Raw genomic sequence first — 55,850 nt, 5'->3', positions numbered from 1 at the left:
GATACGCCACTGCCACTGTCGGACGTGCTGCCGATTCTGGAGAACCTCGGCCTGCGCGTACTGGGCGAGTTCCCTTACAAACTGCGCCGCGCCGATGGCCGCGAGTTCTGGATTCACGACTTCGCCTTCACCTATGCCGAAGGCCTGGATGTCGACATCCAGCAGCTCAACGACACCCTGCAAGGCGCTTTCGTCAATATTGTTGGCGGCGCAGCTGAGAACGACGGCTTCAACCGTCTGGTGCTGATGGCCGCCATGCCATGGCGTGACGTGGCGCTGCTGCGTGCTTACGCCCGCTACCTCAAGCAGATTCGTCTGGGCTTCGACCTCAGCTACATCGCCAGCACCCTGGTCAACCACGCTGATATCGCCAAGGAGCTGGTGCGCCTGTTCAAGACGCGTTTCTACCTGGCGCGCAAGCTCACCGCCGATGATCTGGAAGACAAGCAGCAGAAGCTCGAGCAGGCGATCCTCGCCGCGCTGGACAACGTTGCGGTGCTTAACGAAGACCGCATCCTGCGCCGCTACCTGGACCTGATTAAAGCTACCCTGCGCACCAACTTCTATCAGACCGATGCGGCTGGGCAGAACAAGTCCTACTTCAGCTTCAAACTCAACCCACGGGCGATTCCGGATATTCCACGGCCGACGCCGAAGTTCGAAATCTTTGTCTACTCGCCGCGTGTTGAAGGCGTGCACCTGCGCTTTGGCGACGTGGCCCGTGGCGGCCTGCGTTGGTCGGACCGTGAGGAAGACTTCCGCACCGAGGTGCTGGGCCTGGTCAAGGCGCAGCAGGTGAAGAACGCGGTCATCGTGCCGATGGGCGCCAAGGGCGGCTTTATCCCACGGCGTATGCCGGTCGGCGGCAGCCGTGATGATGTGCTGGCCGAGGGCATTGCCTGCTACCGCATCTTTATCAGCGGTCTGCTGGATATCACCGACAACCTGAAAGACGGCGCCGTGGTGCCACCGCAGAACGTGGTACGCCACGATGGCGACGATCCGTATCTGGTGGTAGCGGCCGACAAAGGCACCGCGACCTTCTCCGATATCGCCAACGGCATTGCTGCTGAATACGGCTTCTGGCTGGACGATGCCTTCGCCTCGGGCGGCTCGGCCGGTTACGACCACAAAGGCATGGGCATCACCGCCAAGGGCGGCTGGGTCTCGGTGCAGCGCCACTTCCGTGAGCGCGGCATCGACGTGCAGAAGGACAACGTCACCGTGATCGGCATTGGCGACATGGCCGGCGACGTATTCGGTAACGGCCTGCTGCTTTCGGAAAGCCTGCAGCTGGTCGCGGCCTTCAACCATATGCACATCTTTATCGACCCGAATCCGGATGCGGCGAAGAGCTTTGTTGAGCGTCAGCGTCTGTTCGATCTGCCGCGCTCCAGCTGGGCCGATTACGACGCCAAGCTGATCTCGGCGGGCGGCGGCATTTTCCTACGTAGCGCCAAGAGCATCGCCATCAGCCCGCAGATGAAAGAGCGCTTCGACATCAGCGCCGACAAGCTGGCGCCTAACGAACTGCTGAACGCCTTGCTCAAGGCACCGGTGGATCTGCTGTGGAACGGCGGTATCGGCACCTACGTCAAATCCAGCAAGGAAAGCCACGCCGATGTTGGCGACAAGGCCAACGACCTATTGCGCGTGGACGGCCGCGAACTGCGCGCCAAGGTGGTGGGTGAGGGCGGTAACCTCGGCATGACCCAGCTGGGCCGCGTCGAGTACGGCCTCAATGGCGGCAAGAGCAACACCGACTTTATCGACAACGCCGGTGGTGTGGACTGCTCCGACCACGAGGTAAACATCAAGATCCTGCTCGGCGAAATCGTCGGCGCGGGCGATATGACCGGCAAGCAGCGCAACAAGTTGCTGGTGGAAATGACCGACGCAGTCGGCGGCCTGGTGTTGGGCAACAACTACAAGCAGACCCAGGCATTGTCGCTGGCCGAGCGCCGCGCCCGTGAGCGGGTCGGTGAGTACAAACGCCTGATGAGCGCCCTGGAAGCGGCCGGCAAGTTGGACCGCGCCCTGGAGTTCCTGCCTACCGATGACGAACTCAACGAGCGCGCCGCCAATGGTCTTGGCTTGACTCGGCCGGAGCTGTCCGTGCTGATTTCCTACAGCAAGATCGACCTCAAGGAATCGCTGCTGAAGTCCCTGGTGCCGGACGACGAGTATTTGGCGCGGGAAATGGAAACCGCCTTCCCGCCGCTGCTGGCGAAGAAGTTCGGTGAACCGATGCGTCGCCATCGCCTCAAGCGCGAAATCGTCAGCACGCAGATCGCCAACGATCTGGTCAACCATATGGGCATCACCTTCGTGCAGCGCCTGAAGGAGTCCACTGGCATGAGCGCGGCGAATGTTGCCGGCGCCTATGTGATCGTGCGTGACCTGTTCCGTCTGCCGCACTGGTGGCAGCAGATCGAGGCGCTGGACTACAAGGTCCCGGCCGAGCTGCAACTGCAGTTGATGGATGAGCTGATGCGCCTGGGCCGCCGTGCTACTCGCTGGTTCCTGCGTAGCCGCCGTAATGATCTGGATGCTGCCCGTGATGTCGCGCATTTCGCGCCGCGCATCGAGGCACTGGTCGGCCGGTTGGACGAACTGCTCGAAGGCCCGGCCCGTGAGCAGTGGCTGGCGCGCTTCCAGGGTTATGTCGAGGCTGGTGTGCCGGAAGAACTGGCGCGCGTGGTCGCCGGTACCAGCCATCTGTACACCTTGTTGCCAATCATCGAGGCGTCGGACGTGACCGGGCAGGAGCCGGCTCGTGTCGCGGCGGCGTACTTTGCCATTGGCGGGTCGTTGGAGCTGTCCTGGTACCTGCAGCAGATCACCAGCCTGCCGGTGGAAAACAACTGGCAAGCGCTGGCCCGTGAAGCCTTCCGCGATGACCTGGACTGGCAGCAACGCGCCATCACCGTGTCGGTACTGCAAATGGCCGAAGGCCCTGCGGATATCGAAGAGCGGGTCGGCGTGTGGCTGGATCAGCACCGCCGTCTGGTGGACCGCTGGAAGGTCATGCTGGGCGAGCTGCGCGCGGCCACCAACACCGATTACGCCATGTATGCTGTGGCGAACCGCGAGTTGATGGACCTGGCGCAAAGCGCCTGATGTGAGAGTGATGGCCCGGAGGCAATTCGGGCCATTGCCAGCAGGTGGTCTGGCTGTAGGTTGGCGCTGAGCGCAGCGAAGCCCAACAGGTGATGGCATGACGTGTTGGGCTTCGTCGCTACGCGCCTCAACGGAACGCCGCCCGACCCAACCTACTCACTACGAAAAACGCCGCGATTCCCATTGGGATCGCGGCGTTTTTTATTTGCCCAGATTAACGGCATTTGGGTAGCCCGGATGCAATCCGGGAGCGGTTTCTATCGTGACGAATCGCCCCGGATTACATCCGGGCTACTCCTCAGTCGTCGAAATCCATCCAGCCACCCATCTCTTTCCAGCGATTGACGATGCCGCAGAACAGCTCGGCAGTCTTCTCGGTGTCGTAACGTGCCGAGTGCGCTTCCTTACCGTCAAAATCGATACCAGCGGCCTGGCAGGCTTTGGCCAATACGGTTTGACCGTACGCCAGACCAGCCAGGGTGGCGGTGTCGAAGCTGGAGAACGGGTGGAACGGGTTGCGCTTGATGCCAGTGCGGTTAACCGCGGCATTAAGGAAGCCCAGGTCAAAGCTGCTGTTGTGGCCGACCAGGATTGCCCGCTTGCAGCTGTTGGCTTTCAGCGACTTGCGCAGGCCACGGAAGATTTCCGTCAGCGCGTGCTCTTCGGTCACTGCCATGCGCAGCGGGTGATCAAGCTTGATGCCGGTGAAGTCCAGCGCCGCTTGTTCGATATTCGCGCCTTCAAACGGCTCGATACGGAAGAACTGGGTGTGCTCCGGGTAGAGGAAGCCGCCTTCGTCCATGCCGATGGTGGTGGCAGCGATTTCCAGCAGGGCATCGGTGGCGCAGTTGAAGCCACCGGTTTCCACGTCCACGACTACCGGCAGGTAGCCACGAAAGCGCGCGGCCATCGGGTGGCGCGGGCCGGAGTGGCTGCCGCTTTCGGCTTCATCGTCGTACAGGTCTTCACTCACGCGTGGTTCTCCAGCAGGCGCCAGCGCAGGGTTTCACCGGCGCGCAGCGGGATAACGGTTTGATCGCCCAGCGGCAGGCTGGCAGGTGCGGTCCAGTCTTCACGCACCAGGGTGATGCTGTCGCTGTTGCGCGGCAGGCCGTAGAAGTCCGGGCCGTTCAGGCTGGCGAAGGCTTCCAGTTTGTCCAGGGCATTGCGCTGCTCGAAGGCCTCGGCATACAGCTCGATGGCCGCATAGGCGGTGTAGCAACCGGCGCAGCCGCAGGCGGCTTCTTTGGCATGCTTGGCGTGCGGGGCAGAGTCGGTGCCGAGGAAGAACTTGGCATTGCCGCTGGTGGCCGCATCCAGCAGGGCTTCCTGGTGGGTGTTGCGCTTGAGAATCGGCAGGCAGTAGAAGTGCGGGCGAATACCGCCAACCAGCATGTGGTTGCGGTTGTACAGCAGGTGGTGGGCGGTGATGGTGGCGCCGACGTTGGCCGAAGCGCCTTGCACAAATTCCACCGCATCGCGGGTGGTGATGTGTTCGAACACCACTTTCAGGGTCGGGAAACGCTCGACCACACGGCTCAGGTGCTCACCGATAAAGATCTTCTCGCGGTCGAATACATCGATCTCGCTGCGTGTCACTTCGCCGTGTACCAGCAGCGGCAGGCCAACTTCGGCCATGGCTTCGAGCACCGGGAAAATCTTGTCGATGCTGGTCACGCCCGAATCGGAGTTGGTGGTCGCACCGGCCGGGTAGAGCTTGGCCGCATGTACAAAGCCCGATGCTTTGGCGGTGCGCACATCTTCAGGTTGGGTCAGGTCAGTGAGGTACAGCACCATCAGCGGCTCGAAGCGGCTGCCGGCAGGGCGGGCGCTAAGAATACGCTGGCGATAGGCATCGGCTTCGCTGGCGTTGCGCACCGGCGGCACCAGGTTGGGCATGATGATGGCGCGGCCGAAGGTGCGGGCTACATCGGCAACGGTATGCGGCAGAACGCCACCGTCGCGCAGGTGGATGTGCCAGTCGTCGGGACGCAGCAGGGTAAGGCGGTCAGTCATGGAAGCTTCCAGGCGGGCAAAACGTGGCGAGAATGCTACCGGAAAAGCCCCGTGGCAGCACGTTGAAAGCGGGCGCGACAGGTAAAGCTGACTGAAGGCCGGGTTGTGCTGTGGCCCGACTTGCATAAGCGGCATAAAGCGCTGCTCAAGTTTTCCGCCGTGGCACCGATAGACAGAGGGTAAGCCGTATTCCCTGGAGTCTGTCGTGCGACCCTACCCACTCGCGGTGCTTTGCCTGCTGGCAAGCCAGCCCGTCCTAGCCATCAGCTTCCAGACGCGTCTGGAGAAGATCGAGTGGCAGGTCGAAGGTGATCAGTTCGAGTGCCGTTTGTCGCAACCCATCACCGATTTTGGCTCCGGAGTGTTTGTACGCCGGGCTGGCGAGCAGGTCACCTTCAGCCTGAAAGCCCGTGAGCGCTGGCTGGGTGCCGGGAATGCCACCTTACTGGCGGCGGCTGCGCCCTGGCAGCCGGGGCGCGGTGATATCAACCTGGGTTCGGTCAGCGTGGTGCCCGCCGAGGTGCTGTTCAACAGTTCCCAGGAGCAGGGCACGCGCTTACTCACTGGCCTGTTGGAAGGGCGCAGCCCCGTGGTGCGCCATCGTGCGGCGATGGGCGGTGATGCGGTTGAAGTGCGCTTGCTGCCGGCCAAATTCAACAAGGCCTATAACGAGTACCTGGATTGCACGGCCAAACTGCTGCCGGTGAATTTCGATCAGGTGCGCAAAAGCCAGGTCGGTTTTCCGGGTGGCGGTATCGACCTGGAACCGCTGGCCCAGGCCAAGCTGGATATTATCCTCAGCTTTCTCAAGGCCGACCCTAGCGTCAATCGCATTCAGCTCGATGGTCATGCTGACAATGGCGGCAATCGTCTGACCAACCGCGATCTGTCGCGCCGCCGCGCGCTGGCCGTGATGGAATATCTCAAAGCCAACGGCATTCCCGCCGAGCAGATCACCATGCGTTTTCATGGTGAGCGCTACCCGGTGGCGCCGAACAACAATGAAGCCAATCGGGCAAAGAATCGTCGGGTAACCATTCTCCTCGACCGGGTGCCGGAAGCTGCAGTGCCGCCTGCACCTGCTCCAGCGCCTGAGGCGACTGATCCTGCGGCCACCTCCTAGCGCCGGCTATTGGTCTGTTGTCCAACAATTATCCGTCGCTTGGTCGTCACAAGCTGTCGCGCCTCTGTAAATCAGGCGGCATGGGCAGTAGAATCGTCGGTTTTCCCGCACAACCCCGTGGAGTTGATGGCATGGCCGACGTAAACAAGGTAGTCCTGGCATATTCCGGTGGCCTGGACACTTCCGTGATCCTCAAGTGGCTGCAAGATACCTATAACTGCGAAGTGGTGACCTTCACCGCGGATCTCGGCCAGGGTGAGGAAGTCGAGCCGGCACGCGCCAAGGCTCAGGCCATGGGCGTTAAGGAAATCTACATCGACGACCTGCGCGAAGAATTCGTCCGCGATTTCGTCTACCCGATGTTCCGCGACAACACCGTCTACGAAGGCGAATACCTGCTGGGTACCTCGATTGCCCGTCCGCTGATCGCCAAGCGCCTGATCGAAATCGCCAATGAAACCGGCGCAGACGCCATTTCCCACGGCGCCACCGGCAAAGGTAACGACCAGGTGCGTTTCGAACTGGGCGCCTATGCGCTCAAGCCAGGCGTGAAAGTGATTGCCCCTTGGCGCGAGTGGGACCTGCTGTCGCGCGAGAAGCTGATGGACTACGCCGAGAAGCACGCCATCCCGATCGAGCGTCACGGCAAGAAGAAATCGCCTTATTCCATGGATGCCAACCTGCTGCACATCTCCTATGAAGGCGGCGTGCTGGAAGACACCTGGACCGAGCACGAAGAAGACATGTGGAAATGGACTGTCTCCCCCGAGGCCGCGCCAGACGCACCGACCTATATCGAGCTGACCTACCGCAAGGGCGACATCGTTGCCATCGACGGCAAGGACATGAGCCCGGCCACCGTGCTGGCTGAACTGAACCGCATCGGCGGCGAGAACGGCATCGGCCGTCTGGATATCGTCGAAAACCGTTTTGTCGGTATGAAGTCCCGTGGCTGCTACGAGACCCCCGGCGGCACCATCATGCTTAAGGGCCACCGTGCCATTGAGTCGATTACCCTGGACCGCGAAGTCGCTCACCTGAAAGACGAGCTGATGCCGAAATACGCCAGCCTGATCTACAACGGTTTCTGGTGGAGCCCTGAGCGTCTGATGCTGCAACAGATGATCGACGCCTCCCAGGCCAACGTGAATGGCGTGGTACGCATGAAGCTGTACAAAGGCAACGTGATTATCACCGGTCGTAAGTCTGATGATTCGCTGTTCGACGCCAATATCGCCACCTTCGAAGAAGATGGCGGCGCCTACAACCAGGCCGACGCTGGCGGCTTTATCAAGCTCAACGCTCTGCGCATGCGCATCGCGGCGGGCAAAGGGCGCAAGATGCTCTGATAGACTGGAGCACCTGAGCCACACCAAGCCCCGGCCATAAGCCGGGGTTTGCATTTATAAGCCCGCAAGATGGGCAACGATGAGGAGATACCTGATGAGACTGCTGCACACCATGCTGCGCGTCGGCGATATGGATAAATCCATCGTGTTCTACACCGAAGTGCTGGGCATGACCCTGCTACGTCGCAAGGATTATCCAGAAGGGCAGTTCACCCTGGCCTTCGTCGGTTACGGCGATGAGGCGCACAACAGCGTGATCGAGCTGACCCATAACTGGGGTGTGGAGAGCTACGAGCTGGGCACGGGTTACGGCCATATCGCCCTGGAAGTAGCCGATGTGTACAAGGCCTGCGAAGACATTCGCACCCGCGGCGGCAAGATCACCCGCGAGCCAGGCCCGATGAAGCATGGCACCAGTATCCTGGCGTTTGTCGAAGACCCGGACGGCTACAAAATCGAGCTGTTGTCGCCATCACGCGCCGACTGATAGCTGCTATCTTTGTAAGTAATGGCTTACAAGGCGAATGGCCAATCTACCCGGCCAGACGAGGTGTTCCATGACCAGCGGAAACTATGCAAAGCGGCTGATTCGGGCCGTGCAGGAGTTGTCCATGGCAAGGGATATGGATGCTGTTGCCGAGGTGGTGCGCCACGCCGCACGTGAATTGGTGGGAGCCGATGGCGCCACCTTTGTTCTGCGTGATGGCGAGCAGTGTTTTTACCGCGATGAAGATGCCATCTGTCCGTTATGGAAAGGTCAGCGTTTTCCCCTGCAGGCCTGCATCAGCGGTTGGGCCATGCTCAACCGGCAGGCGACGGTGATCGAAGACATCTACCTGGATGATCGGATTCCCCACGCCGCCTATCGACCCACCTTCGTCAAAAGCCTGGTCATGGTGCCGATCCGCACCCTGGAGCCTATCGGCGCAATTGGCACCTATTGGGCCAGCCAGTACCGCGCCACGGCCGATCAGGTCGAGATGCTGCAAGCCCTGGCCGATGCCACCTCGGTGGCCCTGGAGAATGTTCAGGTGTATGCCGAGCTGGAGCGGCGGGTCGAGGAGCGTACGGCGCAACTGGCGCAGGCCAACCAGCTGCTGCAGGACGAGGTGGCCGAGCGTCTGCGCGCCGAGCAGTTGGTGCGGCAGATGTCGCTGACCGATGAACTGACCGGTTTGTACAACCGCCGGGGCTTCCTGCTGCTGGCTGAGCGCGAGCTGCAGGTCGCGCGCAGGCGGCGGGGGCGCAGCCTGCTGCTGTATGTCGATCTGGACTACCTGAAGCTGGCCAACGACCGTTTCGGTCATGCTGCCGGCGATGGCATGTTGGTCGACGCAGCCGATTTGCTCAAATCGTTGTTTCGCACCACCGATGTGGTGGCGCGGATTGGCGGCGACGAGTTCGTGGTGCTGGCCAGCCATTACAGCACCAGTGAAGAAGTGCTGACGCGGTTGGACAAAGCCTTGCAGACCTTCCGTCAGCGCACGGGGCGGCCATTGTCGTTAAGCGTGGGCACGGCGGAGTCGTCGTTGCAGGCTGATCAAAGCCTGGAGCAGTTGCTGACTCAGGCGGATGCTGCGATGTATGCCAACAAGTGTTCACGACGCAGCTTGCAGGCTGTTTGCTGATCAACAAAAAGCCCCGCAGTGTAGCGGGGCTTTTTGTTGCTGGCGGCGTTAGAGGTCGAAGTCGTATTCGGCCAATTGCTTGTGCAGGCGGCGCTCTTCGAGGAAGTTGTCGATGATGCGGCGCTTGGTCAGGTTGGTCTTGGCAACCTCTACCGGTGCTTCGGCTTCATCCGCTTCTTCGGCAACAAAATCTTCGTCGAGCTCAAGTTCTTCTTTATCAGTGCTCATCAAATCCGCTCCAGGCTACTAGGGCCATTTGCGCACCTTATAGCGGCAAAACCTGAGCGGGTAAAAAAGATTTTTTCAATCAGCTTATTGAGCGGCTGAATAGCGGCTCAATCGTCGGAGGTTTTCTGTTTGTATTCGCACAGGTCTTCGATGCGGCAGCTGCCGCAGCGTGGCTTGCGCGCCTGGCACACATAGCGGCCGTGGAGGATCAGCCAGTGGTGTGAATCGAGAAGAAATTCCTTGGGCACGAACTTCATCAGCTTCTTTTCCACTTCCACGACATTCTTGCCCGGGGCGATACCGGTGCGGTTGCTGACGCGGAAGATATGCGTGTCCACCGCCATCGTGAGCTGGCGAAACGCGGTGTTGAGCACCACGTTAGCGGTCTTGCGCCCGACCCCAGGCAGGGCTTCAAGGTCTTCGCGATTGTCCGGTACCTGACTGCCATGCTTCTCGATCAGGATGCGGCAGGCCTCGATAACGTTCTTTGCCTTGCTGTTGTACAGGCCGATGGTCTTGATATACGCGCTCAACCCCTCGACGCCTAGGGCGTAGATCGCTTCCGGGGTGTTGGCTACCGGGAACAATTTGGCCGTGGCCTTGTTGACGCTGACGTCGGTGGCCTGGGCGGACAGTGTGACTGCTACCAAAAGCTCGAACGGCGTGCTGTAGGCCAGCTCGGTCTTTGGTTCGGGGTTGTCTTCATGCAGGCGGCGGAAGATTTCGTAGCGTTTGGCTGCGTTCACTCAATCACTCCGGTCACCCGTACGCGGCGGCTTTGCACTGGGGTATCGACCTGCTGCGCCTTGGCCCGTTCGGCCAGCACTTCGTCCACACGGTTTTTGCAGGCGATCAGCAGGCCCAGCACGATAAAGGCGCCTGGCGGCAGGATGGCCAGCAGGAAGCCCTTGTACTCGGGGATCAACGTCAGCTGCCAGTTGGTGGCGATAGGGCCGAACAGCAGGTGCATATTGGCGAACACTGCGCCGGTGCCGAACAGCTCGCGCAGGGCGCCGATCATCACCAGCACCACGCCAAAGCCCAGGCCCATCATCAGGCCGTCATAGGCGGCGCGGGCCGGGTCGTTCTTCGCTGCGAAGCCGTCAGCGCGGCCGAGGATCACGCAGTTGGTGGTGATCAAAGGAATGAAGATGCCGAGAATCTGGTACAGCTCGTAGGTGAAGGCCTGCATCAGCAGTTCGATGCAGGTGGTCAGGGCGGCGATGATCATCACAAAGGCCGGCAACCGCACTGCTGTGTTGACCACGCCGCGTACCAGCGAAACTGCGGTGTTGGAGCACACCAGCACCACGGCGCTGGCCAGGGCCAGGCCGAGGGCGTTGACCGCCGAGTTGCTTACCCCGAGCAGCGGGCAGAGGCCGAGTAGTTGCACCAGCGCGGGGTTGTTCTTCCACAGGCCGTTAAGGGTGATTTCGCGGTAGCTGGGACTAGCCATTGGACTTCACCTGGGCTGCGAACAGCTGCTCTTGATTGGCATCGAAATACTGCAGGGCCTTATGCACGGCCTTGACCACCGCGCGCGGGGTGATGGTGGCGCCGGCAAACTGGTCGAATTCGCCGCGATCTTTCTTCACCGCCCAGCCATCCTCGTCGGGATTGCTCAATGACTTGCCGTCGAAGCTGCGAATCCATGCGCTCTTGGCCAGCTCGATCTTGTCGCCCAGACCGGGGGTTTCCCTGTGGCCGAGTACACGCACGCCTGCCAGGCGGCCATCGGCGTGGATGCCGATCAGCAAATGGATCGCGCCGCTGTAACCGTCCGGCGCGGTGGCACGCAGGATCACCGCGCTGGGTTTGCCGTCTTTCAGGGCGATATAGGCGGTCTGTGGCGATTTACTGCCGAGCAGCGGATCGTGCAGCTGGATGCTGTTATCCAGCAGGTGGTTGTCGTAGCTGTTCTGGGGCAGAATTTCGCTCAGGGCGCGCACCTGGGCTTCGCGCTCCGCGTTGGCAATGCGCCCGGCAGTGGCTTGTTGCAGTACGGCCACCAGGCCCACGGTGACAATGGCGAACAGCCCGAGCACCAGGGCGTTTTTCAACATCGAGCGGCTAATTTCAGGCAGGGCCACGGTTACTCTCCCAACTTGAAGCCGCGTGTCGGCTTACGGTGGCCGTAGGTGCGCGGCCGCGTGTAGTAGTCGATGGTCGGTGCCGCCAGGTTCATCAGTAGCACGGCGAAGGCCACGCCGTCCGGGTAACCGCCCCAGGCGCGAATCACATACACCAGCACGCCAACGCCTATGCCGAAAATCAGCCGGCCGAGGTTACTGGTGGCGCCACTGACCGGATCGGTGACGATAAAGAAGGCGCCGAGCATGGTCGCGCCGGTCAGCAGGTGAAACAGCGGCGAGCCGTGGGAGTCCGAGCCCGAGCCGTTCCAGAACAGCAGGCTCATCAGCGCCAGGGCGGCGAGCATGCCAACCGGTGCATGCCAGGTGAACAGGCGCTTGTGCAGCAGGTACAGGCCGCCGGCGAGGAAGGCCAGATTGACCGCCTCGGTGGCGGCGCCGCCGAGATAGCCAAACGCGGGGTTCTGCGCCCACAGCTCGTCGATGGTCAGGCTCTTATTAACCTTCAGTGCGTCCAGCGCAGTGGCCTGGGCCCAGCCGTCAGGCAGGCTGGCGATCCCGAGAATCTGTTGCAGCCCTTCGAGCAGGCCGACCGTATGCGGGGCTGGCCAGCTGGTCATCTCCACCGGGAAGGAAATCAGCACCACCACATAGCCGAGCATGGCCGGGTTGAACGGGTTCTGCCCGAGGCCGCCATACAGCTGCTTGCCAAACAGCACAGCAAAACCGATGGCCACTAGCGTCAGCCACCAAGGCGAATAGGGCGGCAGCGCCAGGGCCAGGAGCACAGCGGTGACCAGTACGCTGTAGTCCTTGAGGAAGAACAGCACCGGGCGCTTGCGCAGCGCCAGGATAGCCGCTTCAAAACCCAGTGCGCAGGCGCTGGCCCACAGCAGGTTTATCAGGGTGCCGGCGCCGAACAGCCAGGTCAGGGCGAGAATGCCCGGCACCGTAGCCAGCAGCACCTGCAGCATCACTTGCTGGGTGCGGTTGCTGCCCTTGGCATGGGGCGATGTGATACGGGGCAGGGCCATTGGCACTCCGGTTGTTGCTTGGGTTGGCTACACAGGGCTGTTATCAGCTGGCTGCGTGTTCCTGTAATTGGCTTTCAGCATCCGCCAGGCGCTGGCGTGCGGCTTCCAGGGCGTCGGCTGGGCTGTCGGTGTCGCGTTCAAGTTTGCGCAGATCGGCGCGGGCAAAGGCCACTTCGGTCTTCAGCGCGCGGGTAGTTTCATCGATTGGCTTCTTGTCGGTGCGCACCAACTCTGGCGCGGGCTTGCCAGATGCATCCTCGGCCTGGTGCAGCGCCTGCTCGGCGGCCGCCAATGCTTCGCGTAGGCTGCCAAGCGCGGCTTCATCGCTGCCGGCTTTCTCGGCTTTTTTCAGTTCGGCACGTTTCATCGCTAATTCGATCTTGGCTTTTTTCAGCGGGTCGGGGGCTTCTGTATCAGGCGCTTTTACGGGCGCGGCCGGTGCCTGGGCTTCCAGGCTGACTAGAAGCTTCTCTGCGGCTTCCAGCTGGCTGCGCAGTTGCTGCAATTCGCTTTGTTGCTCATCGCTGGGTGCTTCGAGCTTTTCCAGCTTGCGCACCTGGGCGCGCAGCATGGCGGCATCGATCTTGGCCTTTTTCAGTGCGCCATCGTCGGCAGCCGGTTTGGCGGCTGGTGCCGGCGCTTGAGCTTCCAGGCTGGCCAGCAACTTTTCTGCGGCTTCCAGCTGGTCGCGCAGTTGTTGCAGTTCGCTTTGCTGCTCATCGCTGGGTGCTTCTAGCTTTTCCAGCTTGCGCACTTGGGCGCGCAGCATGGCGGCGTCGATTTTGGCCTTTTTCAATGCGCCATCGTCGGCTGCTGGCGCTGCGGCCGGTGCAGGCGGGTTGGCGGCCATGGCGCTGTCGAGCGCTTGCTGGGCGATGGCTGCAGCGCTGCGTAGTTCGTCGACCTGGGCCTGCAGCTCGGGGCTGGCGTGGGTTGCCAGCTGCTTTTCGGCTTTCTTCAGGGCGACCTGGGCCATGCTGGCTTCGATCTTTAGCTTCTTCTGTTCATCGCTCAGCCCGGCCGGTTTGGCCGCTGCTGCATCGCTGCTGGCTGCAGCGGGTGCGGCTTGGGCCTGAGCGGCCTTGGCTTGCGCCGCTTTGGCTGCGCGGGCCTGGCGCTCGGCTTCCTTCTGTTCTTCGGCGCGGCGCAGGCGTTCCTGACGCAGCTCGAAGCGTTGTTTCGACTGCTCGGCCTTGAGCTGTTTCTGCTCCAGATCGCGAATCTCACCCTTGGCCGCGCGGTAGTACTGCACCAGGGGAATGCTCGACGGGCAGACATATGCGCATGCGCCGCACTCAATGCAGTCGAACAGGTTGTGCGCCTTGAGTTGCTCGTGTTCTTGGCCGATGGCGAAGAAGTGCAGCTGCTGTGGTAGCAGGCTGGCCGGACAGGCTTCGGCGCATTCGCCGCAGCGGATGCATGGCATGGCCGGCGGTGGCGGTGGTAGCTCGGCGGTGGTCGAGGCCAGCAGGCAGTTGGTGGTCTTGATCACGGGTACGGCGAAGTCGGGCAGGGTAAAGCCCATCATCGGGCCGCCCATGATCAGGCGGTTCAACTTGCTGCGGTCCAGGCCGGCAAACTCCAGCAGTTCACCCACCGGGGTGCCGAGCAGCACCTCGACGTTCATCGGCTGGGCCAGAGCTTCGCCGGTGAGGGTGGTGATGCGCGAGATCAGCGGTTTGCCGTGGATCACCGCGTTATGAATGGCCACGCAGGTGCCTACGTTCTGGCAAAGCATGCCGATATCCGCCGGCAGGCCGCCGCTCGGCACTTCCACGCCGGTTAGGATCTGGATCAGCTGCTTTTCGCCACCGGATGGGTACTTGGTGGGGAAGACCTTGAGCTGATAGCTGCGCTCGTTCAGCGCGCTGCGCACTGCGGCGATGGCTTCGGGCTTGTTGTCTTCGATGCCAATCAGCACCTGATCCGGCTGGATCAGCTGCACCAGAATGTCGATGCCGCTGATCAGCTCGTTGGCGCGTTCGCGCATGAGCAGATCGTCGGCGCTGATATAGGGTTCGCACTCGGTGCCATTGATGATCAGCGTGTGGATCTTCTGCGTCGGCCGCGCGTTGAGTTTCACTGCGGTGGGGAAGCCCGCGCCGCCCAGGCCGCTGATCCCTGCCTGGCGAATCAGCTCAACCAGAGCGCTGCTTTCCAGATGGCGATAGTCAGCTTGTGGGGTCAGCTCGATCCATTTATCCAGCCCATCGCTGTCGATCACGATGGCCGGGGCGAGCATGCCTGATACATGCGGGTAAGGCTGCGGGCCGATAAAGCTCACGGTGCCGGAGGTCGGCGCGTGCACCGGTACGCTGACAAAACCTGTGGCAGCGGCGATCAGTTGGCCTTTCAGCACGCGCTCACCCACGGTTATCACGGGTTCTGCGGGCGCGCCGATATGCTGGTTGAGCGGCAGCGTCAGGCGCTTGGGCAGCGGCGCCGGCTGGATCGGCGTGCGGTTGGACAGCTCCTTGCGCTCGGCCGGGTGAATGCCGCCGGGGATATCCCAGATCAGTGCTTCAGCCTTGTGCAATGCGCTCATGCCGCCTGCTCCCGGTCGCTGGCAATCAGTTGGCCGGGCAGCAGGGGTTTTTCCCATTTCCAGCTTTGTACGGTGCTGCCGACTTCGAGCATGTCGATGCAGTCCACCGGGCAGGGTTCGACGCACAGGTCACAGCCAGTGCATTCGCTGACGATCACCGTGTGCATCTGTTTGGCCGCGCCGACGATGGCGTCCACTGGGCAGGCCTGGATGCACTTGGTGCAGCCGATGCACTCGGCTTCGCGGATATAGGCGACCATTTGCGGCTTTTCGCCTTCCACGGCGTCCAGCGGCTCGGCTTCAACGTCGAGCAGGTCAGCCAGCGCCTGGATGGTGGCTTCGCCGCCGGGTGGGCATTTGTTGATCTTGTCGCCGCCGGCAATCGCCTCGGCGTAGGGCTTGCAGCCCGGATAACCGCATTGGCCGCACTGGGTTTGCGGCAGCAGGGCGTTGATCTGTTCGGCAATCGGATTGCCTTCGACCTTAAAGCGCACGGCCGCGAAACCAAGGATGGCGCCGGCCACCAGGCACAGGGCGAGCAGGGCGAGAACGGCGATCAGCACCAGGCTCATAGCTTGATCAGCCCGGTAAAGCCCATAAAGGCCAGGGACATAAGCCCTGCGGTGATCATGCCGATGGCCGCGCCCTGAAAGGATTTCGGCACATCGGCGATGGCGATGCGCTCACGCATGGCGGCGAACAACACCAGCACCAGAGAGAAGCCGAGGCCGGCGGCAAAGCCGTTGGCGGTGGCGGTGATAAAGGTGAATTCGGCCTTGTTGGCGTTGAGCAGGGCCACGCCCAGAACGATGCAGTTAGTGGTGATCAGCGGCAGGAAGATGCCGAGCACGCGGTACAGCAGCGGGCTGGTCTTGTTCACCACCATTTCGGTGAACTGCACCACCACGGCAATCACCAGAATAAAGCTGATGGTGCGCAGGTATTCGATATCCAGCGGCTTGAGCACGTACTGCTGCACCAGGTAGCTGCACATGGCGGCCAGGGTCAGCACGAAGGTGGTGGCCAGGGACAGACCGATAGCCGTCTCGATCTTCTTCGAGACGCCCATAAAGGGACATAGGCCAAGGAACTGGACCAACACGAAGTTGTTGACCAGGATGGCGCTGACCATGATCAAGGCGAGTTCGGTCATTGCGGGTTCCATTGATGGACGGGCAAAGGCCGCAGGAAAGGGGTGGCTATTATCGGTAAGCCGAACCGGCCATACAAGCCGGATCAGCAGTCCTGAGGTACTGCCATAAGGCTAGCGCAGTCGGTGGTTATCGCCTGCGCTATCGACTCGCAGGTTTACTTAACCCGCTGGCCCGGCTTGGCACCGCTGTCTGGGCTGAGCAGGTAAATCTCTTCACCGCCAGGGCCGGCCGCCAGCACCATGCCTTCGCTGATGCCGAACTTCATCTTGCGCGCGGCCAGGTTGGCTACGTACAGGGTCAGACGGCCTTCCAGCTTGCTTGGGTCCGGGTAGGCGCTCTTGATACCGCTGAACACATTGCGCTTGGCGTCGCCGATATCCAAAGTCAGGCGCAGCAGCTTGTCGGCACCCTCAACGAACTCGCACTTCTCGATCAGGGCGATACGCAGGTCGACCGCGGCAAAGGCGTCGAAGGCGATTTCGGCAGCCAGTGGGTCTTTCGTCAGCTCGCCGTTGCCAGCGGCTGCTGGAGCGGCTTCGCTGGCGGCCAGGTCTTCTTTGGAGGCTTCGATCATGGCGTCGATTTTTGCAGGCTCGATACGGGTCAACAGGGCGCTGAACGGGTTCAGTTGATGGTTGGCCAATAGCGTCTGGTGATCGTCCCAGGTCAACGGAGCGACATTGAGGAAGGCCTCGGCGTCGCTGGCCAGCTGCGGCAGGACTGGTTTCAGGAAGATCACCAACTGGCGGAACAGGTTGACGCCCAGGGCGCAGATGGCCTGCACTTCATCCTGCTTACCGTCCTGTTTGGCCAGGGACCAGGGCGCCTTGTCGGCGATCCAGGCGTTGGCGCGGTCGGCCAGGGCCATGATTTCACGCATGGCGCGGGCAAAGTCGCGTGCTTCATAGGCTTCGGCGATGCTTGGTGCGGCGGCCTGGAAGGCTTCAGTTAGCTCGGGTGCGGCATTGCCGGCCACCAGCAGGCCGTTGTTGCCTTTGTGGATGAAGCCGGCGCAGCGGCTGGCGATATTCACCACCTTGCCGACCAGGTCCGAGTTGACCTTCTGTACGAAGTCTTCCAAGTTCAGGTCGAGGTCATCCACGCCACGGCCCAGCTTGGCCGCGTAGTAGTAGCGCAGGTATTCCGGGTTGAGGTGATCCAGGTAGGTGCGCGCCTTGATAAAGGTGCCGCGTGACTTGGACATCTTCTGTCCGTTGACTGTCAGGTAGCCGTGTACGGCCACTGCGGTTGGCTTGCGCAGGCCTGCGCCTTCGAGCATGGCTGGCCAGAACAGGGCGTGGAAGTTGACGATGTCCTTGCCGATAAAGTGGTACAGCTCGGCGGTCGAATCCTTGTTCCAGAACGCGTCGAAGTCCAGCTCCGGGCGCTTGGAACAGAGGTTCTTGAAACTGGCCATATAGCCGATTGGCGCGTCCAGCCAGACGTAGAAGTATTTGCCCGGCTCGTCGGGGATCTCGAAGCCGAAGTAGGGCGCGTCACGGCTGATGTCCCATTCCTGCAGGCCGGAATCCAGCCATTCGGCGATCTTGTTGGCCACTGCGTCCTGCAGCGCGCCGCCACGGGTCCAGCTTTTCAGCATGGCCTCGAAGTCCGGCAGTTTGAAGAAGAAGTGTTTGGAGTCGCGCAGTTCTGGCACCGCGCCGGAGATGGCTGAGCGCGGGTTCTTCAGCTCGGTCGGCTCGTAGGTGGCGCCGCATTTTTCGCAGTTGTCGCCGTACTGATCTTCGGCCGCGCACTTGGGGCAAGTGCCTTTGATAAAGCGGTCGGCGAGGAACATGCCTTTTTCGGGGTCGAAGTATTGAGTCACCGAGCGGGTGGCGATATGCCCGGCGTCGCGCAACTTCAGGTAGATGGCCGCAGACAACTCGCGGTTCTCGTCCGAGTGGGTCGAATGGTAGTTATCGAAATTGACCCCAAAATCGGCAAAGTCGGCGGTGTGTTCGGCCTGCACATTGGCAATCAGTTGCTCGGGGGTAATGCCTTCCTTTTCGGCGCGCAGCATGATCGCCGAGCCATGCGCGTCGTCGGCGCAGACGTAGATGGCCTGGTTGCCGCGCAGCTTCTGGAAACGCACCCACATGTCGGTCTGGATGTACTCGAGCATATGGCCAAGGTGGATCGAACCGTTGGCGTAGGGCAGGGCGCTGGTGACGAGAATCTTGCGGGCTTGGCTCATGGGATCGGCTGCACTGGTAACTCAGGGAAGCCGGCAACTATATAGGTGCGGCGGATATTTTTCATCCTTGCACGGGCAATGCCTGCCGGTGCGCGCCTATGGAGTTAGCCTGGGGTAAGATGCCTGCCTGCTTTACTCAGCCTTTCGGAGCCTTCCATGAGTGTCGTTACCCGCGCAGCGGTCGAAGCCGCCTTGTCCCAATACACCGACCCGCACCTGAATCAGGACCCAGTCAGCGCCGGTTGCCTGCGTGAAGTGGATATTCAGGGTGGGCAGGTCAAGGTGCGTCTGCAGTTGGGCTACGCGGCTGGGCTGTTCAAAAGTGGCTGGGCGCAGATGCTGCAGATGGCTCTGGAAGGGCTCGACGGCGTCGAGCGTGCGCAGGTGCAGGTCGACTGCGTGATCGAAGCGCACAAGGCGCAGGATCAGGTTCCGGCGCTGGCCAATGTGAAGAACGTGATTGCCGTGGCCTCTGGTAAGGGCGGCGTGGGCAAGTCCACTACTGCGGCCAACTTGGCGCTGGCGCTGGCCCGTGAAGGCGCCAAGGTCGGCATTCTCGATGCGGATATCTATGGGCCGAGTCAAGGCATCATGTTCGGTATCCCGGAAGGTACGCGGCCGCAGGTTAAGAACCAGAAGTGGTTTGTACCGCTCAAGGCGCATGGCGTTGAAGTGATGTCCATGGCCTTCCTCACCGACGAAAACACCCCGGTGGTGTGGCGCGGGCCCATGGTGTCAGGCGCGCTGCTGCAGTTGATCACCCAGACCGCCTGGGATGACCTGGATTATCTGGTGGTCGATATGCCGCCTGGTACCGGCGACATCCAGCTGACCCTGGCGCAAAAGGTGCCGGTGGCCGGCGCGGTGATCGTTACCACGCCGCAGGATCTGGCCTTGCTGGATGCGAAGAAGGGCGTGGAGATGTTCCGCAAAGTGAATATCCCGGTGCTCGGCGTGGTGGAAAATATGGCCGTGCATATCTGCTCGAACTGCGGGCATGCCGAGCATCTGTTCGGTGATGGTGGTGGCGAGAAGCTGGCGGCGCAGTTTGGTGTCGATCTGCTGGCGTCCTTGCCGTTGTCGATGGCCATCCGTATGCAGTCCGATGGCGGTAAACCAACCACCATCGCCGACCCTGAAAGCCAGATCGCGATGATCTATCAGGAAACCGCACGCAACGTTGGTGCGCGGATTGCCCAGGGCGGTGCGCAGCAGGCAATGCCGAGCATCGTAATCAGCGAAGACTGATTTGGTAGTGGCGCACGCAAGTGCGCCACATCGTGCGCGAAGATAAATAAGCGCCCATAAAAAAGCCCCGCACTAGGCGGGGCTTTTTATCAAGCGAGGTTAGTGCAGGTTATACAACCTGAACTTCCTCAGCTTGCATGCCTTTCTGGCCACGGGTAGCGACGAAAGTCACTGCCTGGCCTTCTTTCAGGCTCTTGAAGCCATCGCTCTGGATAGCTTTGAAGTGTACGAAGAGGTCGTCACCGGACTGTGGGGTGATGAAGCCGTAGCCTTTTTCATCGTTGAACCACTTGACGGTGCCATTCTGACGATTCGACATGTTATGTCTCCTAACAAATTTATTAACAGCCCTGGAAAAGCCCAGGCCGGGACTGAGTGCAACGAGTACTAGGAGTCGGACGATGTTTGGATCGAAATCTAGGCATCAAGTAGCGATTCGCGGTGACACATGCAGCACAGTGAAACAACCATACTCGCTTTTAACGCTAAGCGCGAATGCTCTGTGCATCTTTCTGTTATTTAGCGACGGACAGACTGTTTGCCGTTTTGCGCGCTGCGGTGGCTCAAGAGCCTTTGAACCCAACCGCTGGCCCCGGTAAGATGCGTGCACTTTTCACCCTTCGCTATAGCAGGACAGACGCCATGAGCATCAAATCGGATAAGTGGATTCGCCGCATGGCTCAAGAGCACGGCATGATCGAGCCCTTCGTCGAGCGTCAGGTACGTGCCGAGGGCGCACAGCCGCTGATTTCCTATGGTGTTTCCAGCTACGGCTACGATGTGCGCTGCGCCGATGAGTTCAAGGTGTTCACCAACATCAATTCGGCGACCGTCGACCCGAAGAACTTCGATGAGAAGAGCTTTGTCGATGTGAAAAGCGATGTCTGCATCATCCCGCCGAACTCCTTCGCCCTGGCGCGCACCGTGGAGTTCTTCCGCATTCCCCGCGACGTACTGACCATCTGCCTGGGCAAGAGCACTTATGCGCGCTGCGGCATCATCGTCAACGTCACCCCGTTGGAGCCAGAGTGGGAAGGCCACGTGACCCTGGAATTCTCCAACACCACTACTTTGCCCGCGAAGATCTACGCCAACGAAGGCGTGGCGCAGATGCTGTTCCTGCAGTCCGATGAGGCGTGCGAAGTGTCTTATAAAGATCGCGGTGGCAAGTATCAGGGCCAGCTAGGTGTGACCCTGCCCAGGGCTTGATCGGTCGCTGTAATGAAAAAGCCGGGCATTGCCCGGCTTTTTCATGGGGTTCAGAAACTCAGGGGACCAGCGGCAGTTCGCGCTTATGGCGAGTGGCGTCGTAGGTGCGCACGATGATGGCGTAGGCGTCCTCGCGCACGGGCTGGCCATGGAGGAAGGCATCGATTTCCGCGTAGCTGACGCCGTGGGCCTCTTCATCGGGCTTGCCGGGGCGCAGTTCTTCCAGGTCGGCGGTGGGTACCTTGAACACCAGATTTTCCGGGGCGCCGAGGTGCTTGGCGATGGCCCGCACCTGGCCCTTGACCAGGCCCGATAGCGGGGCGAGGTCGCAGGCGCCGTCGCCGAACTTGGTGAAGAAGCCCATCAGCGCTTCGGCGGCGTGGTCGGTGCCGATCACTAGGCCATTGTTGGCGTTGGCGATGGCGAACTGGGCGACCATGCGGATGCGCGCCTTGATATTGCCGGTGACGAAGTCGCGGCGGGCATCGCTAAGCTTCTGCAGATGAGTCACCTGCTCGCCGAGGCCCAGTACGCTGTCCGCGATATTCACCGTGTCTTCTTCGTCGGCGCGAATAAATTTCAGTGAGTCCTGAGCGTCTTGCTCGTCATGCTGAGTGCCGTGGGGTAGGCGTACGGCGATAAAGCGATAGGCGTTGTCGCCGGTCTCACTGCGCAACTCTTCCACAGAAAGTTGGGCCAGGCGCCCTGCGGTGAGGGAGTCGACGCCGCCACTGATGCCCAGTACCAGCACTTTCAGGCTGGAGTTGCGCAGGCACTGCTTGATAAAGGCCTTGCGCTTGTCGATCTGCGCCACCAGCGCGGCGGTATCTGCGAAAGGCGGCACCACATCGAGGGCGGCGGCGATTTCGGCTTGGCGATTGCTCATTTCAAAGTCCTCACTGGGAGCAGAACACATGGCTTGTGCGGTCGCGCGGCAGCAATATCCGGCGGTATGGCATCAAGCGCTATCAAGGCGCAAAGCTTACGTTGAACTGGCTGCAAAGTGCACGCTAGAGCTGCATGTCTGTAGAAGTGGGGCGAGTCGCAGGCAAAAAATTGCCTGGAGCAATTTTTAACGTTGCGCAGCGATGGCCCGTAGGGTGGCCGTCAGGGATGGCAGGCCATAAAAAATTGCCTGGAGAAGTTTGACGCCTCGCGCAGCGATGGCCTGAGGTGCGTCGAGGAATTGCGGGCAAAAGAAAGGGCGCTAAAAGCGCCCTAAAACGATGATGATCTATGGAGTAAGTCCACTTTCTCAGAGCGGCCGCCGCTGAATTGGTTCAGTGGAGGCCGACGAACGGTCGTTAAGTCATGGTTCTGCTTCAGTTCGCTGGCGTCAGCAGCAGGCGCTTGGTGCCATACACCTTGTCGAGGTTTTGCGACTGGAAGGGGAAGCTCATATAGCTGCCCTTGAGCCAGGCATCGATGCCGTCGGCGTAGTGTCTGCTGGCGGGGTTGCCGGACTGCCCGGAGCTGTTGAGACCGATCAGCGGCTCCTCGCGACCGAAGTCGACGACGATGCGCATGGCCGGAATCAGCCAGGTGTCGAAGTTCTCGCCCCAGTTGTAGGCCGCCACGTTCAGCGTGCTGTGATCACCGCCCGCTGGGTAGGGGCCGCGATCCAGATAACCCTTGATGGCATTGATGCTGGTGCGTTGGCTGGCGCTCATGTACTGCGCCAGTTGGCTGGTTTCGGTGGTCCAGTTGTAGGTGTGCAACTTGCCCCACTGCCAGGCACTGCGTTCGCTACCCAGCTTGCTTTCCAGCAGGGTGACGGCGCCTGCGAGGCTGCGCGCCAGGATGGTGGGTTTATCTTCACGCTGTGCGGTGCGGGTGTCGTTCCAGAACGGGCTGTCGTCACGGCCCAGCAAATGGTCGGCCTGGGCGGAGTAGGAGCTGTTGGCGGTCTCGACCAAAGCCTTCCAGGCAGCTGTGCTGTCCGGCCCCAATTCGTCGAGGAAGATGTCCCGTGCGCTCTGGTAGAGGAAGGCGCTGTACAGCGCTGCGTCTGCCGAGGTGGCGGTCATTTTTCCGTCGAACTTCATCAGTCGGCTGTACGCTTCGCCGGCTTTGCTGCGCTCGGCTGCCGGCAGGGCATCGATAGCGGCTTGCAGGCCTTCAGCCATGCCCGGTGCGCTGAACATGTTCTGCAGCTTGGCCACAAAAGGTGAAGTCTGGTCGTACTGCATGGCAATCATGCTCTGGGTGTCATGCCTGCCGGTGGCTGCCAGCGCGGCAATGCGTTCGGCGCGCTCAGGGTAGAACCAGGAGTTGGACAGTTGCATGCCGTAGCCACGCGGTACGGTGCGGTGGTTGGCGGTGCCGAGCCAGCCTTCAGGCGGATCCTGGTCGTAGGGATGCAGCATCGGGTCGGCGAAACCGTCCCAGTCGTACTGGCTGTCCCAGCCAGGGGAGGGCATCAGGCCCTGTCCCGCACGGCGGTTGGGGAAGCGTCCGGTGACTTGCCAGCCGATATGCTGCGCATCGGCAAATACGATGTTCAGCGGCATAGCGCGCACTTCGCGGGTGGCTTCAAAGGCCTGCTCAACCGACTGGGCGCGCGACAGGTCGAAGAAGGCATCCAGGGTCTTGTCTGCTTCGAATTGGGTGGTTTTCAGCGCCAGACCATAGCCGCTGCTCAGCTGCATGGGTTGCAGCATGTGCTTGCGTTCGCCCAGTACCGAGTTCAGCAGCGGGCCGTGACGGGTTTCAAAAATGGTTTCGCGGATTGGCCGCTGGCCTTTGATAAAGAAGGTTTCCTGGCGCTCCAGTGTGGGCAGCCATTTGCCGTCGGCCAGGTAGTGCAGGCGGCCACCTTGACGCCTGACCTGTTCGAGGAACAGATCCTGGTTGTCACCCATGACCATGGTCATGCCCCAGCCCAGTTTGCCGTTGAAGCCGGCCACCACCGCCGGGACGCCGGCAATCGACACGCCAGCGGCCTGGTATTTGGGTGAGCGGATCTGCACGAAATTCCACACCGAGGGCATCGACAGCGGCAGGTGGGTGTCGTTGGCCAGCAGGCTTTTGCCGCTGCGTGTGCGCTGTGGGGCAAAGGCCCAGTTGTTGGACGCCGCTACGCCGAGCATATGCGCGTCGGCAAACTGGCTGACGGCTGCGCTGACATCGCTCAAGCCGGCCAGTTGGCCCTTGAGGTCGAGCCCTTTGAGTTTGGCGGCTTCCTCCAGTGGCAACGGCTCATCGGGGTAGGTTGGCAGCAGCCAGGCGAGCTGCTCGCTGCCGACTTTCTGTGCCAGTACCAGTGAGGCGATTTCTTCCTGCAGGTTGACCGCCAGGCCAAAGTTCAGCAGGCAGAACACCAGCACCGAGTCCTCGGCCTTCCAGTACGCCGGGCGATAGCCAGACTCGGCCAGGTCCATTGGCAGCTTGTCGCGGTAGCGGAACAGGTAGGCGTTGACCCCGCGGGCATAGACCTCGAAGAAGCGTTTGATCCGCGGCGAGGCGTTGCTGTAGAGCACCTCGGCGCTTTTCTTCAGGTTGACCGCGCGCATAAAGCGGTCCATTTCCAGCACGCCGGGGCCGGCCATTTCGGCCAGGCGGCCCTCGGCCATCAAGCGCAGGCCGACCATCTGGCTGAGGCGGTCGCTGGCATGCACATAGCCGAGGGCGAACAGCGCGTCATGGAAGGTGGTGGTTTCGATCAGCGGCATGCCCAGGGGGTTGCGGCGGATTACTACGCTTTGCGCCAGGCCCTTGACCCGGACGATGCCTTGATCCGGGTGCACGCTGTCGCTGTAACGGCTGTTCAGTAATGACTGGCAACCTGTGAGCGTGACGACGGCCGTTAATACGGCTGCGAGGCTGAGGTGGGCCATGGGGCGTAACGCGCGCGCTAGCATGCAGCAGGCTCCTTGCGGGTGGAAAACGGTCGGTTGGGGTGTGCGCTTTCCAGGTGCGTGGGCGCGCAGGTGCGGACGTACTACGTTAGCCAGCCGCCATGCGCCTGACAAGGCGCGTGGCGGGCGAATCAGGCGCTTTTGCGCAGGGGCGGCAGGGCTTCATCAAGCAGCCAGCGGGCGGCGGCGCGAGCAGCTGCCTTGTGCTGCAACTCGAGTTCGCTGAAGTGTTGCTCATGCTGGCGGCGCACGTTTCTCTCCAGGGCCTTCCACTCGGCGTGGGTCGGCACCTGGGCGGTTGCCGCGAACAGCAGGTGAAAAACCTCACAGCGCTGATCCTGGCTAAGGCGGCTGTCGTAGTTGTCCAGCAGTACCTTGATCCGAATGGCGCCCTCGATCAGCGGCAACTGACCCTCGAGCAAACTGCTGGCGAGGATATACAGGTCACCGCCAATGCGTTCGCGCTGGGTGTTGAGCGCTGCAGCCTGGGCTTTTTCCTGGGCCCAGACACGTCGCCACAGTTGCAGGGCGTAGAGTGCCAAGGCGGCAATCAATACGCCGCTGCCGATCAGGACGAGGTTGTTCATCACAGGCTTATGCGCCGTGGCATTTCTTGAATTTCTTCTCGCTGCCGCACGGGCAGGGGTCGTTGCGGCCAACGTCTTTCAAGGCGTTGCGCGCAGGTTCCTGATGGCTGTGATTGCAGTGCGGGCCATGTACATGGCCGTGATCATGCTGGTGCGCGTGATCGTGGTCGTGATTGCAGTCAGGGCCGTGGACGTGTTCTTGCTGGGTCATGCGAGTTACTCCGGGATGTAATCGCCGGGAATTATCTCGCCATTGCGCGACATGTGCACGCTCTGTCCGAACAGCCAGCCAGTTTTTACTGCGCCTTGCAGACGATAGGGGATGGGTTGATCGGGTTTTTCCAGGGCTTTGACGATCTGCCGCAGGTGACGCCAGAGGTTGGTGCGCACCGGTATGGAGAAGTTGTGATGGCCGTGGGCAGGTACGGTAAACGAAACATTGGATTCGCCTTCAGCCAGTTTGACCTGGTTCAGATGCACCAAGTAATCCATCCCGCGCACCGGCAGGCTGAAATTGTTGGGGTTATCGATGCGAAAGCGCAGCGTGAACTGCTGCTCCAACAGTTTGGCTTTAACCACGTCGACTTTAACGAGACGAACTTCGGGCGACTTCAGATCGCCTGGAGAGGAACAACCGCTAAGGCCCGACAAGAGGCCAAAAAACATCAATAGGCTGAGAATTCTTATCGTTTGCGCCTGATAAAACATTGCATACTCCGAATGACGCATCAGTGTAACAAGCAAGTGCTTGGCTGCAACCTGTTGTGACGGTAAAAAAACCTGCGCCATACTGAGCAACGAATAGGACAGGAGTATGACCATGGCTCGCTACGAAATTGCCTTCAGTGCGCAGTTGGTTCCGGGTGCCCAGCTGGAGTTGGTGAAGGCCAACCTGGCCAAGCTGTTCCAGGCGGATGAACAGCGCCTGGCGCTGCTGTTCTCGGGGCGGCGTATCGTGATCAAAAGCAACCTGGATGCGGCAGGGGCGGAAAAATACCGCTCGACGCTGGAGCGCGCTGGGGCTGTGGCCGAAGTGGCCTGCCTGGATGATGAAATCGAAGAAATCGAATTGGCCGCACCACCCGCTGCTGCCACAACGCCAGTTGCCGCCCTGGTTGCGGCATCTGTGCAGGCGGCCAGCAGTCAGCCTGCGGGGCGCCTGCAGGTCGCGCCACGTGATGAATATATGGCTGCGTTTGCAGAAGTCGATGCGCCGGATTTTGGTATCGCGCCGCTGGGCGACGATGTACAGGACGGCAAGCCGCAGGTGCAGGCCCCGGCCCTGGATTTGTCGCAGTTCAGCCTGGCGCCGCCTGGCAGTGACATGGGCGAGGCGAAAAAAGCGCCGGCCGGGCCGCCACCGGATATCTCCCATCTGAAATTGCAGGATTAGCCCGCGCGGCGCAGGGAGCCGTGACTTACTGTTCTCTGCGCAAATGGCCCTCTAAGCCATCAAAAATAGCTTGAGCAGCACTTCTTGAACTTCTGCCCGCTGGCACAGGGGCAGGCGTCATTGCGGCCTAGTTTCAACTCGACAGTTGGGTCAATGAAATACCAGCTGCCGCTATTGCGCACGAATGCCGAGCGTTCGCGGTGGCTGTGCACGCCGCCTTCATCACGCCAGCGCGCGGTAAAGGTGACATAGGCGTGCTGCGGTTCGCCCTCAATCAGCTGCGCCTGCTCGACCTCAAGTCCGAGCCAGGTACTGCTCAGACTCCAGGTTTGGATGGCGTCCTGGTCGAGGCCGGCTTGCTGGGCCGGTAGTGTGCTGTGCACCAGGTAATCGATCAGTCCCAAGGCGTAGGCGCTGTAGCGTGAGCGCATCAAGGCTTCGGCGCTGGGTGCCGGAGTACCTGCGTGATAACGGCCGCAGCAGAGCGTCAGCAGTTGGCCGCTGCCGCAGGGGCAGGTGGTGCTGCTCATGGCTTTACCACCAGTACTTGCCGAAGTTTTCCGGGTTGGCCCAGAACTTGGCGTTCAGCCAGTCAGGTACTTGCTTGTAGTCGAGCAGGTCATAGGTGAACAGGTTGAGTGTCTGTTCATCGCGCTGGAAACACTCGCTGGCCTGCAGGGCCAGTGCAAAGAAGTCGGTTTCTTGCCAGTCACAGGCTTGCAGGTCGACCAGTACCGCCATTCGGCTGGCATTCAGATTGCGAATGCCACCAAGCAGCTCTAGTCCGGTGCGTTTCGGCAGATGCTCAAGGCAATCGACGATCAACGCCAGATCGAAACGCTGCGCGGCCACATCACTGGGCAGTGCGCCTGCGTCTGCATGAATCAAATGGCAGTTTGGGTGGGCCTGGATAAATGCATCAATCGCAGGTAGTTTTCGGCTACCGACTACCAACAGGCGTTCTGGCGTGTAGCGTGCCAACAGGGCGGCAAGGGCTTGCTGGGGTGTTCGGGTGGACGGGGTTGCAGACATAACGGCTCCTCGCTCAAGTGCGCAAAGACTAACGTGCAGCAGTAACGCGGCCTAGTGCGGATTGTGCTAGTAATGCGTTTGCATATTCTCTGGCATATTTTGTTACTGGCGTCTTTACTTCGTCAGTATCGGTTTTTGCCGATTTACCAATAGGAGACGTATATATGAGCATCACCAGGAAAGCATTACCCCTGATTGTCGCGAGTACCTTTTTGACCGGTTGTGCCGGGCTGCAGAAAACGGATTGGCCAACCTGTGCCGCGATCGGCGGTGTGGGCGGTGCTGCTCTGGGCGCTATTGAAAGCTCTACATGGGCCGGTGGCGGTGCAGTAGTTGGTGCAGGTATGGCCGCTGCATATTGCTGGGTGCATGGCGCCAGCGATGAGCAGGTTGTTGTGGTTGAAGAAGTGGTAGTTGAAGAAGTTGTGGTGTCTGAACCAGCCGAGGCAGTACGCGTTGAGCTGGACGTCAAATTCGACTTCGACAAGGCCCAGGTCAAACCAGAAAGCTACGGCGATATCAAAAACCTGGCTGACTTCCTGACCCAGTACCCACAGACCACCACAGTGGTTGAAGGTCATACCGACTCCGTGGGTAGCGACGCATACAACCAAAATCTGTCCGAGCGTCGTGCCAATGCGGTGCGTGATGTACTGGTTAACCAGTACGGCGTAGGCAGTAATCGTGTTAACGCTGTGGGCTATGGCGAAAGTCGTCCGGTTGCGGACAACGCCAGCGCTGACGGCCGTGCTGTCAACCGCCGCGTAGAAGCAGAAGTAGAAGCTCGTCCTTGATCGTCTGATCCCAGACTTTCTGAAGAAAACAAGCCAGACCCTCCGGGGTCTGGCTTGTGCAGCTTGAAGGGTAGGTCTTTACTCCTTAGTTACCGGCAGTAGCCGGCATTACAGGAGATTTCTACCATGAGAGTTAGATCCATGATGGGGGTAGCCCCCATTCTCTTGGTCAGCAGTGTTCTTTCAGGTTGCGTCACAACTTCCAGTACGGGAGATGCGCCGCTCAACCAAGGGAACTGGCCCCTGTGCAGTGCAATTGGCGGTCTGACCGGTGCTGGTCTGGGCGCAATCGAAAGTTCAACATGGGCAGCAGGTGGAGCCGTGGCCGGTGCGGTCATTGGTACGCTGATTTGTTATGCCCAGGATGGTGATGAAGACGATGACGGCGTGTTTGACCGTCGTGACCGTTGCCCAGGAACCCCTCCTAATACGCCGGTGCATCACAACGGCTGTCCGATCAAGGAATATGCCAGTACGCCTGCCGAAGCAGAGCCTGAGCCCATCGAAATGGTGGAATCGGTTCGGGTAGAGCTGGATGTGAAGTTCGATTTCAACAAGTCCGATGTTAAAGAAGACAGTCAGGCCGATATCAAGAGCCTTGCTGACTTTATGAAGCAATACCCGCAAACCACTACGACCGTTGAAGGGCATACCGACGCCGTAGGCAGTGATGCCTATAACCAGGGGCTGTCTGAGCGGCGTGCCAATGCGGTGCGTGATGTGCTGGTCAATCAGCATGGCATCGACAGCGGCAGGGTCTCCTCTGTCGGATACGGTGAGTCGCGGCCGGTGGCTGATAATGACAGCGACTCCGGGCGGGCCATCAATCGTCGTGTTGAAGCAGAAGTCGAAGCGCGACCCTAGCTGATGTGATGCGCTGGCAGGCCGTTGCGAACCCACCTGCCGGGTTCGCAACGGCCTGCCAGCGAGAGGGCAGTTGTAACCCAGTAAAAGCTGTGAAGGCGTTCGACCTCCATGGTTTTTACTGGTCTTCTGGCAGCACACTCCCAAAGCAGATAAGGTGCAGCGAAATAAAAAACTGCCGGGGGCGGATATGAAGACATTTCTGACGTTAGGTAAGGTGCTGACGGCATTGTTCTGGGGCGTCGTCCTGGCCAATCTGCTGCAACCCTTTGCACAACCTTTCGCACTGCTGTTGAACGGCGCCGGGGCTTTTATTCTGCTGATCCATGCGCTTGAGCTGTGGTTTTTTGACAAGCGCATCGCCGCTTGCCCCAAACCGGCGCTAGAGCGTGTGCAAGTTATGCTGTTCGGCATTTTTCAGCTGCTCGGACTGCCAGCTGAGCAAGCGGCTGTAGCCGCAGTAGCCGAGTCTGAGCCTGAGCAAGCGCTGCAGATGGAGGCCGAAAATGCGTAAGCTGTTCGTCCTCGCTGCGCTGTTCAGCCCGCTGGCATTGGCCCAGGCGGTGATTGAAGTCGATTCCCATGCGGTTATGCGTCTGCCGAGCAACACCAGTGTATTGCTGCTGGATCGTCTGCAGATTGCCGATCACGGTACCTTGTTGATTCCCCCTGGCCTGACCGAAATTCGCGTGGCTCAGCTAACCCTGGGCCGCGACGCACGTCTGGCGATTGCCCCCAGTGATCAGGCGCTGCGCCTTGAAGTGGAAACCGCCGAGATTGCCAGTGGCGCACAGATCAGTGCGCGCGGTGCCCAGGGCAGTGCTGAAAAGCCGGCGTTGCCGGGGCGTAACCTGAGCCTGCGCCTGCAAGCCGTGACCCTGGAAAACCTGTTGCTGGATGCCCGGGGCGGTACTGGCGCCCCCGGTTATGCCGGCCTTGCCGGTGCCGATGGCAAACCAGGTGGCTGCACCTGGGGTGAAGCCAGTCGCGGCCATGATGGCTTGAATGGTGGTGACGGCCAGCCGGGTGCCGCTGGTGCGCAGGTGCGCCTGGAGGTCCCGCAGGGTTTCCCGGTTGAGCAGTTGCAGGTGCGTCTGGATGGTGGCAACGGCGGTCAGCCGGGCGCGCCAGGTGCGGGTGGCCAAGGCGGCGTGAGCAAGGGCTGCTGGTTGTACAGCACCGATGGTGCACGCGACGGCAAGCCAGGGCAGGCGGGGCGGGCCGGTGAGCCAGGTCCGGCTGGCGCTCTGAATGTTGTGCAGTTCTAGCTGGTGGTGTGTTTCTAACCGCTGCCCTCGGGCAGCGGTTGCTTGAGCCCCGTTAGAACGAAGGGCGGATGCCGGCGATTGCTACAACCAGTAACCCCAGCAGCAGGTTGATGCCGACCAACCGACGTATGCGCCCAAGCACGGCGCCGCCATTCGGCCAATCCTCCGCCGCCACAGCGCGGCGCAGTTCAGGTAGTTGCAGTGCCTGAATCCGCAGAAACAGCGCCAGCATGGCGATATACAGCCCCATCATGATGTGCACGTAGCGCGGCGCCGTATCGAAGCCGCTAAAGCGCAGGTGCAGCATGCCCACGCCGGTCACCGGCAGCACAATCACTGCCGCCCATACCCAGTAGAAAAACCGCGGAAAGACCTCCAGCCAGAGTTTCAGGCGAGGCGGGGCTTCCAGTGCGGCGACGGCTGCTGGGCGCAGGATCATCCACGCGAAGAACATGCCGCCGACCCAGATCAGGGCGGCGAGCAGGTGCAGGCTGTAGATGAAGGCGTATGGGGTCATGCAGGCACTCCTGTTGGTTAAGCGGTTCAGCGCTGGATCGATTAGCGCGCTATGATAGCCGCCGATTACAAACACTGAAAATTTATCCAGCCTTTTCGCGCCAAGACCCCATGCTCAGTACCGAACTCAAGTCCCAGATCCAGGGCGCCTATTCCCGTTTTCTCGAAGCCAAGTCGCTCAAGCCGCGTTATGGCCAGCGCCTGATGATTGCTGAAATTGCCAAGGTGCTGGGTGCGATCAAGACGGACGACGAGGGCCGGCGTCTGGGTGATCCCGCGGTGGTGGCGGTTGAGGCCGGCACCGGTACGGGCAAGACCGTGGCCTACAGCCTGGCGGCGATCCCCACTGCCAAGGCGGCGGGCAAGCGCCTGGTGATCGCCACGGCCACCGTCGCCCTGCAAGAGCAGATCGTGCACAAGGATCTGCCGGACTTGATGCGCAATAGCGGGCTGAATTTTAGCTTCGCCCTGGCCAAAGGGCGGGGGCGTTATTTGTGTCTGTCCAAGCTGGATATCCTGCTGCAGGAAGGCCAGGCACAAAGCGCCACCGCTCAGCTGTTCGAGGAAGAAGGTTTCAAGATCGATGTGGATGAGCAGAGCCAGAAGCTGTTCACCACCATGATCGAAAAACTCGCCGGCAATAAATGGGACGGCGACCGCGACAGCTGGCCGGAAGAGCTGGAAGACACGCGCTGGTCGCAACTGACCACCGATCACAGCCAGTGCACCAATCGCCATTGCCCGAACTTTCAGCAGTGTGCCTTCTACAAGGCCCGCGAGGGCATGGGCAAGGTCGACGTGATCGTCACCAATCATGACATGGTCCTGGCCGACCTGGCCCTCGGCGGCGGGGCGGTGCTGCCGGACCCGCGCGACACTCTCTACGTGTTCGATGAAGGCCATCACCTGCCGGACAAGGCCATCGGCCATTTCGCCCATTTCACCCGTCTGCGCTCGACTGCCGACTGGCTGACCCAGATTGACAAGAACCTGACCAAGTTGCTGGCGCAGAATCCGCTACCCGGGGATCTAGGCAGGCTGATCGAGCAGGTGCCGGAACTGGCGCGGGAGCTTAAAACCCAGCAGCAATTTATGTTTGCCGCCTGTGAGCAGGTGGCCGATTTCAAACCGGGCGAGGATATGCAGGGCCGCGAGCGGCCGCGCCATCGCTTTGTTGGCGGCGTGGTGCCGGCGCACCTGACCGAGTTGGGCCTGGAACTGAAAAAGGGCTTTTCCAAGCTCAACGATCTGTTCACAGGGGTGACTGAGCAGCTCAAGGAAGCCATGGATGGTGAGGGCGCTGTCGGTATTGCCAGCCATCAGGCCGAGGAATGGTACCCACTGTTCGGCAGCCTGCTGGCGCGCGCCAAGGGCAACTGGGAGCTGTGGCTGGCCTTTACTGCTGAAGATCCGGAGGAAAGCCCGCCAATGGCGCGCTGGCTGACCCTGGCCGACAGCGGTGCGCTGTTCGATATCGAGGTTAACGCCAGCCCGATCCTCGCCGCCGAAACCCTGCGGCGTAACCTGTGGAATGTCGCCTATGGCGCCCTGGTGACCTCGGCGACCCTGACGGCGCTGGGCACCTTTGATCGCTATCGCATGCGCGCTGGCTTGCCGAAAGTGGCAGTTACCACCGTGGTGCCGAGCCCTTTCCATCACGCCGACGCAGGCGTGTTGCGGGTGCCCAACCTTAATGCTGATCCGCGTGATGCGGTGGCGCACACGGCGGCGATTATTCGCGACTTGCCTGGTCTGGTTGAGGGCTCGCGCGGCACCCTGGTGCTGTTTTCCTCGCGCAAGCAGATGCAGGAGGTCTTCGATGGCCTGGAACGCGACTGGCGCAAGCGGGTGTTTATCCAGGGCAACCTGTCCAAGCAGGAAACCCTGAACAAGCACAAGGCGAGGGTCGACAGCGGTGAGGAGAGCGTGTTGTTTGGCCTGGCCAGCTTTGCCGAAGGTGTCGATCTGCCGGGCGCCTACTGCGAGCATGTGGTGATCGCCAAGATCCCTTTCGCCGTGCCGGACGACCCGGTGGAAGCGGCGTTGGCCGAATGGATCGAAGCGCGCGGCGGCAATCCCTTTATGGAAATCGCCGTGCCGGATGCGTCGCTGCGTCTGGTCCAGGCATGCGGCCGACTGCTGCGCACCGAAGCGGATCGCGGCATTATTACCCTGCTCGATCGGCGTGTGGTTACTCAGCGCTACGGCAAGTCGATTCTCAATGCCTTGCCGCCGTTTCGTCGGGAAATCAGTTAGCCGTCCGGCTGCTAGGCAACTCGCTGAGCGCTAGTGGTTCCAAGTGGCGTATGCACAATACCTTGGTGGTTATCAGGGCCTGGATTTGGCCTTGGGCAGTCTTGCTCAGGGCGGTTGAAACAACGGGGGAGTGTGGTTCGTGAAGGTTAAGTGCAGGCTGCAAACGGCTGTTCTGCTATCGGCGCTCGTGGGTTTTGCCGGTGCCGCCATGGCGACAGAGCCGCAGGAGCTGTTCAACTTTGTTCGGCCAATGGATGCCGTGCAGGTTACGACGCAGGATGCCGATCTACCCAACCGCATTGGCGAGCCGACCCCGCAAGGCGAGGTGCTGCGCCGGGTGACTTTCCATCCTGCCGAGCAGCCGAGCCTAAAGCTAACCCCGCAAAGCGCTAGCTGGGACTGGTCGCAGCAGACGCTGGTCAGCCTGCGTGTGCAGAACGCCATGGACTGGGCACTGACCCTGGATGTACTGATCGAGAGCGCTGACGGTCAGCGCTTGAGTACGCGTATCGCCTTGCCTGCCGGCCCTGCGCAAACCCTGTTGATTCCCTTGCAGGCAACTTCGCCCCGCGCTCAGGGCATGCGCGCCGGTGTGCCGATGCCTTGGACGCACAAAGGCCAACGCCTGCTGCTGGCGGATACGGTCACAGGTGCGCTGGACCTGAGCAAGGTCAGCGCGGTTACCCTATCCATGCCGCAGCCGAAAGCTGCGCAACATATTCTGATCAGCCAGTTTGGTGTAAGCGGTGAGCAGCTTTCGGCGGCGGCCTATGCCGGTATCGTCGACCGTTATGGCCAGTATGCGCGGGCTGACTGGCCGGGCAAGGTCAAGAACGACGAGCAACTGCAGCAGGCGGTGGCTCAGGAACAGAAACAACTGCATACCTGGCTGGCCGAGCGCCCGGCGCAAGACAAGTTTGCCGGCTGGACCGGCGGACAGCCGTTTGAGGCGAGTGGCTTCTTTCGCACTGAGAAACGCGACGGCCGTTGGTACCTGGTAACGCCTGAGGGCCATCCGTTCTACTCGCTGGGCGTCAATGCGGTGACCGCGCAGCAGAGCGCCACCTACGTTGAGGGGCGTGAAGCGATGTTTACCGGTTTACCGCAAGCGGGTGAGGCGCTGGCGGCCTATTTCGGCACGTCCGACAGCCGCAGCGACACGGGTGCCAATCAGGGCCGGGCGTTTGCCAACGGGCGCTGGTTCGATTTCTACAAGGCCAACCTGCAGCGCAGCTATGGTCAGGTTGACCCAGCTGCCTGGCGCACGCTGAGTCAGGACCGCCTGCAGGCCTGGGGCTTCAATACCCTGGGTAACTGGAGTGAACCGGCCTTTGGCGGCGATAGCCGCATGCCGTTCAGCATTCCGCTGTCGATTCGCGGCGATTACGCCACCATCAGCACTGGCGTCGACTGGTGGGGTGCGATGCCTGATCCGTTCGACCCGCGCTTTGCCATGGCCACCGAACGCGCCGTGGCGATTGCCTCGCGCGATCACCGTGACAACCCCTGGCTGCTCGGTTATTTCGCCGATAACGAACTGGCCTGGGCCGGTCCTGCGGACGACCCCAATGGTCGTTACGCCTTGGCGTACGCCACGCTACGTCTGACCACCGATGTGCCGGCCAAGCGTGCCTTCCTCAAGCAGCTGCGTGACAAGTATCGCAACCAGAATGGCCTGTCCCGGGCCTGGGGTATCGAGCTGCCGGCCTGGGAACTGATGGAAGATCCTGGCTTTCAGGCGCCGCTGCCAAGTGCCGAGTTCCCGGCCATCGAGAAGGACATGCAGGCATTCTTGCGCCTGTATGCCGCAACCTACTTTAAGACCATTGCCGATTCGCTCGACTGGCACGCGCCCAATCACCTGCTGCTGGGTGGCCGTTTCGCCAGCAGCATCCCCGAGGCGGTGAATGCCTGCGCCGAGTTCTGCGATGTACTGAGCTTCAACTTCTACACCCGCGAGCCACAGCACGGTTATGACTTTGCCGCACTGCGCCAGTTGGACAAGCCGCTGATGGTCACCGAGTTCCACTTCGGCTCGCGTGACCGTGGGCCGTTCTGGGGCGGGGTTGCCGAGGTGTACAAGGAAGAAGAACGCGGCCCGGCCTATGCGCATTTTCTGGCCAAGGCCCTGGAAGAGCCGCAGATCGTCGGTTTGCACTGGTTCCAGTACCTCGATCAGCCGGTGACCGGGCGTCTGCTGGACGGCGAGAATGGCCACCTAGGCCTGGTCGGGATCACCGACCGGCCATGGGATGGTTTTGTCAAAGCTGTGCGCAAAGCCAATCTGGATGTGCCGAAAAAGCTGCTCGAAACGGTGAGTACGCCAGTGCCGGCGGTTCCGTAAAAGGCTATTTGGCGGGCTGATAGTAGGGGTGCCAACCTTGCGCAGGGTTCTACGCAGGCGTTAGAGCTGAAACAATCTGCCAAGCAGTTGGCCGAATACGAGAAGGGGGCAGGGTGGTGCAGATACAGGGTTATTTCGACCTCAAATTCGAAGCGTTGAGAGACGCCTTTGCGGCGTTGTTCGAGGAGCCGCAAGAGCGCGGCATGGCGCTGTGCGTGCAGGTCGGCGGCGAAACCGTGGTGGATCTGTGGGCCGGTGTTGCCGACAAGGATGGCCAGCAGGCATGGCACAGCGACACCATCCTCAACCTGTTCTCCTGCACCAAGACCTTTACTGCCGTTACCGCGCTGCAATTGGTGGGCGAGGGCAAGCTTGAGCTGGATGCACCGGTCGCGCGCTACTGGCCGGAGTTCGCCGCTGCCGGCAAGGACAAGATCACCCTGCGTCACTTGCTCAGCCATCAGGCCGGGTTGCCAGCCTTGCACGAGATGCTGCCGGCCGAAGCTTTATACGACTGGCAGGCGATGACTACCGCACTGGCCGCCGAACAGCCTTGGTGGCCGTTGGGTCAGGGCCATGGTTATGCGCCGATCACCTACGGCTGGCTGGTGGGAGAGGTGTTGCGCCGAGTCGAGGGGCGCGGGCCGGGCGAATCCATCGTCGCGCGCACGGCCAAACCGCTGGGGCTGGATTTCCATGTTGGCCTGGCGGATGAAGAGTTCGACCGGGTGGCGATCATCTCCCGCGGCAAGGGTAACTTCGGCGATGCGGCCGCCCAGCGCCTGCTCAAGACCATGATGAGTGAGCCTGCGGCCATGAGTACGCGGGCTTTTACCAACCCACCGTCGATCATGACCAGCACCAACAAGCCCGAATGGCGGCGCATGCAGCAGCCGGCAGCCAACGGCCACGGCAATGCCCGCAGCCTGGCCGGCTTCTACAGCGGCCTGCTGGATGGCCAGCTATTGGAAAGCGAGTTGCTGGCCGAGCTGACCCGCGAGCACGCAGTGGGCGAAGACAAGACCCTGCTGACCCGCACCCGCTTCGGTCTGGGTTGCATGCTCGACCAGCCCGAGGTCGCCAACGCCACCTACGGCATGGGCCCGCGCGCCTTTGGCCACCCTGGAGCCGGCGGTTCCATTGGCTTTGCCGACCCGGAGCGGGATGTGGCCTTCGGTTTTGTCACCAACAACCTAGGACCGTTCGTCTTGATGGACCCCCGTGCGCAGAAACTTGCGCGTCTATTGGCTGATTGTTTATAGCCAGCTCGGCTAAACTGCTGCGCAACATGGCATGGCCTGCCGCCAGCGCGGGCCACTGACCGGCTTCTTTTTGCTTATCACGTGTGGATACCCGATGCTCGCCAACAAAACTCTCGCCATCGCTCTGTGTGTACTGATCAGCGGTTGCAGCCTTTTCGAAAAATCCGAAAAGCCCGCGCCGAAAGTGGTGCCCATGCCGCCACCAGCAGTGACCCAGGCCTGGCTGGATGTGTACGAGCCGAAGGTGCGTGAAGCGATCAAAGGCACCCATTTCGAGTTCGAGCGTCGGGAAAACCTGCTGGTGGTCACCGCGCCAGTGCATGGCTCGTTCAACCCGGACCGTCCGCATATGATGCTGCCGGTCACCCTCGGTCCGCTGAGCCGTATGGCCAAATTGCTGGAAAGCGATGAAACCATCGGTGTGCTGATTCTTGGCCACGCCGACAGCAGCGGTGAAGTGAGTGCTAACCGCGAGCTGAGCCACCAGCGCGCCCGCGCCTTCACCTCGATTTTCCGCCTTAGCGGTCTCAAGCAGAACCGTCTGATGGTTAAAGGTCTGGGCTCGGATATGCCACGCGCGGCTAACGACAGCGTTGAAGGCCGTGCGTTGAACCGCCGAGTGGAAATCCTCCTGACCTCGAAAGACACCCTCAACGCGCTGATCTCCAAGTACAGCCAGCCTGCACCAGCCCCCGCCACTGCAGTTGCGGCTAGCAAGCCTGCAACTGACAAAAACGCGAAAACCGTAGCCAAGGCTGATAAGCCTGCTGCTGCTCAGTAACGCGCTACGTAGCGGCGCGTTGCCGCAGATCAAGCCAGATAGAGCGCTCGCGGGTAAGCTAGGCAAGACTTGATCGAGAGGATTTGCCGATGACTCAAACCCTGGCTGATATGCGCCGTGACTACACCCGCGATGGCTTGAGCGAGGCGCAAGCGCCGCTTGAGCCTTTTGCGTTATTTGAGCAGTGGTTTGCCGATGCGGTGAAGACCGAGCAGTTGCCGGTCGAGCCGAATGCCATGACCCTGGCGACCGTCGATGCTGAAGGGCGCCCGCATTGCCGGGTGCTGCTGCTCAAGGGCCTGGATGCGCGCGGCTTTACCTTCTTCAGCAACTACGACAGCGCCAAAGGCCAGCACCTGGTCGCCAATCCGTTTGCCGCCATGACCTTCTTCTGGCCTAGCCTGGAACGGCAGGTGCGAATCGAGGGGAGCGTCGAGCGGGTTAGTGCAGAAGAGTGCGATGCCTACTTTCAGGTGCGTCCGCTGGGCAGCCGTCTGGGCGCCTGGGCGTCGCCGCAAAGCCGGGTGATTGCTGATCGCGCCGAGCTGGAAGGCCTGCTGGCCGAGACCGAACAGCGGTTTCTCGATCGTGCGCCGCATTGCCCGCCGCACTGGGGTGGCTATCGCCTGCTGCCGGAGCGCATCGAGTTCTGGCAGGGCCGTTCCAGCCGCCTGCATGACCGCCTTAATTTTCGTCTGCAGGGCGCGAACTGGCTGCGTGAGCGGTTGGCGCCCTGAGCGCGTTTCAGTCGCCGGGGTACTGCCCGGCGGCTTGCTCCAACCAGGCGGGCAGGGCGCTGCGCTTGATGCCAGCGGACTGCGCCTCGGTCAGGCGAGCGAGCATATAGCTGCGCTTGGCCGCTGAGTCGCCAGCCAGTGACAGCGCCAGGTCGCGGTCCATCCAGCGTTTGATCCGCACATACAGCCACCAGTGGAAGTACAGCCCGGCAGCGCTGGTGATGGCGACGATAAAATAATCCATAAATCCCCCGATCAAGCCTTAGCTTAGGCGGGCTGGGTGTCGGTTCTGAACGCGGCGGAATGTCGCGCCCTGGCTCCGCGCGGCAGGTTAGGTAAAGTTTTGCCGCATAATGGCGGGTGACAGCGAAGCTGCGCAGGCGTTTTAATGGGGCCTGCCTAACTGGAGAAACAATCATGCGTAAACCTTTTCTGTTGGCTGCCTCGTTTGCCGTGCTGGCCCTGTTGGGCGGCTGCGCCTCCAGCCTGACGGGCGACACCTACTCGCGCGATGAAGCACGCACCGTGCAGACCGTGCGCATGGGCACCATCGAAGCGTTGCGCCCAGTGAAGATCGAAGGCACGAAAACGCCTATCGGCGCAGGTGCTGGTGCAGTCATTGGCGGCGTGGCCGGTAGCGGCGTCGGTGGTGGGCGTGGCAGCGCGGTGGCGGCGGTGATCGGTGCAGTGGCCGGTGGCCTGCTGGGCGCGATGACCGAGGAAGGCCTGACCCGCACCCAGGGTGTGGAAATCACCGTGCGCGAAGATGACGGCAGCATGCGCGCCTACGTGCAGGCCGTTGAAGAAAACCAAATTTTCCGCGTTGGTGAGCGCGTGCGCATCATGACCGTGAATGGCACCAGTCGCGTTACTCACTGAGTGTCGAAGAGGCCGGATCAGTCCTGACTGATCCGGTTTTTTATTGCCTTTTTTCTAGATAAACCAGATGTTTATCGGCGTTTCTCAGGTTTTTCAGGCAAGCTCGCGGAAAACACAGTGTTTAGTAATAATTCTATCCATGACGGTTGGCCGATAGTTATGGATAATCGCGCACGCTTTTGTGCTGACGGGCTTTAGTTGTTCTGCAGTGCAATACTTTTGCGCGGGTTGCTGCGCAGGCAAAAGCCTGCGGTTGACCGCAGTGAGAAGGTTAGGGAGTCAGCCGGGTACGTGCCGGGTTCGTATTTAGGGGTTTTTCTATGACGCTTGCGCTGATCATCGCCTTGCCATTTCTCGGCATTTTTCTGCCTTTGCTGGCCGAACGCATGGGCCGTTCCGCCTGCGCTGTAGCGGCAGCATTGGCGCCGCTGACGGCTTTGGTGCTGTTGTTCTCGCAGCAGTCTGCGGTATTTGCTGGTGAGGTGCTCAAGGTCAAACTGGAGTGGCTGCCGGCCCTGGGCCTGAATCTCAGCCTGCGCCTGGATGGTCTGGGCTTTCTGTTTGCCCTGCTGATTCTCGGTATCGGCCTGCTGGTCATTCTCTACGCGCGCTATTACCTGTCGAAGAAGGAACCGATGGGGCGCTTCTTCGCCTTCCTCCTGCTGTTTATGGGCGCGATGCTCGGCGTGGTGCTGTCGGAAAACCTGCTGCTGATGCTGATGTTCTGGGAGCTGACCAGCCTGTCGTCGTTCCTCTTGATCGGCTTCTGGGGCGCCCGTTCGGATGCGCGCAAAGGCGCGCGCATGGCCCTGGCCGTGACGGGCGGTGGTGGCCTGGCGCTGTTCGCCGGGATTCTGCTGATCGGCCATATCGCCGGCAGCTTCGAGTTGTCTCAGGTGCTGGCGGCCGGTTATGCGATCCGCGCCCATGAGCTGTACCCGCTGGCGCTGATTCTGGTGCTGCTGGGGGTGTTCACTAAATCGGCGCAGTTCCCGTTCCACTTCTGGCTACCGCACGCCATGGCGGCACCGACGCCGGTGTCGGCCTATCTGCACTCGGCGACCATGGTCAAGGCCGGGGTGTTTCTCCTGGCGCGCCTGTACCCGGCGCTGGCGGGCTCGGAGTGGTGGTTCTACCTGGTCAGCATCACCGGTCTGGTGACCTTGCTGGTCGGTGCCGGGATGGCGTTGTTTCAGCATGACCTCAAGGGTCTGTTGGCCTATTCGACCATCAGCCATCTGGGCCTGATCACCTTGCTGTTTGGTCTGGATACCCGCCTGGCCGCCGTGGCGGCAGTGTTCCACATCATCAACCACGCCACCTTCAAGGCCTCGCTGTTTATGGCGGCGGGGATCATCGACCACGAAACCGGCAGTCGCGACATGCGGCGCATCAACGGTATGTGGAAGTACATGCCGCATACGGCCGTGCTGGCCATGGTGGCGGCCTCGGCGATGGCCGGGGTGCCGCTGCTCAACGGCTTCCTGAGCAAGGAAATGTTCTTTACCGAGACGCTCAACCAGCACCTGCTGGGCAGCTTCAACTGGGTGATCCCGGCAGCGGCAACCCTGGCCGGGGTGTTCTCGGTGGCGTATTCGCTGCGCTTTATCCACGACGTGTTCTTCAACGGCGAGCCGGTCGACCTGCCGCATTACCCGCCGCATGAGCCGCCGCGCTATATGAAGGTGCCGGTGGAGATTCTGGTGTTCCTCTGCCTGCTGGTGGGTATTGTGCCGGCCTACACCGTGGCGCCGCTGCTGGCGACTGCCGCCTCGGCAACCTTGGGCGGTGATGTACCGAGTTACAGCCTGGCGATTTGGCATGGCTTCAACCTGCCGCTGCTGATGAGCTTTATTGCCCTGTTTGGCGGGATTCTGGTGTACGTGTTCCGTCAGCCGCTGTTTCGCTGGTATGCCGGGCTGCCGAGTGTTGACGCCAAGCTGCTGTTCGAGCGTGGTGTGCTGATCCTGGTCAAGGTGTCTAGCGTGATCACCCACTGGCTGGAGAATGCATCGCTGCAGCGTTACCTGGCGCTGCTGCTGGCAGCGGCCTTGCTGGTGGTGACTCAGGGGCTGAGCTCGTTGCCGCAGATCAGCGGCCCAGTGGCCATGGCCGAGATCGACGGCATCACCGTTCTGGGCTTGGGCATCATGGCCTTGGCCGCCTTGGTGACGGTGGTCTTCCACCGCCAGCGCCTGGTTTCGCTGCTGATGCTCAGCGTGGTCGGGCTGATGGTGGCCCTGGCCTTCGCCCGTTATTCGGCGCCGGATCTGGCCCTGACCCAGCTGTCGGTAGAGGTGGTGACCATTATCCTGCTGATGCTCGCGCTGTTCTTCCTGCCGGCGCATACCCGTATCGAGTCGAGCAGCCTGCGCGGTCTGCGTGACTTCACCCTGGCGGTCGGCACTGGCGTGATGGTGGCGATGCTGGTGTTCGCCGTGCTGACGCGGCCATACGACAGCATTTCCGCATTCTTCCTGGAGAACAGCGTGCCGGGCGGTGGCGGCACCAACGTGGTCAACGTGATCCTGGTGGACTTCCGTGGCTTCGATACCCTCGGCGAGGTCACAGTGCTGGCGATTGCCGCCGTGGGCATCTTCGCACTGCTCGATGGCCTACGCCTGATCCAGCCGAAGGTCGATGCACAGGGGCGCGACTGGGCGCGTGACCGCCATCCGCTGATCCTCGCCACTCTGTCGCGGGTGCTGTTGCCGATGGCGCTGCTGGTCTCGGTGTTTATCTTCCTGCGCGGGCACAACCTGCCGGGTGGCGGCTTTATCGCTGGCTTGGTGACGGCCGTGGCGCTGATCCTGCAATACGTCGCCAGTGGCGTGCAGTGGACGCAGTCGCGCCTGCCGCTGAATTACCAGGGCATGGCCGGCCTCGGCGTATTGATTGCCGGGCTGACCGGCCTGGGCAGCTGGCTGTTTGACCGGCCGTTCCTGACCTCGGCCTTCGGTCATTTCCATATCCCGCTGGTCGGTGAAATCGAGTTGGCCACTGCCATGCTGTTCGACCTGGGCGTGTACCTGACGGTTGTCGGCGCGACCCTGCTGATTCTCGCCAACCTGGGTAAGTTGACCCAGGAAAAAGCTGCACAAGAGGTGCTTTGAGATGGAAGCCATATTTGCCGCAACCCTGGGCATCCTCACCGCCAGCGGTGTGTACCTGCTGCTGCGCGCGCGGACCTTCCCGGTAGTGCTGGGGCTGACGCTGATTTCCTATGCGGTCAACCTGTTCCTGTTTGCCATGGGCCGCCTGCAGAGTGGCGTGGTCACGGTGATCGGCAAGAGCAGCGAGTACGCTGACCCGCTGCCGCAAGCGCTGGTGCTGACTGCCATCGTGATCGGCTTTGCCATGACCGCCTTCGTCGTAGTGCTGGCGCTGCGCAGCGTGGGCGAAACCCAGACCGACCATGTTGACGGCCAGGAGCCTGCGCAATGAACCACGGCTTGATCCTGCCCATCCTGCTGCCGATGTTTGCCGGCAGCCTGTTGCTGCTGGGCGCGGGCTTGAGCCTGCGAGTCAAACGCAGCCTGTCGCTGCTGGCCACCTTGTTGCTGCTGCCATTGAGCGGCTATCTGCTCTGGCTGGCTGATCAGGACGTGCTGCAGGTGTATGCCGCCGGTAACTGGGCAGCGCCGTTCGGCATCATCCTGCTGCTTGATCGCCTGAGCGCCTTGCTGCTGGTGGTCACGGCGGTGCTTGGCAGCTTTGCCTTGCTCTATGCAGTGCGGGGTGATGATCAGCGCGGGCAGAGTTTCCATGCGTTGTTCCAGTTCCAGTTGATGGGCATTAACGGTGCCTTTCTCACCGGCGATCTGTTCAACCTGTTCGTATTCTTCGAAATCCTGCTGATCGCCTCCTACTCGCTGTTGGTGCATGGCGGCGGAGTAGAGCGAGTGCGTGCGGGGCTGCATTACGTGGTGCTGAACCTGGTGGGCTCGGCGTTCTTCCTGCTTGCGGTAGGCGTGCTGTATGGCATCACCGGCACCCTGAACATGGCCGATATGGCCAGTCGGGTGGCCGCTGCCGGGCCGGATGATGCGGCGCTGCTCGGTGCTGCCGGGCTGTTGCTGCTGGTGGTATTTGGCCTCAAGGCGGCGTTTCTGCCGTTGTATTTCTGGCTGCCCAAGGCCTATGCCTCGGCCACTGCGCCGGTCGCTGCGCTGTTTGCGATCATGACCAAGGTCGGCCTGTATTCGATCATCCGCGTGTACACGCTGATCTTCGGTGACGATGCCGGCAGCCTGGCCAATATGGCCAACGACTGGCTCTGGCCAATTGCCCTGCTGACCCTGGCGCTGGGCGTGATCGGCGCGCTGGCTGCGGTCAGCCTGCAGGGCCTCTTGGCCTATCTGGTGGTGGTGTCGGTCGGCACCTTGCTCGCCGGTATTGCCATCGGCACCGAGCAAGCCCTGGCCGCCGCCTTGTATTACCTGGTGCACAGCACTTGGGTGGCAGGCGGGATGTTCCTGCTGGCGGACTTGATTAGCCGTCAGCGCGGCGACAAGCAGGGGCTGCTGGTGCAGGGCCCGGCGCTGCAGAATCCGCATCTGCTCGGCGGCCTGTTCTTCTTCGGCGCGATTGCTGTGGCCGGCCTGCCGCCGCTCTCCGGGTTTATCGGCAAGCTGCTGTTGCTGCGCTCGCTGGAGCCGGGTGTGCAGGCGCTCATGCTGTGGCCCGTGGTGCTGGGCGGCGGTCTGCTGACCCTGATTGCCCTGAGCCGTGCCGGCAGTATGCTGTTCTGGCGTGTCGGCCTGAGCCAGCTGGACAGCGCCGAGCTGGACTACGGCCGGCTGCTGGCCTGCGCCGGCTTGCTGCTGCTCAGCCTGCTGCTGATGGTTGGCGCCGCGCCGCTGCTCAGTTACGTCGAGGCCACGGCCAGTCAACTGCATGACCTGGCGTTGTACCGGCAAATCATCGAATCGGGAGCTGTACGATGAAAGCACGTCGCTGGTTACCCCATCCGCTGCTGAGCCTGTGCCTGTTACTGGTCTGGCTGCTGTTGATGAATGACCTGAGCCTGGGCCACTGGCTGCTCGGGGCGCTGCTCGGCTGGGCGATTCCGCTGTTGACCCAGGTGTTCTGGATCAACCCGCCACGGGTCTACAAGCCCTTCAAACTGTGCCTGTTTTTGCTGCGCATCCTCGGCGATATCGTCACCGCCAACCTGCAGGTGGCCAAGCTGATCCTCGGGCCGCCCGCCAAGCTGCGCCCGGCGTTCGTGGAGATTCCCATGCTGCTGGAAGATGAACTGGCGCTGACCATGCTCACCAGCATCATCTCGCTGACCCCGGGCACGGTATCCGCTGACCTTAGCGATGACCGCAAGATGCTCCTGGTACACGGCCTCGATGTGCCGGACGCCGAAGCCTTGGTGGCGGAAATCAAACAGCGCTACGAAGCACCCTTGCTGGAGGTATTCACATGCTCGCCTACGTGATTCCGCTGTGCCTGGTGATCATCGGCCTGGCCCTGGTACTGACCATGGCGCGCCTGATCATCGGCCCGGATTTGCCCGACCGCATCCTGGCTCTGGATACCCTGTATATCAACGCGATTGCCATGTTGGTGCTGTTTGGCATCTGGTTGGGCAGCGATCTGTATTTTGAAGCGGCCCTGCTGATTGCGGTGATGGGCTTTATAGGCACGGTGGCCGTGGCCAAGTATTTGCTGCGTGGCGACATCATCGAGTAACAACGTTCTACGGAGACTGCTGAATGGATACTTGGATCGAAGCGCTGGTGGCGCTGTTTCTGCTGATTGGCAGCCTGTTCGCCTTGATTGGTGCAATCGGCCTGTACCGCCTGCCGGACTTCTTTATGCGCCTGCACGGCCCGACCAAGGCCAGCACCCTGGGCGTGGGCGGCATGGTGATCGCCTCGCTGATCTACTTCAGCTTTCGTGGCGAGGGTGTCAGCCTGCATGAGCTGCTGATCGCTCTGTTTCTGTTTATCACCGCACCGGTCAGCGCTCATATGCTGGCCAAGGCCGCGCTGCAGCAGAAGCTGCAGATCAACGAGCAAACTCGCGGTAAACCCTGGGAACAATAAGGTGCCGGTTGCGTCGCGCTTCCTGTGGGAGGGGCTTTAGCCGCGACGGCTGTCTCGTCTCGAACCACCCCACACAGTTCGCGGCGCTGACTGTATCTGTCGGCGCCGCGTATGCCTCTCTACACTGCAGCCTTTAGTCAGGGGCTTGGGTATGCGTGAGCAGGGAAGGGGCATTGCGGTGATCTGCCTGGTGATCGCCATGGCGCTGTGGGGCAGTTCCTTTATTGCGCTGAAACTGGCCTTTGCCGAGTTGCCGCCGTTGTGGGTGATCTTCGGCCGTATGGCCTTGGGCAGCCTGGTGTTTTTGCTGGCGTGGCGCTGGCGTGGACAGATGCACTACCGCGCCGGTGACTGGAAATACCTGCTGGGCCTGGCCGCCTGCGAACCCTGTCTGTATTTCCTCTTCGAAGCCCTGGCGCTGCAACACACCAGCGCCGCACAGGCTGGCATGGTCACGGCCTTGTTGCCGCTGCTGGTGGCGGTGGGGGCGTTTATCTTCCTGCGCGAACGGATCAGCCGCATCACCCTGGCCGGTTTTCTCCTGGCCCTGATCGGCGCCGTATGGCTGAGCCTGGCCGGTAGCGCCGATGAGCATGCCAGCAACCCGATTCTCGGTAACTTCTACGAGCTGCTCGCGATGCTCTGCGCTATGGGTTACACCCTGCTGCTCAAGCACCTGTCATCGCGTTATTCGCCCTTTCTGCTGACCGCCATGGTGGCCTTTGTAGGCACTATTTTCTTTCTGCCGTTGGCACTGCTCAGCGCGCCGTTGCCAGCCAGCGTCAGCTCCATGGGCTTGGGCGCGGTGGCGTACCTGGGGATTCTGGTCACGGTGGGCGCTTACGGGTTGTACAACTTCGGCGTCAGCCGCCTGCCGGCCAGCCAGGCGTCGGGCTTTACCAACCTGATCCCGGTATTCACCCTGCTGTTCGCCATACTGCTATTGGGCGAAAGCCTGAATGCTGTGCAGATGCTGGCGGCGGGATTGGTGTTCGCTGGCGTATTGCTAAGTCAGTGGCGCGGTACGCGCGTGGTACCAGCCGGTGTTTTGGATTAGGGGGTAAGGCATGAGTGATTCAAGAACTTGGGCGCGCGAGGCTATCCGTATTATCGAGGCGGATTTTCAGCGCAGCGCCGATACCCATCTGATTCCCTTGGCACTGCCGGGCTTGTCAGGCGTCGAGTTGTATTTCAAGGACGAATCCAGCCACCCCACTGGCAGCCTCAAGCACCGCCTGGCGCGCTCGCTGTTTCTCTATGCGCTGTGTAACGGCTGGCTCAAGCCCGGTGCGCCGGTGATCGAGGCGTCCAGCGGTTCCACGGCAATCTCCGAGGCCTACTTCGCCCGCTTGCTGGGGCTACCGTTTATCGCGGTGATGCCGGCCAGCACCTCGAAGGAGAAGATCGCGCAGATCGCCTTCTACGGCGGCCAGAGCCATCTGGTGACGGACCCGACGCAGATCTACGCCGAGTCCGAGCGCCTGGCGCGCGAGACCGGCGGGCATTTTATGGATCAGTTCACCTACGCCGAGCGCGCCACCGATTGGCGCGCCAACAACAATATTGCCGAGTCGATTTTCCAGCAGCTGCGCAGCGAGCGCTTTCCCGAGCCGAGCTGGCTGGTGTCCAGCCCAGGCACTGGCGGTACCCTGGCAACGTTGGGGCGCTATGTGCGCTATCGCCGCCACAGCACCCTGGTGTTGTGCGCCGATGCCGAGCGTTCGGTGTTCTTCGATTACTACCGCACGGGTGATGCCAGCCTGTGCCTGAATCATGGTTCGCGCATCGAAGGCATTGGTCGGCCACGGGTCGAGGCGTCCTTTCTGCCGTCGGTGATCGATGCCATGTGCAAGGTGCCGGATGCCTTGTCGTTGGCCGCCATGCATTACCTGGCGCAGCGCCTGGGCCGCAAAGTGGGCGGCTCCAGCGGGACCAATCTGATTGGCGCGCTATTGGTGGCGCAGCGGATGGTCGCGGCGGGGGAATCCGGTTCGGTGGTGGCGATTCTCTGCGATGGTGGCGAGCGCTATGCCGATACCTACTACGATCAGGCCTGGCTCAGCGCCCAGGGTTTCGACCTGACTGGGTTAATCGCAACGGTGGCCGATTGCGCCGAGCGCGGCGTCGCGCTACCCGGTGACTTGCCCACGGCTGGGCTGTAACGGCTGGCTGCACACTGCTGTGCGTTACCTGCAAGGCTAAAAACTCCGGCTGCCTTGGCCGCCGGAGTTGTGAGTGGTTTGGCTTTCAGGCCGAAAAACCACCATCAATCATCAGGCTGGAACCGGTGATATAGCCGGCTTCCGGGCCTGCCAGATAGGCCACGAAACTGGCAATTTCTTCGGCACGACCATAGCGGTTAATGGCCATCAGCTGTTTCAGGCTGTCAGCAAACTCGCCGTTTTCCGGGTTCATCTCGGTGTCCACCGGGCCTGGTTGCAGGTTGTTTACGGTGATGCCACGGCTGCCCAGGTCGCGGGCCAGGCCCTTGGTCAAACCCACCAGCGCGGCCTTGCTCATGGCATACACCGCGCCACCGGCAAAGGGCATGCGCTCGGCATTGGTGCTGCCGATGTTGATGATGCGGCCGCCATCGTTGAGGTGTTTGGCCGCTTCCTGGCTGGCGATCACCACGCTGCGGACGTTGATCGACAGCGTGCGGTCGATGTCTTCGATACTCATCTGTTCAATCGGTGCGATAGCCAGTACGCCGGCGTTATTGACCAGAATATCCAGTTGGCCAAAGGTGCTCAGGGTTTGCTGAATGGCGCCGCGAATAGCGCTTTCACTGGCACTGTCGGCCTGGATGGCTAGGGCTTTGCCGCCGGCCGCCTGGATTTCCTGCACCAGTGCTTCGGCGTGCTGAGCGCTTTGGCTGTAGCTCAGGGCAACAGCGGCACCTTCACGAGCCAGGCGTTTGGCGATGGCGGCGCCAATGCCACGGGAACCGCCTTGGATAAAGGCAACTTTGTTACTGAGGGGCAGGGTGGTGGTAGTCATGTCGATCTCCATACAAGTAAGTGGGTGTTTGGGTACTTCTTGGTGTTGGAGTGAGTATCTGCTGCGGATTGGTTTCTAATAAGCCACTAATGCGCATATGCTTTCGATCCAAATGCTATCGAATGCCGCCGTCAGGAACCGCCGATGGACACCCTAAATTGCATCGAATGCTTTATTCGCAGCGCCCAGGCCGGCAGCTTCGCTGAAGCGGCGCGGCGCTTGGGGCTGACCCCGGCCGCGGTCGGCAAGAATGTGGCGCGGCTAGAAACCAGCTTGGATGTGCGGCTGTTTCACCGCAGTACGCGCAAGCTCAGCCTTACCGAGGCGGGGGAGTATTTTCTGGCTGATGCGGCGGGGGGCTTGAGTGCTCTGCAATTGGCCATGGGCAACCTCACCAGCCTGCGCAGCCAGCCGGCGGGCACCTTGAAGGTGAGCATGGGGTTATCGTTCGGTCGCGAGTATATGGTGCCGCTATTGGGCGAGTTCCTGCGGCGCTATCCGCGCATCATGCCGGATTGGCATTTTGATAACCGTCAGGTTGATCTGGTCGCCGAAGGTTTTGATGTCGCGATTGGCGGCGGCTTTGATATTCCCCAAGGTGTTGTGGCGCGCGAATTGGCGCCGGCACATCGCGTGTTGCTGGCGGCGCCGCAGTACCTTGCCCAGGCTGCGCCACTGGATTCACCGGCTGATCTTCCCCAGCACGCCGGCATCTTGATTCGCTCACCACAAACCGGGCGCGTGCGGCCTTGGACATTGCGTAATCGAGAGGGCTTGCTGGCCTCGGTGGAGATGAAAACCCGCATGACGTTCAGCGACCCAGAGGCTGCCTGTGTGGCTGCCGAGGCTGGTTTGGGCATCGCTCTGGTGAGCACCGGGCATGCGCTGACGTACCTGCGGCGGGGCACGGTGCAGCGCGTACTGCCGGATTGGCATGTAGACGCCGGGGCGATTTCGATCTATTTCGCCGGGCAGAAATTGCTGCCGCAAAAGACTCGGGTGTTTATTGATTTTGTCCGCGAGCAATTTCGGCAGCAGGGGCTGGAGAAACTGTTGTCAGCGCTGTAGGAGAGCTGGTTCTGAAAAGCAGGGCAGCCTGTTCTAGGCGGGTTCAGCAATACTCAGGATGACGCGAATCAGCGCTTCGCTTACGTCAATAGCATCCACTCAGGCGAAGAGCACGCGGGATGCTGCGCAAGGCTGGTTTTGTCGAACTGAGAGCTACGCCGACCTTGGGCGCCGCCCCAACGCTTCGCGGCGCACTGCACCCGCTTGCCTGCGCCCGGGCATTAGCCTGCAGCTGGCCAAACCATGCTGGTCTAGAGTCACTGCTGTGGGTGGGCGTACACCGCGCCCCCAATGCAGCAGGAGAAATGCCGTGGGAATTGTGCGCAGCTGTTTGCACATGCTGCTGTGGTCAGTCGTTGGGTTGAGCGGGTCGGCGTTGGCTGCCGATGATACGGCAGGGTCGAAGGACCATCCGCTGCTGTCCCGCTACCCGAACTCGCATATCGTCGAATACGAGCAGAACTACAACGCCGCGCAGTTCGCCACCGGCACTCAGGACGGCGTGCCGCAGCGCCAGACCGTGGAAGGCGATGCCACGCAGATTCGCTATTTCCACAACGCGGTAGACAGCCAGCCGAGCCCGCTGCAGCTGCTGCGCAACTACCAGAACGCGATCAAGTCGATTGGCGGCGAAGTGATTTACGAGCGCCTGCCGCAGGATGGCGATGGCGGCGAAACCACACTGAAGGTCACGACCGGTGGTAAGGAGGTGTGGGTGCGCCTCGAACCTGAGATTTTCAGCGCACCGACCCAGAGCTACAAACTGGTGATAGTCGAAGTGGCGGCCATGCAGCAGGTGGTCAGCGCCAATCAGTTACTCGATGAACTCAACCGCAACGGCTTTATCGCTTTGTATATCAACTTCGACACCGGCAAAGCCGAGCTCAAGGCCGATGGCCAGGCCACCGTGGCGGAGATTGTCAGCATGCTGAAAGCCGCGCCGGCTCTGCGTCTGGCCATCGAAGGCCATACCGACAGTCAGGGCCAGGCGGAGGCCAACAAGCTGTTATCCGAGCAGCGTGCGCAGAGCGTGATGAACGCCATCGTTGCCGCCGGTATCGAGGCGCAGCGGCTGACCGCCGCCGGCTTCGGTCAGGAACGGCCAGTAGCGGACAATCGCAGCGAAGAAGGGCGGGCGAAGAATCGCCGGGTCGAACTGGTCAAGCTGTAGTCCGTACGCTGTTTGGATTGCAGGCAGCGTACGTTTGATGGCTTAGAGCAGGTTGTTAGATGGGCTCGGCAATCCCCAGCATGTCGCGAATCAGCGCTTCGGCCACGCGAATGCCATCCACCCCGGCGGAGAGAATGCCGCCGGCGTAACCCGCGCCTTCCCCGGCCGGGTACAGGCCACGAACGTTGAGGCTTTGCATGTCCGCGCCACGGGTGATGCGTAGCGGCGAGGAGGTGCGGGTTTCGATGCCGGTGAGTACCGCGTCATGCAGGTCGAAGCCTTTGATCTGTTTGCCGAAGGCCGGCAGCGCTTCGCGGATCGCTTCGATGGCAAAATCCGGCAGCGCCAGGGCCAAGTCGCCCAGCTTGATCCCCGGTTTGTACGACGGCTCGACGCTGCCCAGTTCGGTGGACGGCTTGCCGGCGATAAAGTCGCCGACCAGTTGCCCCGGCGCTTCGTAGGTGCTGCCGCCGAGCAGATAGGCCTGGGACTCCAGGCGCTCCTGCAGCTCTACACCGGCCAGCGGACCGCCCGGGTAATCCTGCTCCGGGGTGATGCCGACGACGATGCCGGCGTTGGCGTTGCGCTCATTACGCGAGTACTGGCTCATGCCGTTGGTCACCACGCGGTTCGGCTCCGAGGTGGCTGCGACCACGGTGCCGCCTGGGCACATGCAGAAGCTGTAGACCGAGCGGCCGTTCTTGGCGTGGTGCACCAGTTTGTAATCTGCGGCGCCGAGCTTGGGGTGGCCGGCGTATTTACCGAGGCGTGCGCGGTCGATCAGACCTTGCGGGTGCTCGATGCGAAAGCCCACCGAGAACGGCTTGGCCTCCATAAACACCTCGCGCTTGTGCAGCATGCGGAAGGTGTCACGCGAGCTGTGACCCAGGGCCAGGATCACCTGGCGGCTGAGAATCTGCTCGCCACTGTCGAGCACCACACCCTTGAGCTGACCATTTTCGATCAGCACATCGCTGACGCGCTGCTGAAAGCGTACTTCGCCGCCCAGGGCTTTGATCTCTTCGCGCATGGTGGCGACCACGCCGGTAAGGCGGAAGGTGCCGATATGCGGCTTGCTGACATAGAGGATCTCGTCCGGCGCGCCGGCCTTGACGAACTCATGCAGCACCTTGCGCCCGTAATGCTTGGGGTCCTTGATCTGGCTGTACAGCTTGCCATCGGAGAAGGTGCCGGCACCGCCTTCGCCGAACTGCACGTTGGACTCGGGGTTGAGCACGTTCTTGCGCCACAGGCCCCAGGTATCCTTGGTGCGCTGGCGCACTTCGGTGCCGCGCTCCAGCACGATGGGCTTGAGTCCGGCCTGGGCGAGAATCAGCGCGGCGAAAATCCCGCACGGGCCGAAACCGACGACCAGCGGGCGCTCTGCGAGGTTCTCAGGCGCCATGCCGACCGGTTTGTAAGCGGTATCCGGGGTGACGCTGATATGCCGGTCATCGCTGAATTTGGCCAGCAATGACGCTTCATCACGCAGCTCGCAGTCGATGGTGTAGATGAAGTGCATCTCAGTGGATTTTTTGCGCGCATCGTAGCTGCGCTTGAACAAGGTGAAGCCAAGCAGCTCGCTGTCGGCAATCCCCAGGCGCTGGACAATGGCCGGGCGCAGGGCCTCGTCGGGATGATCGAGGGGCAGCTTGAGTTCGGTGATACGAAGCATGAGGGGCGATCCACTTTCAGGGCCGGAGGCAACCCGGCAGCTTTTAAAAGGCGGCGATTATACGCCTGATCTGTGGTTAAAGGCCGCCGTCTATAGCGGGCAGCGGCCTGTCATATGGATGAGTGCTAGCGCGCCTCAGGCTTTACCCAGGCCAGCATCACATCGAGCATGCGGTTGGCGAAGGCCCATTCGTTGTCATACCAAGCCAAGACCTTGACCAGATCGCCCTGCACGCGGGTGTGGCTGAGGTCGACCACGCAGGACACCGGGTAGCCATTGAAGTCGCTGGACACCAGCGCCAGCTCGTTGCACTCCATCACCCCCGGCGGCAACTGCAAGGCGCCGGCCTTTAGCGCGGCGTTGATCGCTTCGCGGCTGGTCGGGCGTTCGCTGGTAAAGGTCAGATCGACCAGTGAGACGTTGGGCGTGGGTACGCGTATCGACAAACCATCCAGGCGGCCGATCAGCTCCGGCATGACCAGGCCGATTGCTTTGGCCGCACCGGTGCTGGTGGGGATCATCGACAGCGCGGCGGCACGGGCGCGGTAGAGGTCGCTGTGGGTCTTGTCCAGCAGGTTCTGGTCATTGGTGTAGGAGTGGATGGTGTTGACCAGCCCCTGACGAATGCCCACGGCTTCGTGCAACACCTTGGCCATCGGCGCCAGGCAGTTGGTGGTGCAGGAGGCGTTGGAAACGATCTGCTGATCGCCCAGCAACTGGTGGTTAACGCCGTAGACCACGGTCAGGTCGGCGCTGTCCAGCGGGTGCGAGAGCAGCACGCGCGGGCTGCCGGCGCTGATGTGCTGTTCGACCTGGGCGCGTTTTTTCAGCTTGCCGGTGCATTCGAGCACCAGATCCACCGCGTGCTCACGCCAGGGCAGATTGCTCACTTCGCGCTCACGCAGCAGCTGGATCGGGTGGCCGTTGACCAGCAAGGTATCGCCGTCCAGGCTGATATCCCCAGGAAAGCGGCCGAAGGTGGAGTCGAAGCGGGTGAGGTGGGCGAGGGTGCTTTGTTCACCCAGATCATTGATCGCGGTGAGGTGGATCTGCTGCTCCAGTTTGCGCTCGAACAACGCGCGCACCAGGCAGCGACCGATACGTCCATATCCATTGATAGCAATGCGCAGCATAACGATATCCCTTTGGCTGTCTTCCCTTGCAGCTTAGGCCAATCGTCTACCAAGCGGCTGATCTATCTCAGCTATCTGCGCATTGATCGGTGTATCCACGGCTCAGTCGTTGCGGGCGCCACCCAGGTAGGCACAGCCTCGCAGAACTTCGCCGTTGAGGCGTAATTCAGCACTCATGTGCTGCACCGCACCACTCATGCCGTCAACGCAGCGCTGGCGGGCGACCCACAGATCCAGGCGTTGGCCGTTGGCTTCGCTGCTAAGGTTGAGACGGCCTTCGGGCAATTGCTCTTCCAGGTAAGGCAGTGCTTGAGGTTCCTGGCCGGGGCGGTTGAGGATCAGGCCCTGATTGCTTACCGCAATATTCCAGTCCGGCTCGTGGCCGCTGGCGCGCAGGATGGTGCGGGCGAAGTTGATGTCTGTGCAGCCATGGCCTTCCGCCTGTACGCGGTACACCTGGCTCGGCACGAACTGGCCATCGACACCTTTCTGCGCATTGGCCTGCAGCTGGCCGCGCATATCGACATACAGCGTTGCGTGGCCGTCAGCGAATAGCGTGCTGGCATCGCTGCTCAGCTCGGCGGCGCTGTCTTCCTTGAGGATAAATTGACGTTGTTCCTGGCAGGGGCGAAACAGCAACTGGCCCGCGTTCAGGCTCAGCTCGCCTTGCATGCGCGTCTGCTTGATCAGCGGCTCGGCGGGTTTGTCGGTAAACACCTGGCAACTGGCGAGCAGTGGCAACAAGGCAACGTAAAAAGGGCGGCTGAAACGCATCGTGGCACTCCTGAAAAGTGCGCTCACGTTACCTAGGCCCCTGGCGTATCACAAGGGCATGCCGCCGCTGGCGACGGCATTTTCAGCCCGGCTGGGCAGATCTATCAGGGTTGTGCAGCCTGCTGCTTGACGTGCCTGAAGGTTAGCCGTTGGTTTTGATGGTTGTGGTTGGACCATTGGTCTTGACCGACTCAATACCGGTCTCACGGCCAGCGGCAGCCTTGTACATCTGGCTGGTGCCAATCACCTGATGGTTGGCCGCTTTGAGGTTGAAGTAGAAGCGCCCATCACTGGCATCCTTGCGCTCGTAGTGCTCATCGGCAGGCGCATTCTTTTGCACCGAAGCAATGCCGCCTTCCGCAGCCGCGCGGGTCTCGTACTGCTCACTGCGCAAAATCACCTCGGCATTACCTGCCTTCAATACGAAAAAGAACTGGCCTTTATCGTTCTTCGAAAGTTCATACCAACCAGCCATGGCGGCCTCCATCAAATAAAAGGGAAGGGGTAGAACAGCGATCAACGCAACTACGGGCGTGATCGACGGGCAAAAGCATAGCAAGGGCGTGTGACAGTACGCGGTGAGGTGGTGTTAGCAGCTGCGCTGGCCGTGCTTGAGGAGATTGTTTGCTGTGCGTTACTCGCCAGACAGATCCGACTCCTGGTCTGGGTCGCCCAGAAGGAATGTGTCGCCATTGCTTGCGGTCAAGGTAGCTGTGCCCAGGTTGCGGATAACCCACTGCCATTGGCCATAACGGCTCTGTAACGTGCCGCGCGCAGTGCAGGGGCCGTAGAGAAAAAAGTCATGCTGCTGACGCGATGAAATAAGTACTGCCCGCGCAAAGAAGGCCTTTACCTGCTCTGGACTGATCATGAACGTGGCACAGCCTTCAGACTGCGGACCGATCCCCTGTTCTTGTACATGGATTTTGGTAATCGTCCCTATGGGCGATGCAAAGCCGGTAAGTGGTAGCAATAGTATTAATAACAGTAGACCTGCGAGTATTTGGCAGGTCTTACGGGCAGAGATAGGCGCTTGCTGTTTGGTCATGGCTTGAGGTGTTTTGTGTCTTGATTATTGTGATTGAAGTACTTGTGAGTAATGTCGTAATAAAACGGATATTTGATGTGGTCGAAGGTTTGCTTAAGGGGCGGGCTTTAGCCTGTTCCAGTGAGCGGGGCGAATGGGTTGAGCCAGTTGTTATGTCTCATCATCAAGTTCGGCGGCTCGTAATAGCTGGTTGCTGCGTCGCACTGTCAAAATATCAACCTGATCTCTGACGCTATAAATAACCCGATACGCTCCAAACACTACTTCTCTGATGCGGTGTGCGCCCACCTCTGGAACCATGCGGCCACTTTCAGGAAAGTCAGCCAAACGTTCTACTGTGGCAAATAACTCATCGACCCACTTAACTGCAGCAGCAGGCTTGTCTTCGGCAATGTATTGAGCGATATCTTCTAC

The 55,850-nt window shown here is 61.1% G+C and carries 55 protein-coding genes and 1 pseudogene (1 of these 56 running past the window's edge); 28 read left to right on the top strand and 28 right to left on the bottom strand.

Annotated elements, in window-relative coordinates:
* On the top strand, positions 1-3,120 hold the 3' portion of the coding sequence (locus Q8O69_RS02290; protein ID WP_305589286.1) for an NAD-glutamate dehydrogenase. Its footprint begins 1,722 nt before the window's first position; the window shows 3,120 of its 4,842 coding nt (coding positions 1,723-4,842); its start codon lies beyond the left edge, outside the window; its stop codon occupies positions 3,118-3,120.
* A 298-nt stretch (positions 3,121-3,418) separates the two neighbouring features.
* On the opposite strand, the gene rnt is transcribed toward Q8O69_RS02290, so the two are convergent.
* Together rnt and pyrC are read right to left on the bottom strand one after the other, a co-directional pair.
* Positions 3,419-4,093, bottom strand: a complete 675-nt coding sequence (gene rnt / locus Q8O69_RS02285; RefSeq protein WP_305589285.1) for a ribonuclease T — start codon at positions 4,091-4,093, stop codon at positions 3,419-3,421.
* Complete coding sequence (gene pyrC / locus Q8O69_RS02280) at positions 4,090-5,136, bottom strand: dihydroorotase (protein ID WP_305589284.1); 1,047 nt, start codon at positions 5,134-5,136, stop codon at positions 4,090-4,092. The genes rnt and pyrC overlap by 4 nt, the downstream gene beginning before the upstream one ends.
* 205 nt (positions 5,137-5,341) lie before the next feature.
* Between pyrC and Q8O69_RS02275 the strand changes: the two genes are divergently transcribed.
* The 4 genes from Q8O69_RS02275 to Q8O69_RS02260 all read left to right on the top strand — a co-directional run bounded on the left by Q8O69_RS02275 (position 5,342) and on the right by Q8O69_RS02260 (position 9,236).
* Positions 5,342-6,259 carry an OmpA family protein gene (locus Q8O69_RS02275; protein WP_275963155.1) on the top strand — a complete coding sequence of 306 codons (918 nt, stop codon included), beginning with the start codon at positions 5,342-5,344 and terminating at the stop codon, positions 6,257-6,259.
* 131 nt (positions 6,260-6,390) lie between these two features.
* Positions 6,391-7,608, top strand: coding sequence for an argininosuccinate synthase (locus tag Q8O69_RS02270; protein WP_305589283.1), 1,218 nt, complete (start codon positions 6,391-6,393; stop codon positions 7,606-7,608).
* A 94-nt stretch (positions 7,609-7,702) separates the two neighbouring features.
* Positions 7,703-8,095: a lactoylglutathione lyase gene (gloA, locus tag Q8O69_RS02265; protein ID WP_305589282.1), complete on the top strand. Its 393-nt coding sequence runs from the start codon at positions 7,703-7,705 to the stop codon at positions 8,093-8,095.
* Between the two features lie 124 nt (positions 8,096-8,219).
* Positions 8,220-9,236: a GGDEF domain-containing protein gene (locus Q8O69_RS02260; protein ID WP_305589281.1), complete on the top strand. Its 1,017-nt coding sequence runs from the start codon at positions 8,220-8,222 to the stop codon at positions 9,234-9,236.
* 48 nt (positions 9,237-9,284) lie between these two features.
* On the opposite strand, the gene Q8O69_RS02255 is transcribed toward Q8O69_RS02260, so the two are convergent.
* The 9 genes from Q8O69_RS02255 to metG all read right to left on the bottom strand — a co-directional run bounded on the left by Q8O69_RS02255 (position 9,285) and on the right by metG (position 18,484).
* Complete coding sequence (locus tag Q8O69_RS02255; RefSeq protein ID WP_275963158.1) at positions 9,285-9,464, bottom strand: PA3496 family putative envelope integrity protein; 180 nt, start codon at positions 9,462-9,464, stop codon at positions 9,285-9,287.
* A 107-nt stretch (positions 9,465-9,571) separates the two neighbouring features.
* Positions 9,572-10,210 carry an endonuclease III gene (gene nth / locus Q8O69_RS02250; protein WP_305589280.1) on the bottom strand — a complete coding sequence of 213 codons (639 nt, stop codon included), beginning with the start codon at positions 10,208-10,210 and terminating at the stop codon, positions 9,572-9,574.
* The gene (locus Q8O69_RS02245; protein ID WP_275963160.1) at positions 10,207-10,920 is read right to left on the bottom strand and encodes an electron transport complex subunit E; all 714 of its coding nucleotides are present in this window, start codon (positions 10,918-10,920) and stop codon (positions 10,207-10,209) included. Before Q8O69_RS02245 ends, nth begins: the two co-directional genes overlap by 4 nt.
* Positions 10,913-11,527, bottom strand: coding sequence for an electron transport complex subunit RsxG (gene rsxG / locus Q8O69_RS02240; RefSeq protein ID WP_305589289.1), 615 nt, complete (start codon positions 11,525-11,527; stop codon positions 10,913-10,915). The genes Q8O69_RS02245 and rsxG overlap by 8 nt, the downstream gene beginning before the upstream one ends.
* Before the next feature lie 29 nt (positions 11,528-11,556).
* Positions 11,557-12,588: an RnfABCDGE type electron transport complex subunit D gene (locus Q8O69_RS02235; protein ID WP_305589278.1), complete on the bottom strand. Its 1,032-nt coding sequence runs from the start codon at positions 12,586-12,588 to the stop codon at positions 11,557-11,559.
* A gap of 43 nt (positions 12,589-12,631) precedes the next feature.
* Positions 12,632-15,133, bottom strand: coding sequence for an electron transport complex subunit RsxC (rsxC, locus tag Q8O69_RS02230; RefSeq protein ID WP_305589277.1), 2,502 nt, complete (start codon positions 15,131-15,133; stop codon positions 12,632-12,634).
* A complete protein-coding gene (gene rsxB, locus Q8O69_RS02225) occupies positions 15,130-15,705 on the bottom strand; it encodes an electron transport complex subunit RsxB (protein ID WP_167145151.1) in 576 nt (191 codons plus the stop codon). Before rsxB ends, rsxC begins: the two co-directional genes overlap by 4 nt.
* Entirely contained in the window at positions 15,702-16,286 is a 585-nt protein-coding gene (gene rsxA / locus Q8O69_RS02220; RefSeq protein ID WP_090252381.1) for an electron transport complex subunit RsxA, read from the bottom strand. Before rsxA ends, rsxB begins: the two co-directional genes overlap by 4 nt.
* Positions 16,287-16,441: 155 nt before the next feature.
* The gene (gene metG / locus Q8O69_RS02215; protein WP_305589276.1) at positions 16,442-18,484 is read right to left on the bottom strand and encodes a methionine--tRNA ligase; all 2,043 of its coding nucleotides are present in this window, start codon (positions 18,482-18,484) and stop codon (positions 16,442-16,444) included.
* Positions 18,485-18,640: 156 nt separating this feature from the next.
* On the opposite strand from metG, the gene apbC reads away from it, so the two are divergent.
* Entirely contained in the window at positions 18,641-19,732 is a 1,092-nt protein-coding gene (gene apbC, locus Q8O69_RS02210) for an iron-sulfur cluster carrier protein ApbC (RefSeq protein ID WP_305589274.1), read from the top strand.
* Positions 19,733-19,841: 109 nt separating this feature from the next.
* On the opposite strand, the gene Q8O69_RS02205 is transcribed toward apbC, so the two are convergent.
* Positions 19,842-20,051, bottom strand: coding sequence for a cold-shock protein (locus Q8O69_RS02205; RefSeq protein WP_090242762.1), 210 nt, complete (start codon positions 20,049-20,051; stop codon positions 19,842-19,844).
* Between the two features lie 323 nt (positions 20,052-20,374).
* On the opposite strand from Q8O69_RS02205, the gene dcd reads away from it, so the two are divergent.
* Positions 20,375-20,941 (top strand): dCTP deaminase, encoded by a 567-nt coding sequence (dcd, locus tag Q8O69_RS02200; RefSeq protein WP_090384763.1) that lies wholly within the window; start codon positions 20,375-20,377, stop codon positions 20,939-20,941.
* Between the two features lie 58 nt (positions 20,942-20,999).
* Here the strand turns inward: dcd and nadE are convergent, their stop codons facing one another.
* The 5 genes from nadE to Q8O69_RS02175 all read right to left on the bottom strand — a co-directional run bounded on the left by nadE (position 21,000) and on the right by Q8O69_RS02175 (position 26,093).
* Positions 21,000-21,827, bottom strand: coding sequence for an ammonia-dependent NAD(+) synthetase (gene nadE / locus Q8O69_RS02195; RefSeq protein WP_305589273.1), 828 nt, complete (start codon positions 21,825-21,827; stop codon positions 21,000-21,002).
* 436 nt (positions 21,828-22,263) lie between these two features.
* Positions 22,264-24,777 (bottom strand): penicillin acylase family protein, encoded by a 2,514-nt coding sequence (locus tag Q8O69_RS02190; RefSeq protein ID WP_371136032.1) that lies wholly within the window; start codon positions 24,775-24,777, stop codon positions 22,264-22,266.
* A gap of 152 nt (positions 24,778-24,929) precedes the next feature.
* Positions 24,930-25,385, bottom strand: coding sequence for a DUF2489 domain-containing protein (locus tag Q8O69_RS02185; RefSeq protein WP_305589271.1), 456 nt, complete (start codon positions 25,383-25,385; stop codon positions 24,930-24,932).
* 7 nt (positions 25,386-25,392) lie between these two features.
* Positions 25,393-25,596, bottom strand: coding sequence for an SEC-C metal-binding domain-containing protein (locus Q8O69_RS02180; RefSeq protein ID WP_275963170.1), 204 nt, complete (start codon positions 25,594-25,596; stop codon positions 25,393-25,395).
* A 5-nt stretch (positions 25,597-25,601) separates the two neighbouring features.
* Complete coding sequence (locus Q8O69_RS02175; RefSeq protein WP_275963228.1) at positions 25,602-26,093, bottom strand: LEA type 2 family protein; 492 nt, start codon at positions 26,091-26,093, stop codon at positions 25,602-25,604.
* Between the two features lie 112 nt (positions 26,094-26,205).
* Between Q8O69_RS02175 and Q8O69_RS02170 the strand changes: the two genes are divergently transcribed.
* The gene (locus Q8O69_RS02170) at positions 26,206-26,778 is read left to right on the top strand and encodes a hypothetical protein (protein ID WP_305589270.1); all 573 of its coding nucleotides are present in this window, start codon (positions 26,206-26,208) and stop codon (positions 26,776-26,778) included.
* A 59-nt stretch (positions 26,779-26,837) separates the two neighbouring features.
* Here the strand turns inward: Q8O69_RS02170 and Q8O69_RS02165 are convergent, their stop codons facing one another.
* A complete protein-coding gene (locus Q8O69_RS02165; RefSeq protein ID WP_305589269.1) occupies positions 26,838-27,308 on the bottom strand; it encodes a YchJ family protein in 471 nt (156 codons plus the stop codon).
* Positions 27,309-27,312: 4 nt separating this feature from the next.
* Complete coding sequence (locus Q8O69_RS02160) at positions 27,313-27,810, bottom strand: DUF6231 family protein (protein ID WP_305589267.1); 498 nt, start codon at positions 27,808-27,810, stop codon at positions 27,313-27,315.
* A gap of 440 nt (positions 27,811-28,250) precedes the next feature.
* Here Q8O69_RS02160 and Q8O69_RS02155 point away from each other — a divergent pair.
* The 4 genes and pseudogenes from Q8O69_RS02155 to Q8O69_RS02140 form a co-directional block, all read left to right on the top strand.
* A pseudogene (locus Q8O69_RS02155) lies at positions 28,251-28,604 on the top strand (OmpA family protein); the annotation flags it as partial.
* Between the two features lie 126 nt (positions 28,605-28,730).
* Positions 28,731-29,468 carry an OmpA family protein gene (locus tag Q8O69_RS02150; RefSeq protein ID WP_305589266.1) on the top strand — a complete coding sequence of 246 codons (738 nt, stop codon included), beginning with the start codon at positions 28,731-28,733 and terminating at the stop codon, positions 29,466-29,468.
* Positions 29,469-29,658: 190 nt separating this feature from the next.
* Positions 29,659-29,982 (top strand): DUF1145 domain-containing protein, encoded by a 324-nt coding sequence (locus Q8O69_RS02145; RefSeq protein WP_305589265.1) that lies wholly within the window; start codon positions 29,659-29,661, stop codon positions 29,980-29,982.
* Entirely contained in the window at positions 29,975-30,736 is a 762-nt protein-coding gene (locus tag Q8O69_RS02140; protein WP_305589263.1) for a collagen-like protein, read from the top strand. The genes Q8O69_RS02145 and Q8O69_RS02140 overlap by 8 nt, the downstream gene beginning before the upstream one ends.
* Before the next feature lie 52 nt (positions 30,737-30,788).
* Here the strand turns inward: Q8O69_RS02140 and Q8O69_RS02135 are convergent, their stop codons facing one another.
* A complete protein-coding gene (locus tag Q8O69_RS02135) occupies positions 30,789-31,253 on the bottom strand; it encodes a CopD family protein (RefSeq protein ID WP_305589261.1) in 465 nt (154 codons plus the stop codon).
* 110 nt (positions 31,254-31,363) lie between these two features.
* Between Q8O69_RS02135 and dinG the strand changes: the two genes are divergently transcribed.
* From dinG to pdxH, 5 genes are all read left to right on the top strand, one after another.
* Positions 31,364-33,508: an ATP-dependent DNA helicase DinG gene (gene dinG, locus Q8O69_RS02130; protein WP_275963178.1), complete on the top strand. Its 2,145-nt coding sequence runs from the start codon at positions 31,364-31,366 to the stop codon at positions 33,506-33,508.
* A 208-nt stretch (positions 33,509-33,716) separates the two neighbouring features.
* On the top strand, positions 33,717-35,852 hold the full coding sequence (locus Q8O69_RS02125; protein ID WP_305589259.1) for a beta-agarase: 2,136 nt from the start codon (positions 33,717-33,719) through the stop codon (positions 35,850-35,852).
* Positions 35,853-35,968: 116 nt separating this feature from the next.
* Complete coding sequence (locus tag Q8O69_RS02120; protein WP_305589288.1) at positions 35,969-37,114, top strand: serine hydrolase domain-containing protein; 1,146 nt, start codon at positions 35,969-35,971, stop codon at positions 37,112-37,114.
* Positions 37,115-37,208: 94 nt separating this feature from the next.
* The gene (locus Q8O69_RS02115; protein WP_275963181.1) at positions 37,209-37,895 is read left to right on the top strand and encodes an OmpA family protein; all 687 of its coding nucleotides are present in this window, start codon (positions 37,209-37,211) and stop codon (positions 37,893-37,895) included.
* A gap of 89 nt (positions 37,896-37,984) precedes the next feature.
* Positions 37,985-38,632 carry a pyridoxamine 5'-phosphate oxidase gene (gene pdxH / locus Q8O69_RS02110; protein ID WP_305589258.1) on the top strand — a complete coding sequence of 216 codons (648 nt, stop codon included), beginning with the start codon at positions 37,985-37,987 and terminating at the stop codon, positions 38,630-38,632.
* 7 nt (positions 38,633-38,639) lie between these two features.
* Here the strand turns inward: pdxH and Q8O69_RS02105 are convergent, their stop codons facing one another.
* A complete protein-coding gene (locus Q8O69_RS02105) occupies positions 38,640-38,876 on the bottom strand; it encodes a hypothetical protein (protein ID WP_305589257.1) in 237 nt (78 codons plus the stop codon).
* Between the two features lie 173 nt (positions 38,877-39,049).
* Here Q8O69_RS02105 and Q8O69_RS02100 point away from each other — a divergent pair, with 173 nt between their 5' ends.
* The 9 genes from Q8O69_RS02100 to Q8O69_RS02060 all read left to right on the top strand — a co-directional run bounded on the left by Q8O69_RS02100 (position 39,050) and on the right by Q8O69_RS02060 (position 47,729).
* A complete protein-coding gene (locus Q8O69_RS02100) occupies positions 39,050-39,511 on the top strand; it encodes a glycine zipper domain-containing protein (RefSeq protein ID WP_275963184.1) in 462 nt (153 codons plus the stop codon).
* A 320-nt stretch (positions 39,512-39,831) separates the two neighbouring features.
* Entirely contained in the window at positions 39,832-42,624 is a 2,793-nt protein-coding gene (locus Q8O69_RS02095; protein ID WP_275963185.1) for a monovalent cation/H+ antiporter subunit A, read from the top strand.
* A 1-nt stretch (position 42,625) separates the two neighbouring features.
* Positions 42,626-42,955 (top strand): Na+/H+ antiporter subunit C, encoded by a 330-nt coding sequence (locus tag Q8O69_RS02090; protein ID WP_233686045.1) that lies wholly within the window; start codon positions 42,626-42,628, stop codon positions 42,953-42,955.
* Entirely contained in the window at positions 42,952-44,457 is a 1,506-nt protein-coding gene (locus Q8O69_RS02085) for a monovalent cation/H+ antiporter subunit D (RefSeq protein WP_305589255.1), read from the top strand. The genes Q8O69_RS02090 and Q8O69_RS02085 overlap by 4 nt, the downstream gene beginning before the upstream one ends.
* The gene (locus Q8O69_RS02080) at positions 44,454-44,957 is read left to right on the top strand and encodes a Na+/H+ antiporter subunit E (RefSeq protein ID WP_305589254.1); all 504 of its coding nucleotides are present in this window, start codon (positions 44,454-44,456) and stop codon (positions 44,955-44,957) included. The genes Q8O69_RS02085 and Q8O69_RS02080 overlap by 4 nt, the downstream gene beginning before the upstream one ends.
* Positions 44,942-45,211 (top strand): K+/H+ antiporter subunit F, encoded by a 270-nt coding sequence (locus Q8O69_RS02075; RefSeq protein ID WP_160015225.1) that lies wholly within the window; start codon positions 44,942-44,944, stop codon positions 45,209-45,211. Before Q8O69_RS02080 ends, Q8O69_RS02075 begins: the two co-directional genes overlap by 16 nt.
* A 23-nt stretch (positions 45,212-45,234) precedes the next feature.
* Entirely contained in the window at positions 45,235-45,567 is a 333-nt protein-coding gene (locus tag Q8O69_RS02070; RefSeq protein ID WP_305589253.1) for a Na+/H+ antiporter subunit G, read from the top strand.
* A gap of 151 nt (positions 45,568-45,718) precedes the next feature.
* Complete coding sequence (locus Q8O69_RS02065; protein ID WP_305589252.1) at positions 45,719-46,624, top strand: DMT family transporter; 906 nt, start codon at positions 45,719-45,721, stop codon at positions 46,622-46,624.
* 10 nt (positions 46,625-46,634) lie between these two features.
* Positions 46,635-47,729, top strand: a complete 1,095-nt coding sequence (locus Q8O69_RS02060) for a PLP-dependent cysteine synthase family protein (RefSeq protein WP_305589251.1) — start codon at positions 46,635-46,637, stop codon at positions 47,727-47,729.
* An 85-nt stretch (positions 47,730-47,814) separates the two neighbouring features.
* Here Q8O69_RS02060 and Q8O69_RS02055 read toward each other — a convergent pair whose 3' ends face one another.
* On the bottom strand, positions 47,815-48,567 hold the full coding sequence (locus Q8O69_RS02055) for a 3-oxoacyl-ACP reductase family protein (protein ID WP_305589250.1): 753 nt from the start codon (positions 48,565-48,567) through the stop codon (positions 47,815-47,817).
* A 144-nt stretch (positions 48,568-48,711) separates the two neighbouring features.
* Here Q8O69_RS02055 and Q8O69_RS02050 point away from each other — a divergent pair, with 144 nt between their 5' ends.
* Together Q8O69_RS02050 and Q8O69_RS02045 are read left to right on the top strand one after the other, a co-directional pair.
* The gene (locus Q8O69_RS02050) at positions 48,712-49,635 is read left to right on the top strand and encodes a LysR family transcriptional regulator (RefSeq protein ID WP_305589249.1); all 924 of its coding nucleotides are present in this window, start codon (positions 48,712-48,714) and stop codon (positions 49,633-49,635) included.
* Between the two features lie 310 nt (positions 49,636-49,945).
* Complete coding sequence (locus Q8O69_RS02045) at positions 49,946-50,806, top strand: OmpA family protein (RefSeq protein ID WP_305589247.1); 861 nt, start codon at positions 49,946-49,948, stop codon at positions 50,804-50,806.
* A gap of 55 nt (positions 50,807-50,861) precedes the next feature.
* On the opposite strand, the gene Q8O69_RS02040 is transcribed toward Q8O69_RS02045, so the two are convergent.
* The 6 genes from Q8O69_RS02040 to Q8O69_RS02015 all read right to left on the bottom strand — a co-directional run.
* Positions 50,862-52,481, bottom strand: coding sequence for an NAD(P)/FAD-dependent oxidoreductase (locus Q8O69_RS02040; protein ID WP_305589245.1), 1,620 nt, complete (start codon positions 52,479-52,481; stop codon positions 50,862-50,864).
* A 125-nt stretch (positions 52,482-52,606) separates the two neighbouring features.
* Positions 52,607-53,614: a type I glyceraldehyde-3-phosphate dehydrogenase gene (gene gap / locus Q8O69_RS02035; protein WP_305589244.1), complete on the bottom strand. Its 1,008-nt coding sequence runs from the start codon at positions 53,612-53,614 to the stop codon at positions 52,607-52,609.
* Positions 53,615-53,716: 102 nt separating this feature from the next.
* The gene (locus Q8O69_RS02030; RefSeq protein ID WP_305589242.1) at positions 53,717-54,388 is read right to left on the bottom strand and encodes a COG3650 family protein; all 672 of its coding nucleotides are present in this window, start codon (positions 54,386-54,388) and stop codon (positions 53,717-53,719) included.
* Between the two features lie 142 nt (positions 54,389-54,530).
* On the bottom strand, positions 54,531-54,863 hold the full coding sequence (locus Q8O69_RS02025; RefSeq protein ID WP_305589240.1) for a YegP family protein: 333 nt from the start codon (positions 54,861-54,863) through the stop codon (positions 54,531-54,533).
* 159 nt (positions 54,864-55,022) lie between these two features.
* Positions 55,023-55,436, bottom strand: coding sequence for a hypothetical protein (locus Q8O69_RS02020; protein WP_305589239.1), 414 nt, complete (start codon positions 55,434-55,436; stop codon positions 55,023-55,025).
* A gap of 150 nt (positions 55,437-55,586) precedes the next feature.
* Positions 55,587-55,850 (bottom strand): type II toxin-antitoxin system RelE/ParE family toxin (locus Q8O69_RS02015; protein WP_305589238.1); only part of this gene is annotated, 264 nt, incomplete at its 5' end.

Origin of the sequence: Pseudomonas sp. (assembly GCF_030690725.1) — a bacterium.
Lineage (GTDB): Bacteria > Pseudomonadota > Gammaproteobacteria > Pseudomonadales > Pseudomonadaceae > Aquipseudomonas.
Note: the sequence above shows the minus strand (reverse complement) of the source record. Positions and strands in the feature narration are given on the sequence as shown.

Coding starts and splice junctions, on each gene's coding strand:
- pyrC (WP_305589284.1), bottom strand. CDS start 5,136: ATGACTGACCGCCTTACCCTGCTGCGTCCCGACGACTGGCACATCCAC.
- Q8O69_RS02270 (WP_305589283.1), top strand. CDS start 6,391: ATGGCCGACGTAAACAAGGTAGTCCTGGCATATTCCGGTGGCCTGGAC.
- gloA (WP_305589282.1), top strand. CDS start 7,703: ATGAGACTGCTGCACACCATGCTGCGCGTCGGCGATATGGATAAATCC.
- Q8O69_RS02260 (WP_305589281.1), top strand. CDS start 8,220: ATGGCAAGGGATATGGATGCTGTTGCCGAGGTGGTGCGCCACGCCGCA.
- Q8O69_RS02255 (WP_275963158.1), bottom strand. CDS start 9,464: ATGAGCACTGATAAAGAAGAACTTGAGCTCGACGAAGATTTTGTTGCC.
- Q8O69_RS02245 (WP_275963160.1), bottom strand. CDS start 10,920: ATGGCTAGTCCCAGCTACCGCGAAATCACCCTTAACGGCCTGTGGAAG.
- rsxG (WP_305589289.1), bottom strand. CDS start 11,527: ATGTTGAAAAACGCCCTGGTGCTCGGGCTGTTCGCCATTGTCACCGTG.
- Q8O69_RS02235 (WP_305589278.1), bottom strand. CDS start 12,588: ATGGCCCTGCCCCGTATCACATCGCCCCATGCCAAGGGCAGCAACCGC.
- rsxC (WP_305589277.1), bottom strand. CDS start 15,133: ATGAGCGCATTGCACAAGGCTGAAGCACTGATCTGGGATATCCCCGGC.
- rsxB (WP_167145151.1), bottom strand. CDS start 15,705: ATGAGCCTGGTGCTGATCGCCGTTCTCGCCCTGCTCGCCCTGTGCCTG.
- rsxA (WP_090252381.1), bottom strand. CDS start 16,286: ATGACCGAACTCGCCTTGATCATGGTCAGCGCCATCCTGGTCAACAAC.
- metG (WP_305589276.1), bottom strand. CDS start 18,484: ATGAGCCAAGCCCGCAAGATTCTCGTCACCAGCGCCCTGCCCTACGCC.
- apbC (WP_305589274.1), top strand. CDS start 18,641: ATGAGTGTCGTTACCCGCGCAGCGGTCGAAGCCGCCTTGTCCCAATAC.
- Q8O69_RS02205 (WP_090242762.1), bottom strand. CDS start 20,051: ATGTCGAATCGTCAGAATGGCACCGTCAAGTGGTTCAACGATGAAAAA.
- dcd (WP_090384763.1), top strand. CDS start 20,375: ATGAGCATCAAATCGGATAAGTGGATTCGCCGCATGGCTCAAGAGCAC.
- nadE (WP_305589273.1), bottom strand. CDS start 21,827: ATGAGCAATCGCCAAGCCGAAATCGCCGCCGCCCTCGATGTGGTGCCG.
- Q8O69_RS02190 (WP_371136032.1), bottom strand. CDS start 24,777: ATGGCCCACCTCAGCCTCGCAGCCGTATTAACGGCCGTCGTCACGCTC.
- Q8O69_RS02185 (WP_305589271.1), bottom strand. CDS start 25,385: ATGAACAACCTCGTCCTGATCGGCAGCGGCGTATTGATTGCCGCCTTG.
- Q8O69_RS02180 (WP_275963170.1), bottom strand. CDS start 25,596: ATGACCCAGCAAGAACACGTCCACGGCCCTGACTGCAATCACGACCAC.
- Q8O69_RS02175 (WP_275963228.1), bottom strand. CDS start 26,093: ATGTTTTATCAGGCGCAAACGATAAGAATTCTCAGCCTATTGATGTTT.
- Q8O69_RS02170 (WP_305589270.1), top strand. CDS start 26,206: ATGGCTCGCTACGAAATTGCCTTCAGTGCGCAGTTGGTTCCGGGTGCC.
- Q8O69_RS02165 (WP_305589269.1), bottom strand. CDS start 27,308: ATGAGCAGCACCACCTGCCCCTGCGGCAGCGGCCAACTGCTGACGCTC.
- Q8O69_RS02160 (WP_305589267.1), bottom strand. CDS start 27,810: ATGTCTGCAACCCCGTCCACCCGAACACCCCAGCAAGCCCTTGCCGCC.
- Q8O69_RS02150 (WP_305589266.1), top strand. CDS start 28,731: ATGAGAGTTAGATCCATGATGGGGGTAGCCCCCATTCTCTTGGTCAGC.
- Q8O69_RS02145 (WP_305589265.1), top strand. CDS start 29,659: ATGAAGACATTTCTGACGTTAGGTAAGGTGCTGACGGCATTGTTCTGG.
- Q8O69_RS02140 (WP_305589263.1), top strand. CDS start 29,975: ATGCGTAAGCTGTTCGTCCTCGCTGCGCTGTTCAGCCCGCTGGCATTG.
- Q8O69_RS02135 (WP_305589261.1), bottom strand. CDS start 31,253: ATGACCCCATACGCCTTCATCTACAGCCTGCACCTGCTCGCCGCCCTG.
- dinG (WP_275963178.1), top strand. CDS start 31,364: ATGCTCAGTACCGAACTCAAGTCCCAGATCCAGGGCGCCTATTCCCGT.
- Q8O69_RS02125 (WP_305589259.1), top strand. CDS start 33,717: ATGGCGACAGAGCCGCAGGAGCTGTTCAACTTTGTTCGGCCAATGGAT.
- Q8O69_RS02115 (WP_275963181.1), top strand. CDS start 37,209: ATGCTCGCCAACAAAACTCTCGCCATCGCTCTGTGTGTACTGATCAGC.
- pdxH (WP_305589258.1), top strand. CDS start 37,985: ATGACTCAAACCCTGGCTGATATGCGCCGTGACTACACCCGCGATGGC.
- Q8O69_RS02105 (WP_305589257.1), bottom strand. CDS start 38,876: ATGGATTATTTTATCGTCGCCATCACCAGCGCTGCCGGGCTGTACTTC.
- Q8O69_RS02100 (WP_275963184.1), top strand. CDS start 39,050: ATGCGTAAACCTTTTCTGTTGGCTGCCTCGTTTGCCGTGCTGGCCCTG.
- Q8O69_RS02095 (WP_275963185.1), top strand. CDS start 39,832: ATGACGCTTGCGCTGATCATCGCCTTGCCATTTCTCGGCATTTTTCTG.
- Q8O69_RS02090 (WP_233686045.1), top strand. CDS start 42,626: ATGGAAGCCATATTTGCCGCAACCCTGGGCATCCTCACCGCCAGCGGT.
- Q8O69_RS02085 (WP_305589255.1), top strand. CDS start 42,952: ATGAACCACGGCTTGATCCTGCCCATCCTGCTGCCGATGTTTGCCGGC.
- Q8O69_RS02080 (WP_305589254.1), top strand. CDS start 44,454: ATGAAAGCACGTCGCTGGTTACCCCATCCGCTGCTGAGCCTGTGCCTG.
- Q8O69_RS02075 (WP_160015225.1), top strand. CDS start 44,942: ATGCTCGCCTACGTGATTCCGCTGTGCCTGGTGATCATCGGCCTGGCC.
- Q8O69_RS02070 (WP_305589253.1), top strand. CDS start 45,235: ATGGATACTTGGATCGAAGCGCTGGTGGCGCTGTTTCTGCTGATTGGC.
- Q8O69_RS02065 (WP_305589252.1), top strand. CDS start 45,719: ATGCGTGAGCAGGGAAGGGGCATTGCGGTGATCTGCCTGGTGATCGCC.
- Q8O69_RS02060 (WP_305589251.1), top strand. CDS start 46,635: ATGAGTGATTCAAGAACTTGGGCGCGCGAGGCTATCCGTATTATCGAG.
- Q8O69_RS02055 (WP_305589250.1), bottom strand. CDS start 48,567: ATGACTACCACCACCCTGCCCCTCAGTAACAAAGTTGCCTTTATCCAA.
- Q8O69_RS02050 (WP_305589249.1), top strand. CDS start 48,712: ATGGACACCCTAAATTGCATCGAATGCTTTATTCGCAGCGCCCAGGCC.
- Q8O69_RS02040 (WP_305589245.1), bottom strand. CDS start 52,481: ATGCTTCGTATCACCGAACTCAAGCTGCCCCTCGATCATCCCGACGAG.
- gap (WP_305589244.1), bottom strand. CDS start 53,614: ATGCTGCGCATTGCTATCAATGGATATGGACGTATCGGTCGCTGCCTG.
- Q8O69_RS02030 (WP_305589242.1), bottom strand. CDS start 54,388: ATGCGTTTCAGCCGCCCTTTTTACGTTGCCTTGTTGCCACTGCTCGCC.
- Q8O69_RS02025 (WP_305589240.1), bottom strand. CDS start 54,863: ATGGCTGGTTGGTATGAACTTTCGAAGAACGATAAAGGCCAGTTCTTT.
- Q8O69_RS02020 (WP_305589239.1), bottom strand. CDS start 55,436: ATGACCAAACAGCAAGCGCCTATCTCTGCCCGTAAGACCTGCCAAATA.